Annotated in this window: 64 protein-coding genes, 1 tRNA gene and 1 pseudogene (1 of these 66 cut by a window edge); 14 read left to right on the top strand and 52 right to left on the bottom strand. The window is 34.9% G+C overall.

Annotated features, from left to right (window positions below; translation table 11 throughout):
- The 3 genes in view from LS66_RS04585 to LS66_RS04575 are tightly spaced (at most 15 nt apart) and all read left to right on the top strand, a layout consistent with a single transcriptional unit that may run on beyond the window.
- Positions 1–703, top strand: the 3' portion of a protein-coding gene (locus LS66_RS04585) for an SPFH domain-containing protein (protein WP_034365563.1). The gene continues 395 nt to the left of window position 1, outside the view; 703 of the gene's 1,098 nt are visible here — the last part of the coding sequence; its start codon lies beyond the left edge, outside the window; the stop codon is at positions 701–703.
- Positions 704–707: 4 nt separating this feature from the next.
- Positions 708–1,403, top strand: a complete 696-nt coding sequence (hisIE, locus tag LS66_RS04580; protein ID WP_034365560.1) for a bifunctional phosphoribosyl-AMP cyclohydrolase/phosphoribosyl-ATP diphosphatase HisIE — start codon at positions 708–710, stop codon at positions 1,401–1,403.
- 15 nt (positions 1,404–1,418) lie between these two features.
- The gene (locus LS66_RS04575) at positions 1,419–2,255 is read left to right on the top strand and encodes a DUF2393 domain-containing protein (protein WP_236096975.1); all 837 of its coding nucleotides are present in this window, start codon (positions 1,419–1,421) and stop codon (positions 2,253–2,255) included.
- Here LS66_RS04575 and LS66_RS04570 read toward each other — a convergent pair.
- The 7 genes from LS66_RS04570 to secG all read right to left on the bottom strand — a co-directional run bounded on the left by LS66_RS04570 (position 2,224) and on the right by secG (position 7,503).
- Positions 2,224–3,381 (bottom strand): metallophosphoesterase, encoded by a 1,158-nt coding sequence (locus tag LS66_RS04570; protein ID WP_034365558.1) that lies wholly within the window; start codon positions 3,379–3,381, stop codon positions 2,224–2,226. The genes LS66_RS04575 and LS66_RS04570 overlap by 32 nt on opposite strands.
- A 159-nt stretch (positions 3,382–3,540) precedes the next feature.
- Positions 3,541–3,894: a 50S ribosomal protein L20 gene (gene rplT / locus LS66_RS04565; RefSeq protein WP_034365555.1), complete on the bottom strand. Its 354-nt coding sequence runs from the start codon at positions 3,892–3,894 to the stop codon at positions 3,541–3,543.
- 83 nt (positions 3,895–3,977) lie between these two features.
- Complete coding sequence (rpmI, locus tag LS66_RS04560; RefSeq protein WP_011115286.1) at positions 3,978–4,172, bottom strand: 50S ribosomal protein L35; 195 nt, start codon at positions 4,170–4,172, stop codon at positions 3,978–3,980.
- A 22-nt stretch (positions 4,173–4,194) separates the two neighbouring features.
- Complete coding sequence (infC, locus tag LS66_RS04555; RefSeq protein ID WP_011115285.1) at positions 4,195–4,719, bottom strand: translation initiation factor IF-3; 525 nt, start codon at positions 4,717–4,719, stop codon at positions 4,195–4,197.
- Positions 4,716–6,530: a threonine--tRNA ligase gene (thrS, locus tag LS66_RS04550; RefSeq protein ID WP_011115284.1), complete on the bottom strand. Its 1,815-nt coding sequence runs from the start codon at positions 6,528–6,530 to the stop codon at positions 4,716–4,718. Before thrS ends, infC begins: the two co-directional genes overlap by 4 nt.
- 2 nt (positions 6,531–6,532) lie before the next feature.
- Positions 6,533–7,090 (bottom strand): ribosome recycling factor, encoded by a 558-nt coding sequence (gene frr / locus LS66_RS04545; RefSeq protein ID WP_011115283.1) that lies wholly within the window; start codon positions 7,088–7,090, stop codon positions 6,533–6,535.
- 14 nt (positions 7,091–7,104) lie between these two features.
- Entirely contained in the window at positions 7,105–7,503 is a 399-nt protein-coding gene (gene secG, locus LS66_RS04540; protein ID WP_011115282.1) for a preprotein translocase subunit SecG, read from the bottom strand.
- A gap of 163 nt (positions 7,504–7,666) precedes the next feature.
- Here secG and LS66_RS04535 point away from each other — a divergent pair, with 163 nt between their 5' ends.
- On the top strand, positions 7,667–8,020 hold the full coding sequence (locus LS66_RS04535) for a hypothetical protein (protein ID WP_034365550.1): 354 nt from the start codon (positions 7,667–7,669) through the stop codon (positions 8,018–8,020).
- 22 nt (positions 8,021–8,042) lie between these two features.
- On the opposite strand, the gene LS66_RS04530 is transcribed toward LS66_RS04535, so the two are convergent.
- The 23 genes from LS66_RS04530 to LS66_RS04425 all read right to left on the bottom strand — a co-directional run bounded on the left by LS66_RS04530 (position 8,043) and on the right by LS66_RS04425 (position 26,331).
- The gene (locus LS66_RS04530; protein WP_034365546.1) at positions 8,043–8,834 is read right to left on the bottom strand and encodes a UDP-N-acetylmuramate dehydrogenase; all 792 of its coding nucleotides are present in this window, start codon (positions 8,832–8,834) and stop codon (positions 8,043–8,045) included.
- 3 nt (positions 8,835–8,837) lie between these two features.
- Positions 8,838–9,104, bottom strand: a complete 267-nt coding sequence (gene fliQ / locus LS66_RS04525) for a flagellar biosynthesis protein FliQ (protein WP_011115280.1) — start codon at positions 9,102–9,104, stop codon at positions 8,838–8,840.
- Positions 9,105–9,134: 30 nt separating this feature from the next.
- Positions 9,135–9,233, bottom strand: a tRNA-Sec gene (locus LS66_RS10035).
- A 52-nt stretch (positions 9,234–9,285) separates the two neighbouring features.
- Positions 9,286–9,840: a peptidylprolyl isomerase gene (locus tag LS66_RS04520; protein ID WP_011115279.1), complete on the bottom strand. Its 555-nt coding sequence runs from the start codon at positions 9,838–9,840 to the stop codon at positions 9,286–9,288.
- On the bottom strand, positions 9,837–10,682 hold the full coding sequence (locus tag LS66_RS04515; protein WP_201273656.1) for a hypothetical protein: 846 nt from the start codon (positions 10,680–10,682) through the stop codon (positions 9,837–9,839). Before LS66_RS04515 ends, LS66_RS04520 begins: the two co-directional genes overlap by 4 nt.
- 23 nt (positions 10,683–10,705) lie before the next feature.
- Positions 10,706–11,167 (bottom strand): OmpA family protein, encoded by a 462-nt coding sequence (locus tag LS66_RS04510; RefSeq protein WP_011115277.1) that lies wholly within the window; start codon positions 11,165–11,167, stop codon positions 10,706–10,708.
- A gap of 56 nt (positions 11,168–11,223) precedes the next feature.
- Positions 11,224–12,483 carry a Tol-Pal system protein TolB gene (gene tolB, locus LS66_RS04505; protein WP_034365542.1) on the bottom strand — a complete coding sequence of 420 codons (1,260 nt, stop codon included), beginning with the start codon at positions 12,481–12,483 and terminating at the stop codon, positions 11,224–11,226.
- A gap of 9 nt (positions 12,484–12,492) precedes the next feature.
- A complete protein-coding gene (locus LS66_RS04500) occupies positions 12,493–13,185 on the bottom strand; it encodes an energy transducer TonB (RefSeq protein WP_034365539.1) in 693 nt (230 codons plus the stop codon).
- 1 nt (position 13,186) lies between these two features.
- Complete coding sequence (locus tag LS66_RS04495; protein ID WP_011115274.1) at positions 13,187–13,582, bottom strand: biopolymer transporter ExbD; 396 nt, start codon at positions 13,580–13,582, stop codon at positions 13,187–13,189.
- A gap of 7 nt (positions 13,583–13,589) precedes the next feature.
- Positions 13,590–14,153 carry a MotA/TolQ/ExbB proton channel family protein gene (locus tag LS66_RS04490; RefSeq protein ID WP_034365536.1) on the bottom strand — a complete coding sequence of 188 codons (564 nt, stop codon included), beginning with the start codon at positions 14,151–14,153 and terminating at the stop codon, positions 13,590–13,592.
- A 9-nt stretch (positions 14,154–14,162) separates the two neighbouring features.
- Entirely contained in the window at positions 14,163–14,558 is a 396-nt protein-coding gene (gene atpC, locus LS66_RS04485; RefSeq protein ID WP_011115272.1) for an ATP synthase F1 subunit epsilon, read from the bottom strand.
- An 8-nt stretch (positions 14,559–14,566) separates the two neighbouring features.
- The gene (gene atpD / locus LS66_RS04480) at positions 14,567–15,967 is read right to left on the bottom strand and encodes a F0F1 ATP synthase subunit beta (RefSeq protein WP_011115271.1); all 1,401 of its coding nucleotides are present in this window, start codon (positions 15,965–15,967) and stop codon (positions 14,567–14,569) included.
- An 18-nt stretch (positions 15,968–15,985) separates the two neighbouring features.
- On the bottom strand, positions 15,986–16,879 hold the full coding sequence (gene atpG, locus LS66_RS04475; RefSeq protein WP_011115270.1) for an ATP synthase F1 subunit gamma: 894 nt from the start codon (positions 16,877–16,879) through the stop codon (positions 15,986–15,988).
- A 12-nt stretch (positions 16,880–16,891) separates the two neighbouring features.
- Positions 16,892–18,406 (bottom strand): F0F1 ATP synthase subunit alpha, encoded by a 1,515-nt coding sequence (atpA, locus tag LS66_RS04470; protein WP_034365533.1) that lies wholly within the window; start codon positions 18,404–18,406, stop codon positions 16,892–16,894.
- Between the two features lie 21 nt (positions 18,407–18,427).
- The gene (locus LS66_RS04465; RefSeq protein WP_034365531.1) at positions 18,428–18,952 is read right to left on the bottom strand and encodes a F0F1 ATP synthase subunit delta; all 525 of its coding nucleotides are present in this window, start codon (positions 18,950–18,952) and stop codon (positions 18,428–18,430) included.
- Complete coding sequence (locus LS66_RS04460) at positions 18,952–19,467, bottom strand: F0F1 ATP synthase subunit B (RefSeq protein WP_034365528.1); 516 nt, start codon at positions 19,465–19,467, stop codon at positions 18,952–18,954. Before LS66_RS04460 ends, LS66_RS04465 begins: the two co-directional genes overlap by 1 nt.
- A gap of 9 nt (positions 19,468–19,476) precedes the next feature.
- Positions 19,477–19,902 carry a FoF1 ATP synthase subunit B' gene (locus LS66_RS04455; RefSeq protein ID WP_034365525.1) on the bottom strand — a complete coding sequence of 142 codons (426 nt, stop codon included), beginning with the start codon at positions 19,900–19,902 and terminating at the stop codon, positions 19,477–19,479.
- A gap of 76 nt (positions 19,903–19,978) precedes the next feature.
- Positions 19,979–20,851, bottom strand: coding sequence for a ParB/RepB/Spo0J family partition protein (locus tag LS66_RS04450; protein ID WP_011115265.1), 873 nt, complete (start codon positions 20,849–20,851; stop codon positions 19,979–19,981).
- 5 nt (positions 20,852–20,856) lie between these two features.
- The gene (locus LS66_RS04445) at positions 20,857–21,642 is read right to left on the bottom strand and encodes a ParA family protein (protein ID WP_011115264.1); all 786 of its coding nucleotides are present in this window, start codon (positions 21,640–21,642) and stop codon (positions 20,857–20,859) included.
- Positions 21,643–21,652: 10 nt separating this feature from the next.
- Positions 21,653–22,372, bottom strand: coding sequence for a biotin--[acetyl-CoA-carboxylase] ligase (locus LS66_RS04440; RefSeq protein WP_052057298.1), 720 nt, complete (start codon positions 22,370–22,372; stop codon positions 21,653–21,655).
- A gap of 15 nt (positions 22,373–22,387) precedes the next feature.
- Positions 22,388–23,302: a methionyl-tRNA formyltransferase gene (locus tag LS66_RS04435; protein ID WP_034365522.1), complete on the bottom strand. Its 915-nt coding sequence runs from the start codon at positions 23,300–23,302 to the stop codon at positions 22,388–22,390.
- On the bottom strand, positions 23,299–24,093 hold the full coding sequence (gene proB, locus LS66_RS04430; RefSeq protein ID WP_034365519.1) for a glutamate 5-kinase: 795 nt from the start codon (positions 24,091–24,093) through the stop codon (positions 23,299–23,301). The genes LS66_RS04435 and proB overlap by 4 nt, the downstream gene beginning before the upstream one ends.
- A gap of 63 nt (positions 24,094–24,156) precedes the next feature.
- A complete protein-coding gene (locus tag LS66_RS04425; RefSeq protein WP_034365515.1) occupies positions 24,157–26,331 on the bottom strand; it encodes a TonB-dependent receptor in 2,175 nt (724 codons plus the stop codon).
- Between the two features lie 140 nt (positions 26,332–26,471).
- Here LS66_RS04425 and nikA point away from each other — a divergent pair, with 140 nt between their 5' ends.
- From nikA to LS66_RS04405, 4 genes are read left to right on the top strand one after another with little or no spacing between them, the layout of a single operon-like run.
- Positions 26,472–28,037, top strand: coding sequence for a nickel ABC transporter substrate-binding protein (nikA, locus tag LS66_RS04420; protein WP_034365512.1), 1,566 nt, complete (start codon positions 26,472–26,474; stop codon positions 28,035–28,037).
- 11 nt (positions 28,038–28,048) lie between these two features.
- Positions 28,049–29,050 (top strand): ABC transporter permease subunit, encoded by a 1,002-nt coding sequence (locus tag LS66_RS04415; protein ID WP_052057296.1) that lies wholly within the window; start codon positions 28,049–28,051, stop codon positions 29,048–29,050.
- A complete protein-coding gene (gene nikC, locus LS66_RS04410; RefSeq protein WP_034365510.1) occupies positions 29,047–30,714 on the top strand; it encodes a nickel ABC transporter permease subunit NikC in 1,668 nt (555 codons plus the stop codon). Before LS66_RS04415 ends, nikC begins: the two co-directional genes overlap by 4 nt.
- Complete coding sequence (locus LS66_RS04405) at positions 30,708–31,421, top strand: ATP-binding cassette domain-containing protein (RefSeq protein WP_034365508.1); 714 nt, start codon at positions 30,708–30,710, stop codon at positions 31,419–31,421. The genes nikC and LS66_RS04405 overlap by 7 nt, the downstream gene beginning before the upstream one ends.
- 2 nt (positions 31,422–31,423) lie before the next feature.
- On the opposite strand, the gene LS66_RS04400 is transcribed toward LS66_RS04405, so the two are convergent.
- The 7 genes from LS66_RS04400 to ureA are packed head-to-tail and all read right to left on the bottom strand — an operon-like array spanning position 31,424 to position 36,905.
- Complete coding sequence (locus LS66_RS04400; protein WP_034365506.1) at positions 31,424–32,182, bottom strand: urease accessory protein UreD; 759 nt, start codon at positions 32,180–32,182, stop codon at positions 31,424–31,426.
- The gene (ureG, locus tag LS66_RS04395) at positions 32,179–32,781 is read right to left on the bottom strand and encodes an urease accessory protein UreG (protein WP_011115254.1); all 603 of its coding nucleotides are present in this window, start codon (positions 32,779–32,781) and stop codon (positions 32,179–32,181) included. The genes LS66_RS04400 and ureG overlap by 4 nt, the downstream gene beginning before the upstream one ends.
- Before the next feature lie 10 nt (positions 32,782–32,791).
- Entirely contained in the window at positions 32,792–33,454 is a 663-nt protein-coding gene (locus LS66_RS04390) for an urease accessory protein UreF (RefSeq protein WP_034365504.1), read from the bottom strand.
- Positions 33,451–33,975 (bottom strand): urease accessory protein UreE, encoded by a 525-nt coding sequence (gene ureE / locus LS66_RS04385; RefSeq protein WP_034365501.1) that lies wholly within the window; start codon positions 33,973–33,975, stop codon positions 33,451–33,453. The genes LS66_RS04390 and ureE overlap by 4 nt, the downstream gene beginning before the upstream one ends.
- Positions 33,975–34,487 (bottom strand): AmiS/UreI family transporter, encoded by a 513-nt coding sequence (locus tag LS66_RS04380; protein WP_011115251.1) that lies wholly within the window; start codon positions 34,485–34,487, stop codon positions 33,975–33,977. Before LS66_RS04380 ends, ureE begins: the two co-directional genes overlap by 1 nt.
- Positions 34,488–34,496: 9 nt before the next feature.
- Entirely contained in the window at positions 34,497–36,206 is a 1,710-nt protein-coding gene (gene ureB, locus LS66_RS04375; RefSeq protein WP_034365498.1) for an urease subunit beta, read from the bottom strand.
- 21 nt (positions 36,207–36,227) lie between these two features.
- Positions 36,228–36,905 carry an urease subunit alpha gene (ureA, locus tag LS66_RS04370; protein WP_034365495.1) on the bottom strand — a complete coding sequence of 226 codons (678 nt, stop codon included), beginning with the start codon at positions 36,903–36,905 and terminating at the stop codon, positions 36,228–36,230.
- A gap of 225 nt (positions 36,906–37,130) precedes the next feature.
- Between ureA and LS66_RS04365 the strand changes: the two genes are divergently transcribed.
- From LS66_RS04365 to LS66_RS10065, 5 genes are all read left to right on the top strand, one after another.
- A complete protein-coding gene (locus LS66_RS04365; RefSeq protein ID WP_052057294.1) occupies positions 37,131–37,817 on the top strand; it encodes a toxin-antitoxin system YwqK family antitoxin in 687 nt (228 codons plus the stop codon).
- 22 nt (positions 37,818–37,839) lie between these two features.
- Positions 37,840–38,202, top strand: a complete 363-nt coding sequence (locus LS66_RS04360) for a hypothetical protein (protein ID WP_138091908.1) — start codon at positions 37,840–37,842, stop codon at positions 38,200–38,202.
- Positions 38,203–38,263: 61 nt separating this feature from the next.
- Positions 38,264–39,142, top strand: coding sequence for a hypothetical protein (locus LS66_RS04355; RefSeq protein WP_081947986.1), 879 nt, complete (start codon positions 38,264–38,266; stop codon positions 39,140–39,142).
- A gap of 75 nt (positions 39,143–39,217) precedes the next feature.
- Complete coding sequence (locus LS66_RS04350; RefSeq protein WP_034367954.1) at positions 39,218–40,012, top strand: hypothetical protein; 795 nt, start codon at positions 39,218–39,220, stop codon at positions 40,010–40,012.
- Complete coding sequence (locus LS66_RS10065) at positions 39,999–40,157, top strand: hypothetical protein (RefSeq protein WP_161594728.1); 159 nt, start codon at positions 39,999–40,001, stop codon at positions 40,155–40,157. Before LS66_RS04350 ends, LS66_RS10065 begins: the two co-directional genes overlap by 14 nt.
- A 540-nt stretch (positions 40,158–40,697) precedes the next feature.
- On the opposite strand, the gene prpD is transcribed toward LS66_RS10065, so the two are convergent.
- The 4 genes from prpD to LS66_RS04330 are packed head-to-tail and all read right to left on the bottom strand — an operon-like array spanning position 40,698 to position 46,128.
- Positions 40,698–42,155, bottom strand: a complete 1,458-nt coding sequence (prpD, locus tag LS66_RS04345; protein ID WP_034367952.1) for a 2-methylcitrate dehydratase — start codon at positions 42,153–42,155, stop codon at positions 40,698–40,700.
- Between the two features lie 33 nt (positions 42,156–42,188).
- Positions 42,189–43,337 (bottom strand): 2-methylcitrate synthase, encoded by a 1,149-nt coding sequence (gene prpC / locus LS66_RS04340; protein ID WP_034367957.1) that lies wholly within the window; start codon positions 43,335–43,337, stop codon positions 42,189–42,191.
- Between the two features lie 10 nt (positions 43,338–43,347).
- Positions 43,348–44,223: a methylisocitrate lyase gene (gene prpB / locus LS66_RS04335; protein WP_011115239.1), complete on the bottom strand. Its 876-nt coding sequence runs from the start codon at positions 44,221–44,223 to the stop codon at positions 43,348–43,350.
- Positions 44,224–44,226: 3 nt separating this feature from the next.
- Entirely contained in the window at positions 44,227–46,128 is a 1,902-nt protein-coding gene (locus LS66_RS04330; RefSeq protein ID WP_011115238.1) for a propionyl-CoA synthetase, read from the bottom strand.
- A 178-nt stretch (positions 46,129–46,306) separates the two neighbouring features.
- Here LS66_RS04330 and LS66_RS04325 point away from each other — a divergent pair, with 178 nt between their 5' ends.
- Complete coding sequence (locus LS66_RS04325) at positions 46,307–47,254, top strand: hypothetical protein (protein WP_034367950.1); 948 nt, start codon at positions 46,307–46,309, stop codon at positions 47,252–47,254.
- Here LS66_RS04325 and LS66_RS04320 read toward each other — a convergent pair.
- The 11 genes and pseudogenes from LS66_RS04320 to LS66_RS10055 all read right to left on the bottom strand — a co-directional run.
- Positions 47,236–47,586, bottom strand: coding sequence for a hypothetical protein (locus LS66_RS04320; protein WP_034367948.1), 351 nt, complete (start codon positions 47,584–47,586; stop codon positions 47,236–47,238). The genes LS66_RS04325 and LS66_RS04320 overlap by 19 nt on opposite strands.
- Positions 47,576–48,142 (bottom strand): hypothetical protein, encoded by a 567-nt coding sequence (locus LS66_RS04315; RefSeq protein WP_034367946.1) that lies wholly within the window; start codon positions 48,140–48,142, stop codon positions 47,576–47,578. The genes LS66_RS04320 and LS66_RS04315 overlap by 11 nt, the downstream gene beginning before the upstream one ends.
- Positions 48,142–48,855 carry an alpha/beta fold hydrolase gene (locus tag LS66_RS04310; RefSeq protein WP_138091905.1) on the bottom strand — a complete coding sequence of 238 codons (714 nt, stop codon included), beginning with the start codon at positions 48,853–48,855 and terminating at the stop codon, positions 48,142–48,144. Before LS66_RS04310 ends, LS66_RS04315 begins: the two co-directional genes overlap by 1 nt.
- 9 nt (positions 48,856–48,864) lie before the next feature.
- A complete protein-coding gene (locus tag LS66_RS04305; RefSeq protein ID WP_034368436.1) occupies positions 48,865–49,395 on the bottom strand; it encodes a hypothetical protein in 531 nt (176 codons plus the stop codon).
- A complete protein-coding gene (locus LS66_RS04300; protein ID WP_034368433.1) occupies positions 49,376–49,822 on the bottom strand; it encodes a hypothetical protein in 447 nt (148 codons plus the stop codon). Before LS66_RS04300 ends, LS66_RS04305 begins: the two co-directional genes overlap by 20 nt.
- On the bottom strand, positions 49,812–50,306 hold the full coding sequence (locus LS66_RS10265) for a hypothetical protein (protein WP_052057531.1): 495 nt from the start codon (positions 50,304–50,306) through the stop codon (positions 49,812–49,814). Before LS66_RS10265 ends, LS66_RS04300 begins: the two co-directional genes overlap by 11 nt.
- Positions 50,306–52,273 (bottom strand): hypothetical protein, encoded by a 1,968-nt coding sequence (locus LS66_RS10260; protein WP_236096973.1) that lies wholly within the window; start codon positions 52,271–52,273, stop codon positions 50,306–50,308. The genes LS66_RS10265 and LS66_RS10260 overlap by 1 nt, the downstream gene beginning before the upstream one ends.
- Before the next feature lie 933 nt (positions 52,274–53,206).
- Positions 53,207–54,466: a hypothetical protein gene (locus tag LS66_RS04280; RefSeq protein ID WP_138091902.1), complete on the bottom strand. Its 1,260-nt coding sequence runs from the start codon at positions 54,464–54,466 to the stop codon at positions 53,207–53,209.
- 10 nt (positions 54,467–54,476) lie between these two features.
- Positions 54,477–55,433, bottom strand: a complete 957-nt coding sequence (locus tag LS66_RS04275; RefSeq protein WP_138091899.1) for a hypothetical protein — start codon at positions 55,431–55,433, stop codon at positions 54,477–54,479.
- Between the two features lie 36 nt (positions 55,434–55,469).
- Positions 55,470–56,765, bottom strand: coding sequence for a hypothetical protein (locus LS66_RS04270; RefSeq protein WP_138091896.1), 1,296 nt, complete (start codon positions 56,763–56,765; stop codon positions 55,470–55,472).
- A 10-nt stretch (positions 56,766–56,775) separates the two neighbouring features.
- Positions 56,776–57,112, bottom strand: a pseudogene (locus tag LS66_RS10055) (hypothetical protein); the annotation flags it as partial.

Genomic DNA, 57,112 nt, shown 5'->3' with positions numbered 1-57,112 from the left:
CTTTTCTCGTAGTGAAGATATGGGAAATGTGGGACGAGAGCAGAGTATATTGCGTAACGATGCGATAAATGTTATGGATACAAGTGGTATGACGATTTCTATTGAACTTACTGTGCAATATCAGCTTGAGCGTGATAAAGTTCCTGCAACTATTGCAGAATATGGCACTTTATGGGAGCAAAAAATTATAAATCCCGTTATTCGTGATGTAGTGCGAAGTGCAGTAGGGAATTATCCCACAGAGGAGCTCCCTACTAAACGCGATGAGGTAGCAAGTCTTATTTATACAGGATTTAAAAGCAAACTTGATGCTACGCCTAATCAACCTGTAAAACTCGTATCAATTCAACTCCGCGAGATTGTATTGCCAGAGCAAGTTAAAACGCGTATTGAAGGCGTTGAGCTTGCAAAAAGAGACGCACAAAAAGCTAAAGAAGAAGCAAATGCTTTGCGTGAGCGTGCAAAAGGTAAGGCTGATGCTTTAGAGATTGAAGCAAAAGGCCAAAGTGAAGCAAACCGACTTGTAAATGAAAGTCTTTCGCAACGTTTGCTTGATTTACGACAAATTGAAACACAAGGAAAATTTAATGAAGCATTGAAAGAAAATACAAATGCACAAATTTTCCTTACACCCGGTGGGGCAGTGCCAAATATTTGGGTAGATTCTAAAAGTAAGCAAAAAAGTGCCGCAATAGGACAATAATTTTATGCAAGATGTATTTAGGCAAATTGATTGGGAACGTTATGAGCTTATTCCAACTATTGTGCAAGAAAAGCAATCTCAACAGATTCTTATGCTTGCTTATTCATCAAAGCAATCCCTTGAATTGAGCTTACAAACGCATCTCGCACACTACTTTTCGCGTTCTAAGCAGAGAATCTGGCAAAAAGGTGAGCAAAGTGGGCACATACAACATATTAAAGAGGTAAAACTTGATTGTGATAATGATAGTTTGATTTTTATTGTGGAGCAAGTAGGTGTAGCTTGCCATACTGGAGAGAAAAGTTGCTTTTTCCGTATATTTTCACTTGATAAAAATTGCCAAAATCCTCCTGTTTCTATGCCACAAAAGTATCCTATAGGTGTGTATCATATACTTGATGATCTTTATCATATTATAGAGCAAAGAAGATGTGAGAATATAGAGCATTCTTATACCGCTTCACTTCTTGCTAAAGGTGTAAATGGTATAGGCAAGAAAATCATTGAAGAAGCAGGGGAGTTATGTTTTGCTCTTAAGGATAAAGATGAGAAAGCAATTATTTATGAATGTGCAGATTTATTTTATCATATACTTGTGGGTTTGGCTTTAGAGCATATCACTCCAGAGCGTGTTTTGCAAGAGCTTCGTAGGCGTATGGGACAAAGTGGCATAGAGGAAAAAGCCTTGCGTAAGCATTAATAAATAGGAATCCAAATGACAGAAAATCTCAAAACATTTCTCTTACAAATGGTGTCTTATTTCTCTATATATGAGATTGCAGTGTTGCTTGGGATTTTTTTTGTTTTTATTATGCTTTTTACACTTGGATTGTTGCTACGAGGTAGGAGATTTATTGCAAGCTTCTTCTTTTTTCTTTCTATATTGGTGATTTTTTCTACTCCTATTGTATTGCAATTTGTAATGCAACGTGTGTTATACCCTATAGATGTAAATGTTACAAGTGCACACGCTATGCAATATACCAAAGGTTTTTTTGTGGCAGGGCATATCACACATAAGGGAAAAATTGCCATTAATGAATGTTATATTGCTGTGAATGAAGTGCGTGATGAAAAGAATAATAAAGTCCTGCAAGTGCTTAATACGATTATACCAAAGAGATCATCAGGCACAACCATTAGTATTGATATTGGAGTAGGAGAGAGCAATGATTTTGCAGTAATTGTGCCAAATTTTGAAGCAAAAGAACCATTTTTATATAGAATCTATGTGGATTGTTATCTTTCAAATAAATTCGCACAAAAAATGCAAAAAAGCCATAACCAAGATATAGATATTTTAAAGCCACAAATTCCACAGCCTGAAATTTTGATTCAAACTCCAAAACAAGAAGTGGAAGAACAAGAAAAACAATCTGAGCAAGAACATACAACACATGAGTCTATACAGGATTTATCACAAGAGATGCAAGATGCACAAGAGGGCAAAGAGGAGCAAAAAGTCCCCCAACAAAATATAGCCGATGAAAGCAATGAAATGAATGATGAGGATAAGAATCTTAGTGAGGAGGTACAAGCTCAAGGAGCGTAATTTCGTGGTTACTCCCAATGCGCATAGGTGGTCCCCAAAATCCTGTGCCTTGTGAGACATATACTTTTGTTTGATGAAGATTCTCTAATGTATGTAATCCAGAGATAAAAGGTTGTTGCAAGAGCATAGCAAGCGAGAATGGAAAAATTTGTCCGCCGTGTGTATGTCCGCTTACTACTAAATCAACTTTATCATAAGGTGCTTTGAGATAATTAATGACTTTAGGTTGATGTGCAAGGAGAATTGTAGGGAGATGAGGATTTATATTTTTTAATGCCTCATCAATATTTGGCTCTAAATGCCCTATGCGCCAGCCCATAAAATCAGCTATTCCCACGATATTAAGCGTGTCTTTAAGAGTGTAATTTTGATTGATAAGTATATAAAATCCAAACGATTTGAGCTCTTTAAGAATATTTTCTACATCGTGGAAATATTCGTGATTACCTAATATATAAAATATGCCATCATTTGCTCTAAGATTTTTGAGTTCATTAAGAGCATTTTGCACATTTTTTAGTGGTGCATCTACAATGTCTCCTGTAAGAAATATCATATCTGCATTAAGCTCATTTGTTATTTTGACAATTTGTTTGACTTTATTTTCCTCTATAAGCCCACCGATATGCACATCACTTAAAACTGCTGCTTTAATAGGTGTGCTTAATCCTTCTAATTCAATACTTATATGCACAATATCAGGGTTTTTTGTGCCATTATAAGTGCCAAAGACAAGCATAATGAGGGCAAAGAGAAAAATGCTCACTTTTGCCCTATGTCTCCAGCGAGAACGTGCAGATTTGGTGTGTAATGTCATTATTATAAGAGAGCAACATTGATAGAAAAAAGCAGCCATTGCAAATAAAAAAGTAATGCCCAAACAAAACGAGAGTAGAAAATAAATTCCTTGTGGCACATAAGCGCTATCACGCAAAAAAAGATAAGCTATACAACTTACAGCATTAAAGCAGGTAAAAATTTTCCATACAAAGCGCACAAAAAGCTTAGTTGAAAGCGATTTGAGCAATGCTTTGTAAATATAGATATGAAGCACAATAAATACAAATGAGCCCATAAAAGGAAATATGGTATTTTGCATTTGTGCAAATTGTGGTATATCCTGCATAAATGCTCCTTACAAAGGTTATACTTTGAAATTAAAAGTCTAGATTCTATCAAGGTAGGACTTAAAAGTCTATATTATTAGCATTTTTATTAGTTTATTCTATTGGGAGTGGAGTAAATATAAAGTTTATATAAAGGCAAGATTTATCTTGCCTTATTTTTATTTCAGTTTATTTTTTACGCTTGCAAGCACTGCATTAAAAGCGTTTATATCGTTCATTGCCATATCTGCAAGTGTTTTTCTATCAAGCTCAATATTTGAGAGTTTAAGAGCGTGAATAAAGCGTGAATAGCTTACTCCATTCATTTTACACGCAGCATTAATACGTGTAATCCATAATCGTCTAAAATCACGCTTCTTTTGTTTTCTATCTCGGAAAGCATAGCACATACTGCGCTCAAGTTGTTCTTTTGCCTTTCTAAAATGTTTGCGGCGTCCGCTATAAAAGCCTCGCGCAAGTTTTAGAATCTTTTTATGTCTTCGTCTTCGGACAACGCCTGTTTTTACTCTCATTTATTTCTCCTTTACCTTTAAAATTGAGGTGTAAGCTATCGCTTCTCTTACCCATAAATCTTGTTTTATGGGGAGTGGATTCTCTAAGCCATACAAAGTAGGCTTTTTACAGAATCAACATTTGTGCTATGAACATATTTTGGTGCATTTAAATTAGCTTTGCGCTGGTGCGATTTTTTTGTCAATATATGATTTTTAAATGCACTACCACGTTTGATTGCATTTTTTTTAAGCTTAAAACGCTTTGCTGCACCACGATTTGTTTTCATCTTTGGCATTATCTCTCTCCTTTCATAAGATTTAGTGTTTTTCTTTTTTCTTTGGCACATAGAGCACATTAAGGTGTTTTCCCTCTAGTTTTGGCTCTTTTTCTGCGATTGCAATATCCTCAAGCATAACCGCGACTTTGCCAAGTGTATCCATTCCCGCATCGGGGATATTGAGTTCGCGTTGTTTGAGAAATACTTTAAACTTTACGTGCTTACCAGATTCTAAAAATTCAATCGCGTGCTTTACTTTGTAATTAATATCATTTTGGGCAATTTGAGTTGAAAGTTTAATCTCTTTAATCTCAATTTGTTTTTGCTTTTTGCGTGCTTCTTTTTGCTTTTTTTCAGCTTGGTAACGAAATTTACCATAATCCATTATTTTGCACACAGGTGGTTTGGCATTAGGTGAAATCAATACCAAATCAAGCCCAGCTTTGTGGGCAAGATTTAAGGCTTCTTTAGATGAAATAATGCCATATACCTCACCATTATCACTTACGCAGCGCACTTCCTTAAAATCTATCTCCTCATTGAGTAATACTTCTTCTTTGCTCAAAAACTAACCTCTCCTATTTTTGTTTTCAATGTAGCAATGAATGCTTCTTCAGGGAGCTCATATTGTGATTTCTCCCGCCTATCTCGGATTGCAAGGATTTTGCTTTCCACTTCTTTTGCCCCGATAACAACAATCAAAGGCACACGCTGCTTTTCAGCAAGTCGTATTTTTTTACTTAAGCTTTCATTCTTATCCATAAGTTCGGCATATGCACCACTTTGAGTAATGATTTTATCACGCAAGATTCTTGCATATTCAAGTTGCGCTTCACCAATAGGAATTAAAATCACTTGTGTAGGTGCGATAAATAACGGAAACTCACCCCCAAAATGCTCTGTCAATATCGCCACAAATCGTTCAAATGAGCCAAGAATTGCACGATGAATCATAACAGGTTGCACTTGGACATTATGTTCATCTGTATAGCTTAACTCAAAGCGTTCAGGGAGATTCATATCAATTTGTATCGTGCCACATTGCCATTTGCGTTTAAGTGCATCAGTGATTTTAATATCAATCTTAGGACCATAGAATGCTCCTCCTCCTTCATCAATTTGATAACTTATGTGATTTTCTTCAAGCGCACTTTTGAGTGCTGCTGTAGCATTTTCCCATACTTCATCATTGCCAATAGATTTTTGTGGACGTGTGGAGAGTTCCATTTCATAATGGAATCCAAAAGCATTCATAATGCCTTTTGTAAAATCAAGAATCTGATTCACTTCAGACTTGATTTGACTTGTCATACAAAAAATATGTGCATCATCTTGAGTAAATTCTCTCACGCGCAAAAGCCCGTGTAACACACCGCTTCGTTCGTGTCTATGCACTATGCCATATTCGTAAAAACGCAGTGGCAATTCTCTATAACTTCGTGGAGAGCTTTGATAGACTTTAATATGCCCGACACAATTCATAGGTTTAATGCCATACTCTTGTTCATCAATAATCGTAAAATACATATTTTCTTTGTAATTGCTATAATGTCCACTTTTTTTCCATACATCACTTTTGAGAATCTCTGGTCCTCTTACAGGTTCATAGCCTCGTTCTTTGAGTGCTTGAGTGAGTAAATGCTCAATATTATGTCTTAATCTAGCTCCTTTTGGTAGCCATATAGGTAATCCTGCGCCAATTTCCTCATCAAAGGTAAAAAGTCCCATTTCTTGCCCAAGTTTGCGATGATCGCGTTTTTTGGCTTCTTCAAGTGTGAATAGATAATCTTTGAGTGATTGTTTATCGGCAAAGGCAATGCCATAAATTCTAATAAGCATTTGCGCATTTTCATCGCCGCCAAGATATGCCCCTGCAATTTTGGTAAGTTTGAAATGTTCTAAAAGTTTTGTATTAGGGAGATGAGGTCCCCTGCATAAATCCTCAAAATCACCTTGTGTATAAATACTTAGTTTTTCATCGGGGATACGACTCATTACTGCTACTTTAAGTTCATCGTGCGCAAATCGTGCCTGTGCTTCTTTGCGTGAGAGTGTAATTTTAGTGATAGGATAAGCATTTTTTGCAATCTCTTTCATCTTTGCTTCAATTACAAGGAGATCTTCCTCACTGATTTTAGTATTGACTTTGAAATCGTAATAAAAACCCTCATCAACAACAGGTCCAACAAAAAATTGCGCTTCTGGATAGAGGATTTTAATTGCTTGAGCCATTAGATGTGCGCAAGAGTGGCGAATAATTGCTAAAGATTCTTGAGAATTATCAAAACTAATAGAATCCCCAGTAATGCCAAGTTCATCTGCTGTGCAGAGGTCATAAATATGTTGATTGTGTTTAATGCCTATAACTTCACTCATTGCTATACTTTCATCACCTCTTCTTCTTTGTGTTTGAGCATTTCATCGCATTTTTTGACAAATTCATCGGTATATCTTTGAATTTCTTCAAGTGCTTTTTTATTCTCATCTTCAGTAATGCTTTTATCTTTTTCTAGCTTTTTGATAGCATTGTTTGCATCTTGTCGGATATTGCGGATAGCAACCTTGGCTTTTTCACCCATAGATCTAGCATTTTTGGCTATTTCTTTGCGTTGCTCTTGTGTCATAGGAGGAAAAAAGAGCTTGACACATTCGCTATCACTATTTGGATTCACGCCAATATTTGCTTCTTGAATAGATTTTTCAATATCTTTTATTAGCGGTTTTTCCCAAGGGGTAATGATAATTGTTGTAGCATCTTGTGCAATAACTGAGCCTACTTGATTAAGGGGTGTGGGTGTGCCATAATAATCTACGCGAACATTGTCTAAGATATTTACGCTTACTTTGCCACTGCGGAGTGTGCTAAAATCCCTACGCAAAGATTCTATGCTCTTATCCATATGGGACTTAGCATTTTTAAAAATCTCATTAAGCATTATTTTCCTTTAACTTATTTTTCATTTTGTCCTTGAACAGGCTCTTGTTGTAAGAGTGGGGCAGAGGGAGCAACATTTTCGTTAAGAATAAAAGGGTTTTCACTCTCCTTTGTATCCGTATTTGGTGCAGCTGGCGCTGCGGGGGCTAATGTATTGCTTGGAATAGAATCAAGGATACTTTTTTGGCTTTGTGTATTATAAGTGTAGCTTAAAGCAATAGTATTTAATACAAAAAGTAGTCCCAAAAACATAGTAAATTTTGCTAAAAATCCAGCTGGTCCTTTTGCCCCAAATACAGATTCATTACTCCCACTATATGCTCCAAGTCCAATACTTGAGCTTTTTTGTAAAAGCACGATAATAGTAATAAACACTGCTAAGACAATTTGCACAACAAAAAGAGTGGTTGTCATTTATTCTCCAAATAATAAAAATCAAGCAATTATAAAATAAGCACACGATTTTAGCAAAAAATCCTTATAATAAACTTGTAATTGCCTTATTTTCTTTTTATGCAAGTAAAAAATAAGCTATAATTATACCAAAAAGGAAATGAGTAGGGAAGGAATATTAAGAATGAAAAAAAGTTGGTTTATGTTTTGTTGTCTCTTTAGCATATTATTTTTAGAAGCAAACCCGTTTAAAGGTTTAAAATATGATGATTTGTCCAGTGAGCGAAAGATGGCTATAAAATTATTTGATTTAAAAGTTAATACTTTAGCTTGGGCTGGAGGAAATATGCAAGATTGTGAAAAAGCATATAAAGAATTGATAAGCGGTTTTGATGTGGGTAAAGATTTTAATATTGATGCTAATGGGCAAATAGTCTGTAAGCAATATTTTGCTGAATTTGAATATCTTAAGGCAACGAATAAGGGACACTTTAATGTTGATGTATTAAAAATTTTATCAAATGAGGGTAAAAAATAAGGAATATTATCATTTGATTATTTTATTGTAGAATCTGCACTTCGCACTCTAAATCAATTCCGCTTGCTTCAAATACACGTTTTTTGGCAAGTGTGATAAGAGAGAGCGCATCTTCAAAGGTAGCCTTGCCTTTATTAATAAGAAAGTTTGCGTGTTTTTCACTAAAGGCTGCATCTCCAATACAATAGCCTTTTAAGCCTACAGATTCTAAAAGGCGTCCTGCAAAATCTCCTTTTGGATTTTTAAAGCAGCTCCCGCAGCTTGGCTCTTTAGGGTGATTCTTACGCAGAGCAATAAAATCTGCTTGAAGTGTATTGTTAAAACCCTCTCGCTTATGGAATCTGGCGGCAAGGATAACGCCCTCTATACCACTATCACGATAATTCATAGAGAAAGATTCTCTATCTTGCCACTTTCCATTGACATTTATTGCTTGAAGAAGTTGTTTAATTTCATAGCTTTTCATTCCTGCATTCATTTTGACTAATCCACCCAAACTTCCGGGTAAGGCTTGCAGGAACTCTGCACCAGCAAGATTGTGTGATTTAAAATAGCTAAAAATCCGCCCAGAACTATATGCACCACCAATTTCAATATAATTACCACAATCTTTAAGATAGGCAAAATGCTTATCAAGCATAGCAAGTTTTTGTGCTGCGGGTGAGACAAGGAGATTGTTCGCTTTGCCAATAATGCACATATTTTGTGAGAGGGCAGAAATAGCATCTTGTGGAGTTTGTATAAGAAAAACTTCAAGTGGCGCACCGATTTTGATACTTGAATACTTTGCAAAATTAATAATGTGAGTTCGCACAGGCTAAAAATTAATATTAGAAATCATTGTAAAAAGCATACGCGTATAATCTGTAATCATATTTATCATCCACGGCATAGTAAATATAATTACAGCAACAACTGCGAGAATCTTTGGCACAAAAGTAAGTGTCATTTCATTAATCTGCGTGGTAGCCTGAAAAATACTAATAAGCAAACCCACAATAAGCCCAGCCAAAAGCATAGGAAGCGAGAGAATGAGCGTGAGTTTATAAGTTTGAATCGCAAGTGCCATAAGTTGAGCTTCCATAATGAATCCTTAATATATATCCTATTAAATTGGCAGGAGAGCGAGAGAATCGAACTCCCCAAGAATTAGACACCTAATCCTTCAATGGGTTTGAAGCCCAAGACGCCCACCAGAGACGTTTGCTCTCCTTGCAGAGAATCTAAACTTACATTTAGATTCTAGGATTTTATTGCCTTAAGACCTAGTGGCTGCAGCCACAGCCACCACCGCTATGTCCGCCACCACCGCAGCAACCTCCACCGCTATGTCCGCCACCACTACTGCAGCCACAGCCTCCACCAACACCACCTTGCAAAATTTCCATTTCTGTCGCTTCGCGCACATCAATGATTTTTACATCAAAATTAAGTGTTTTGCCTGCAAGAGGGTGATTATAATCAATGATAACAAATTTATCATTGAAATCTTTGACACTCACTTGCACAGTTTGCCCATCTTCCCCTTGTCCAAAAAGTGTCATACCTGCTTTAAGCTCAATGCCCTCAAATTGCTCTCGTGCTACTTCCTGCACAAAGTCGCTTTGATAAGTTCCATAAGCATCTTCAGGTGCAATAGTAGCTTTGACATTGTCACCTATACTTGCCCCCATAAGGGCATTCTCAAGCCCGCTAATGACTTGTCCTGAACCGACAAGAAATTCAAGTGGCGCACCATTTTTGTTTGAATCAAGTAGCGTATTGTCGGCTTGATTAAAGACTTCGTATTCAATACTAACGATTTTATTTTGTGCAATCATTTTTTTTCCTTATTTTGAGTTTTAAGTTTTTTGGCGCTTTGAGCTTCTTTACTTGAGGGATAATTGCCTATCAAAGAATCCAAAAACTTATTATAGTTTTTTATATCTTTGATAGCGTTGAAAGATTGAGCTGTATGAAGCAAAAGTGTAGGCATATATTTTGTTTTATCATTTACCATAGCACTTTCCTTATAGTGATAGATAGCAGTATTATAGGATTTGTCTGCAAAAGCAATTTCGCCAAGGTAAAAATGACTATCAGCTTTTTTATAATCTATCTCAAGTAGCCATTCAAAACGCTCTTTAGCAGATACATATTCTAATTTTTTAAACATTTCTTGAGCTTGGGCAAAAATATCAGCTTTTTTATTTTTATCTTTAACAAAAGCAGGTTTGCTTGCCGTGCTTTTGGCAGTTTGATTTTCAGGTGCATTATTGAGCTGCCTAAGTCCATCAAGAATAGCCTCATTAAGAGTAGAAAGGCTTTTGTTAATTTCTTGAATTTGCGTATTGAGCACCTTAATCTCTTGTGTATTTGCATCAACTTTTTGTTTGAGATTTTTGTATAAATCAAATTGTGTTTTTAATTCTTCAATATTTTTTGCTTGTTGGGTAGTTTGGATAATTTGCTGTTGCAATTTAGAACTTTGTGATTCATAAAGGCTTGAAACACCCTCTTGCGCTTGCTGAATTGTATCAACTTTTTGTTGAAGATGTGTGATAAGGCTTTGAAGAGTTTTTATATCATTCTTTGTAGCACCACTCTGCTTTTCAAAAGCAGAAGGTTCATTTGTATAGAGTAAAAGAGGAATAAAAGTGAATAAAAGATAACGCTTTATCAACTTTATTCCCCATATTGTTTAAATTACTTTGCGAGTTTAAACTCAACACGTCTATTTTCTTGATTACATTCAGGAGTATCGCTTGTGCAAGTGGGTTTGCTTTCACCATAGCTTACCGTTTTGATTTGAGAAGCATTTACTCCACGTGTTGTGAGAGCATTTTTAACTGCATTTGCTCTTTTTGTGCCAAGAGCATAGTTGTAAGCATCTGAACCATAAGAGTCAGTATGTCCCTCAAGCACAACTTTTGCACCTGTGCTCTTAAGCGCAGCTGCACTTTTTTCAACACGATCTTCCATATCAGAACGGATATCATATTTATCAAAATCAAATAAGACTTTTACATAACCACCAGCTCCACCAGCCAAATCTACAAAGTTATCTCCGCCAGCAGCTTTCCCAGAACCAGAATCAGCTGCATCAGGTTCTGAACAACCCACTGAAATTAGCGCAGCTAAAACACCCATTGCAATATATTTTTTCATCGTCATCTCCTTTAAGAATTAAAATGGCAAGATTTTACGCTATAAAAGTAAATATCTTACCAATCAAAAGCTTGGATTTTCATTTTGGTGAGAGGGAAAAAGTAATTTGTATTATAATCTATGCGAATTATTCCCAAAGCACTTTGTGCTTTGTAATACTTAAGATACATAATTGTTCCACCATCATTTGAATATTTGGGCATTTGATTTTTTCCACTTGCCGTAAGTCGGCGTATATAATTTGAACCCGGAGCAAGTGAAATAAGATAGAGATTAAAAGTATTAGCGCCAAACTCATTGTTTGTTTCACGACTTGTATAAACTGCGTATTTGCCATTTGAAGTAACTGCGCTGTTATTGCGTCCGTGGAGCACGACTTGTTCCGTTCCACCTCCATCAAGACGCATCATAAAGATATTAGGGTAACCAAGTCTATCAGAGACAAAAATAATCTCTTTTTCATTATTGACAAATTTTCCATCAACATCAATACCTGAATAGTTTGTGAGTCTACGCAAATTTTTGCTTTTTATGTTATAAAGATATAAATCGGAAAGAGCAGTAGGAGAGAGGCTAAGGATAAGATTCTCTCCATTTTTACTTACATCAGAAACTACAGCAATGCCTTCGCTACCGACGAGTTGTTCAATGTGTCCTGTGGTAAGATTATGTTTAAGGATTGTGGGGACATCAAGATACTTTGTGTAATAAATGCTTTCTTGCTTAGAATCTGCCCATTTAGGAAAAATATTAAGCCCACCCTTAACGACAACTTTTTGATAAGTCAAGGTATAATCAGCAATAAGAATCTCACTATTACCTGAAGTTGTGTATTGTGAAAGCACAACAAGACGTTGCATCCATTCAATACTTGGGGCTTGGATATAACTATTGACATCAATACACATACGATGAGCGATGAAAGGAAAACGTTTTACATCATTTTCGGTGTAATCTTTAACATATATGCGTTTGGAAGTATTAATATCATAGAGCGATATCGTGCCTGTAAGGCTATTTGAGGATTTACTTACTTTGATTTGTGCAAGCAAATCAATTTTTTTATCTGCATAATCTTTATATGCAACCTCTGAGTTTTTATTAACGCTACCATCATATACTTGAAAATGCCCACTTACCTTTAAGTCAGCTGCAAGCATTTTAAGTACTTTTGCGCCAAAATCTGCATTTTCACTATCTAATCTTTCAACCACGATATATGGAATCTTGTTGGTATTTTTGACGATCTCCAATGTTGCGTCAATTCCAAATAATTTAACACTTAGTAATAATAAAACCAGACCGATAAATCTCATACAACTCCTTTAGTTTTTAAAAGTTATAGCAATCTCCCTTGTTCCCTTTGGGTGAGGTGGAAAGTGCATTTGTGTGCATTCTTCAAGCATTGTTTTGAGAGAATCATCAAAAGCTACATTGCTAGAATATTTTACAATTTTATAACTAAAAACTCCATTGTCTGCAATACGAATATGAACTAATGCTTGCATTTTATCTTCAATATAGAATGTTTGTTGCCATTTTTGGTGGATTATTTTTTCAATTTGCGCATACCACTCATCATATTCTCCATCACTTTGGGTGCTATTAGTGCTAATAGTCAAATTGCTTAGAGTATTAAGTTTATTTTGCAACTCTTGGGCTGTTGATTGTAAATCTTTAATTTTTTGTTCTTTGGCGTTTTGCTCTACTTTATCGCGATTATCTCCTATGGGTGTGTTTTGTGAAAGTTCATTGCTATCAATTTTATCAAACATATCCTTAATTCCTGAGCCTGCAAGAGGATTATTTGTTGATGAAGGATTCTTAGTTATGCTTGGTGTGGGCTTATCATCAATAATAGCTTCAATACTAATAGCATTAAGCGAAATTGCTGATTCTTTAAGAGAAGAATAGTGTATGGGTGAAATAAAAAGAGTAAATACAAAAGCAATAATAATAAAACAATAAATACAGAGTGAAATGATGCCACTTGCGATAAATAAGAGAGCATTATTCATTTTAGCTACTAGTAACAAGAGATACTTTAAGGAAACCGGATTCTTTGGCGACTTTAAGAATATAAATAATATCTTCGTATTTAAGATTTTTATCCGCACGGATAAAGATATGTATGTTTTTATCAAAGTTTTTACTAAAAAGCACGAAACTATCTGCAAAATTTTTAAACTCATATACCTTATTGCGTATATAGATTTTTCTATGAGCACTTACACGTATTTCAAGCATCGTATCTCGAGCAATTTTTTTTGTCTTAGAGCCTTTAGGGAGAGTAATATCTTCTTGATAAGTGATTGTAGGGGTGCTTACCATAAGGATTGCCAAAAGCACAAGCATAATATCTACAAGTGGGGTGATATTAAGCTCAGGCTTTTCTTCCCAATCAAATTCTTCCATTAGAATCCTACTTACTTGAAAGCATAATATCAATTTGCATTTGAATGCAGGTAATGATATGGTATGACTTGCGTTTAAGAAGTAAATGGAATGAATAGGCGGGAATTGCCACAAGAATACCTGTTGCAGTTGCTACAAGAGCTTTTGATATAACCGGTGCTATCACATCAAAAGATACATTGCCACCACCAAGATAGCTAAAAGCTTCTAAAATTTCAACCACCGTTCCAAAAAGCCCTATAAAAGGTGCAGTAGAAGCAATAATACTTAAAAATACGAGAGATGAGGTAGCCTTTTGAGTTGCTTTAAGTTTCCATACTTGACATATTTCTTTTGAGATGTGCCCATCGCTTTTTTCAAGCAAAGCATTAATAAAAGTATTTTTAGGAATATGAATACTTTTAGCTAAAAGCATATCAAGGTGATATTTTTCTGATGCTAGCCAATCACTAAGGGTGAAGCTTTTATAGATATAAATCCAAAATGTAATAAGAAAATACAGAGAGAGCCAAGAAAGCACAATAATAGTTGTTAATGTGCTTTCTTCAAAGAAAGTTTTAAGTGTTCCCATTGCTAGATTCTACTTAATGAAGTTCTTGTAATCACTTTCAACACGAGAAACTACCATACCAAATAAAGCACTATCATCTGAAGCTTCTTTAAGAAGAGTTTTGGCATCACTGATGGCCGCAACAATTTCGGATTCGGTATTACCTGCAATAGCAACTGCACCATCAGCAATAATATTCACATCAGTATCTGATATTTGAGCGTGTCCCCAGTTTATTGCTACAAGTCCTTTATTACCTTCCAAGTTTTCAAATTCAATAACACCAACTTTAAGAAGCGAAAGAAGATTGCAATGTCCTGGAAAAACACCAAACTCTCCCTCACTACCGGGTATAACAACATATTTTACTTCGCCATTATAGATGCTCCCATAAGGAGTTACAATACTTAGTGTGAGATTTTCCATATTATCACCTAGGCATTTTTAAGCTTTTGAGCTTTTTCTAATGCTTCTTGGATATTGCCTACCAAATAAAAAGCATTTTCAGGAATATCATCGTATTTACCTTCTAAAATACCTTTAAAGCCTTCAAGTGTTTCCTCAAGCGTTACATATTTGCCTGGACTACCTGTAAAAATTTCTGCAACAAAGAAAGGCTGAGAAAGGAATCTTTCAATTTTTCTTGCTCGGGCAACTACTTGTTTATCTTCTTCCGAAAGCTCGTCCATACCTAAAATAGCGATAATATCTTGCAAGTCTTTGTATTTTTGTAGCACTTGTTGTACACCTGTTGCAACTTTATGATGTTCTTCTCCTACAATTTGAGGGTCAAGGATTCTTGATGTTGAGCCAAGAGGATCTACTGCAGGGTAGATTCCCTTTTCAGAAATTTTTCTATCAAGCACTGTTGTTGCATCAAGGTGTGCAAATACAGATGCTGGAGCTGGGTCAGTTAAGTCATCTGCTGGCACATATACAGCTTGAACTGAAGTAATTGAACCTTTTTTGGTTGAAGTAATACGTTCTTGAAGTTTACCCATTTCACCTGCAAGAGTAGGTTGATAACCCACTGCTGAAGGAATACGCCCAAGAAGTGCTGACATTTCAGAACCAGATTGTGCATATCTGAAAATGTTATCAATAAACATAAGTACATCGAGTCCTTTTTCATCACGGAAATATTCCGCCATTGTCAAACCTGTAAAGGCAATACGATTTCTCGCTCCCGGTGGTTCATTCATTTGCCCATAGCAGAGAGCAACTTTGTCTAATACCCCCCCTTCTTTCATTTCGTGGTATAAATCATTTCCTTCTCTTGTGCGTTCCCCTACACCGGCAAAAACAGAATAACCACTATGTTTATAGGCAACATTATGAATGAGTTCCATAATAACAACCGTTTTACCCACACCTGCACCACCAAATAATCCAACTTTTCCACCTTTAGAATAAGGAGCTATCAGATCAACGACTTTAATACCTGTTTCAAACATTTCTGTTCTTGTACTTTGATTCTCAAAGCTTGGAGCTTCTCGGTGAATAGGCCACTTAAGGTCACTTTCAAGAGGTTTCCCTCCATCAATTACATCACCAGTAACATTAAAAATTCTTCCCAAGACAGCTTCCCCTACAGGCACTTCAATAGGTTTACCACGCGCTTTAACTTCTTGTCCGCGTATAAGCCCTTCTGTCATATCCATAGCAATTGTTCTTACACGATTATCTCCAAGATGTGCCGCAACCTCTAGAACGAGATTATTTTTTCGTCCCTCTATGTCAAAATTAACATCAATAGCCTCATTAATCATTGGCAAATAGGAGCTGAACTCAACATCTACCACTGGACCCATTACTTGTGTAATTTTACCTTGCATTTATTCTCCTTTGTAAATTTATTTTATCGCTTCAGCACCAGCATTAATCTCAACAAGTTCTGTTGTGATTGCCTCTTGCCGAGCTTTATTGAGAGAGATTGTGAGGCTTTTAACCAAATCTCCTGCATTATTTGTTGCCGCATCCATAGCTTGGATTCTCGCGCTGTGTTCAGCAGCTAGAGAATCAACGAGAGCATAATACATATTGTATTGCACATACTTTTTTGCAAGCTCATCTAATATGATATTCTCTTCATCTTCTGGTTCAATATTGAGGACAGAAGGCTGCTCATTTTGTTTGATATTGATTGTAAGAGGTAGAATAGCTTGAGATTCTAATTCTTGCGATATCATATTCTTAAAGCCATTGTGTACAATTATCACTTCATCGGTTGCGCCATTAAGGAAATCTTCAACTACATTCTCAATGAACGCTTCCGCTTTTTCAAAAGTAGGTGCAGCGCTTAACCCTATGGCTTTATCCAATACCTCAATATCATTGAATGCAAAAAATGAAATCCCTGTTTTGCCAATACCTCTTAAGCGCACTTTAATGCCTTGTTGCTTATATGTTTCCATAAGTCGCAATACTTCCTTAATGGTTGTAATATTGAATCCACCACACAAGCCTTTATCGGCAGTAATAAATATAATATCAAGTTTTTTAATTTCACGACCTTCAGATTTAGCGAAATAACGACTATTAATGTTATCAAGTCCTCTCACACGAATCTTTGCTACCACATCGTGAAATACTGCACTTAACTGTTTGGCATATACTTTGGAACGCCTTGCAAGTTCTTCAGCTTTTTTTAACTTAGAGCTAGAGACAAGTTTCATAGCCTTAGTTGTTTTCTGTGTATTTTTAGTACTACTGATTTGTCTTTTTATATTTTTAAGGTTGCCACCCATAATAGCTCCTCATTATGCCCCAAAGTTAATTTTAAACTCTTCAAGAGCCTTGCTAAGCTCAGCTTCAGTTTCTTTATCAAGTGCCTTTTTTACGCTAATATCTTCAAAAATTTTGGGATATTTTGCTTCAAGGAATGGATAAAGCTCAGATTCAAATTTTATAACTTTATTGGCTGGAATATTATCAAGGTATCCATTTGCTCCAGCATAAATAATGATTACCTGTTTTTCAATTGAAAGAGGAGAGTAGGGAGGCTGTTTAAGGATTTCCACCATTCTTTGTCCTCGTTCAAGTTGTTTACGACTTGATTCATCAAGGTCAGATGCAAATTGAGAAAATGCTTGAAGCTCTCTATATTGAGCCAAATCAAGGCGTAGAGTTCCTGCCACTTGTTTTGTAGCTTTAATTTGAGCAGCTCCTCCTACACGTGATACAGATAATCCCACGTTAATGGCAGGACGAATACCAGAGTTAAATAAATCTGTTTCAAGAAATATCTGTCCATCAGTAATTGAAATAACATTTGTTGGAATATAAGCAGCCACATCTCCAGCTTGTGTTTCAATAATAGGCAATGCAGTAAGAGAACCTGCACCAAGCTCATCATTAAGCTTCGCTGCTCTTTCAAGGAGACGAGAATGGAGATAAAATACATCACCGGGAAATGCTTCACGCCCGGGAGGTCTTCTTAGGATAAGAGACATTTCGCGATATGCCACAGCGTGTTTACTTAAGTCATCATAGATGATAAGAGCATGTCGTGCATTATCTCTAAAATATTCTCCAATTGTAACACCTGTATATGGGGCAAGAAACTGCATTGCCGCAGAGAAAGAAGCAGGAGCATTAACTACAACTGTATAATCCATAGCTCCGTGCTCTTCGAGTTTGCGCACAACTTGAGCAACAGTTGATTCTTTTTGTCCTACAGCAACATAAATACAAATAACATCTTGCCCTTTTTGATTGATAATTGTATCTATTGCAACGGTTGTTTTACCTGTTTGTCTATCACCTATAATAAGTTCTCTTTGTCCTCGTCCGATTGGTACAAGTGCGTCAATAGCCTTAAGACCTGTTTGAAGAGGTTGGTGAACAGATTTACGTGCCATAATGCCCGGAGCCTTTTCTTCAACAAAGCGATATTCATTTGCTTCAATTGCCCCTTTTCCGTCAATAGGTTCCCCTAATGTATTAATAACACGTCCAACTATTGCATCTCCTACTGGCACTTTCATCAGTTTTTTGAGACGCTTAACAGAAGTTCCTTCTTTGATTGTGCGTCCAGAACCAAGCACAACCACACCTACACTGCTTTCTTCAAGATTAAAAGCAATGCCTGTATCACCTGTATCAAATTCTACCATCTCATAATACATAACATTGTTAAGCCCATATACCTTTGCTACACCATCAGCATAAGCAATAACTTTACCTGTTTCACTGATGTCAATGTTGATATTAAAGTTCTCAATTCTCTCTTTGATAATTGAGCTAATTTCTTCTGATTTGATTTTTGTTGTCACTTTTCTCTCCTTATGTTAAAATTAAAGTGCTTTGAGGATATGATGCTTTAAATCATTACTAAAGCGCTCTTTGGAAAAAGACACCTCAATACCTAAATCCTCAACACTCAACTTAATACCATCTACCTCACTCAACCTTTGCTTAATGCTAAGTTTGACACCAAGCTTTTTAGCTAGAGAATCTTGAATTTTCTCTAATGTTTTAGTGTCTAAACTTTCTTTGGCAGTAAGTGTAGCAGCATATTCTTTTTTGCGCGCAAGCAAACGTCTTTCAAGTTCATCACTGATATATGGAATAAGTAATATTCTATCGGATTGTGCTAAAAGGCGGAAAAAATTTTGCAGTTTCGTATCCACTTTGCCAACAGATTCCAATAAAAATTGCTCTTTTTGTATTTTACTTAAGAAAGGCGAAGCAATGATATCGGCATTTCTTTTATCTTTAAGTGCAAGCGATAATCCTTTTAATATGCTTAGAGTTTCATCTAAATTGCTACCTGAATCTACAAGGGCTTGAGTATATTTTTTTGAGATGATATTGAACATTATGAAATCCTTTTTGTAATGATATTAACATAATCTTCTTTGTTAAGCTGGACATCATCACTTTGTATCAATTTATTTAATAGCTCATCAACGGCTTCGTGAGTAATTTTTCTGCGTTCAAATTCAATGTTTGATTCGAGTGCGTATTTGAGAGTTTCTATATCCTTTTTAATTTGGTCATTGTATTTTTGTTCTAATAAATATGCCTCTTGCTTTGCAGCATTAACAATATTTTTTGCTTTCTCTTTGCTCTCCTCTAAACGTTTTTGGGCAGTTTCTTTTTCTCGTTTTGCTTTATGAAGATTTTCTTGCACTTCTTGCAAACGAGCTGAAATAACATTTCTTCTATTAACAAAAATACCCTTGATAGAATCAAATGCAAAATACCACAAAATTGCAACAAATATGACAAAATTGATGACACGTTGAATAAAATCACTTTCTTGAATACTTGCTGATGCAAAAATTAAAGAAGGAAAACCCACACATATTACAAAAAAAGCTATTTTTTTCATTATCCCCTCCTAAATTTGTTTAAGCTTTGTATTGAGTATTGTTTTAAATAAAGGAAGCTGCTCAAGAAGCTCTGTGTAAAGCTGAGATTTTTGTTCTTGTAGTTCTTGCTTATATTGTGCAAGCTTACTTTCATTTTCGGCTTTTTTTGCATTAATTTTGCTTTCATATGTAGCTTTTGCTTCTTTTGTCGCAGATTCTAGAATTTGTGTTGCTTCTTTTCTGGCAAGAGAAAGTATTTGAGCAATTTCTTCTTCAATATGTTGGGTGTCGCCTTTATGAGTTTGAGTGGTTAATAAATCACGTTCTATGGAACTATCACGATTATTCATAAAAGCGAGCATAGGCTTAAAAAGCCATTGATTAAGGAGATAGATTAAAAGTATAAAAGTTATGAAAACAAGTAGCATAAGATATGGATTAAGAGTGATACTCATCTATTCTCCTTTTAATTCAAAATAAAACTTGAAAATATTTTAACAAGTTAAAATATATTAAACCTTAAAGCAAACATTATTTTGACATTTTTTTTATCAAGGTGGTAATTTCCGCATCATTTTGAAAGATAATACTCATTTTAGATGCACTGATATGGCTTTGGATGCCCATATCCTTAAATATACTTTGAAGCGCATACAAAAGCTCTTTATCGAGGGTTTGAGTATGCTTTAAGATATTTTTCTTAGAAAGTGTTTCTTTTTTGTCTTTAATTTTTTTAATTAATGTTTCAGTATCACGCACATTTAATTTTTGTCCAATAATCGAGTCAGCTACAAGCTTTTGTTCTCTGTTATCAAGTGTAACAAGCATTTTTGCGTGTCCTTGAGTAATTTTATTTTCATTAAGCAAATCCTTAATCTCATCGCTTAATTGCAATAAACGCAAAGTATTAGTAATTTGTGCGCGCGATTTATTGATACGTTTGGAAAGTTCTTCGTGAGTCATATCATATTCTTCAAGTAGTTCTTGGTAGGAAAGTGCAAGTTCAATTGCTCCTAAATCCTCTCGTTGAATATTCTCAATAATGGCTAATTCACGCATATGTTTAAAGTCAATTTCTGCCACAATTGCTTTAATATTGTCTAATCCAGCGAGTTTAGATGCGCGGAGCCTACGCTCTCCAGCAATAAGCACATAATCTCCATCACCATTATCATATACAATCACAGGTTGAAGCAACCCGTGTTCTTTAATAGATTCTGAAAGTTCTTGAAGTGCTTGTGGGTTAAAAGTTTTTCGTGGTTGGTAGGGATTAGGTTTGATAATATCAACATCAAGCTCTAATACAAGTGAAGAATTATCACTAAGGTTTTGTTCATATGCTTCTGCAGTTTCAGAAAGTATCGCCCCAAGTCCCCTGCCCATTGCCAACTTTTTTTTAGCCATTTCTCTTATGCTCCTTGCAAAATAACACGAGCAAGATTTTCATAAGCTATACTTCCATTAGAGCGAGTATCATAAAGCATAATGGGTTTGCCAAAACTAGGAGATTCGGCAAGTTTGACACTGCGTGGGACTATAATAAATTCATCTTTGTCTTTGAAAAGTTCTCTGCTAAAATGTTGTGCAAGCTCTTCAAACACCTGTCTTGAGAGGTTATGCTGTCCTGAATACATAGTAGGCAAAAATCCTTTGATGCTTAATCTTGGGTTAATAGTATCTTTAAGAAGTTTAATCGTATTAAGCAGTTGAGCTAAACCCTCAAGTGCGAAAAACTCACATTGAATTGGCACAATTACAGAATCTGCAGCAGCTAGAGCATTGACTGTGAGCGAGCCAAGTGCAGGTGGAGAATCAATTACAATAAAATCATATTGGTTTTTTATTTCTTCAATTTTTTTACTTAAAAGGAGTTCTCGACCCTTAATATTGTTTTTATTATAAAATTCTTTTTCAATACCTGCCAAACCAATATTTGAAGGTGCAATATCAAGATTTGGAATATCAGTTTTAAGTATGATTTGAGAAAGTTTTTTTGAGCCTGTGAGCACGTGATACATATCAGATTCTATTTTGTTTCGGCGGATACCAAAACTTGTGGTCGCATTTGCCTGTGGGTCATAGTCAATTATTAATACACTTTTATTTGCTGAAGCCAAAAAGGCTGCTAGATTCACAGTGGTAGTTGTTTTGCCTACGCCACCTTTTTGGTTTGCTATGGTTATAATTTCACTCATTGTCTCCCCTTTATCGTAAGCTATAAATTTTATGTCCATCAATACTCAAAGAGCCATCTTCATTGAGTATTGTGTCTTTCAGACAAATGTGTTTATTCTGAAAGTGAAAAAAATAAGAGTTATTTTTGTGAAATTCTAACTTATAAATACTAAAAATCTGCTTCCAAGATATAAATTTTTCAAAGCTTTGAAAAAAATTGCTCAAAAAGCTTAAAGGTTCTATATTAGCACTGATAGATTTTTCTAGAGTAGCGTAGTGTTGGCTATTTGAAGCATCTGGAGAATGATAAAGGTTTATACCCATACCGCATACAAGACTATCGTGTATTTTTTGCGTAAGAATACCGCCAATTTTGTGCTCATTTATGTATAAATCATTAGGATATTTGAGCCACACTTTTGAGCCAAGTGAAGCAAGAAATTGTTGTAAAATGACACCAAAAAATATGGAACTTGATTCTATCTTTAAATCTTGCGGTAAGCTGACTAGTGGTAGTGCAAATGAAAACATAAGCCCTCGTGGCACATTTTCCCATTGGTTGCCTCGGCTTCCTATACCTTGTGTTTGTCTTTTAGCGTGGATACAAAAAGGTGCTATAAGCGTTTTTGCTTTAATTTTTTCAACAGCCCAAGTTTGGGTAGAGGGTAATGTATCAAAATGGTATATATGTTCTTGGAGCAAAGCGATAAAAGAAGTTGTAAAAAAAGCTTGTGGTGAATTATGAGTCATTGATAATACCTTATTTTAGCACAATATATCGCCTACATTAAGTCTTTTTCCACGTAAATAAAGTGCAGCATTGAGCTTTTCTTTTCCCTCTTGTTGCAATGTTCCAATGCGCACACTTCCCTGCTTACAACCTACAACAATACTTTGAGTTTCAATGCTTAGAATCTCCCCCATTTTATGTAAATCACTAGATTCTATGAGAGCAACATCAAAGAGTTTGAGAGTGTAACCTTTTATACTTTTAATAAAAATATGGGGCCATTCGCAATATGCTAAATATGCACAATATACATTAAGTGCCGCATCTAGTTGCACATACCCATCAGATTTTTTAATTTTAGTGCAATAACTCGCATCTGCATTAATTTGATTTAAGGGTTCAATTTCTTTGAAATGTGTGAGAACATACAATGCAAGTTTTGCCCCCACACAACTTAGTTGAGCGGAGAGTTGAGTGATATTTTGTTGTGTGTTTGGCACATAATGTAGCCCCAAAATTGCTCCTTTATCAAGCTCTTCATTCATTTTTATAGCACTTACTCCAAAATATAGGGGTTGAGTAAGTATCATCTGCTGAATAGGGCTTGCACCGCGCCATAGAGGCAAAATTGAAGCGTGAATATTAATACAAGGTGCAATCTCTAAAAAAGCTTTAGGTAAAATCTTCCCATACGCTACTACAAGTATCACATCAGGTTGCAATGCTTGAATATGAGCAATAAATATTTCATCAATTTTATTGGGTTGTAAAATGTCAATTCCCATTGAAGCAAAATTCTCTTTTGTGTGCGGGGCTTTGGGCTCTTTTTTGCGACCAAATGGCTTATCAGGCTGACAGATAAGAGCAAGAATATCAAATATTTTGCTTTTTATTATGGGTGTAAATATTGCCGATGCAAATGCAGGTGTTCCAGCGAGAATCAGTTTCATATAAGCGTCTTTATACCTTGAGAATCTGCAGGGCAAAAAAGTGTGCCCGAACTCTGTTTATTATGTAGAAGAAAATCTCTTAATACATCAAGTTTGCGTCCGTGGCTTAAAAACATCATACATTTGCGTTGAAGTAAAAAATCTGCTGCTATAAGTTTGGTAACAATCCCTCCTGTGGCAAAATCTCCGTGTGGGCTATGAGTTTGTTCTAATGCTTGAGAAGGAATAGAATGCACTATAGGGAGGATTTGTGCATCATCATATTGATGAGGATTTTTGTCAAAATAGCCATCAATATCGCTTAAAATAATAAGGAGTTTCGCACCAAAATAATATGTTACATAAGCACCAAGCCTATCATTGTCGCCAAAAACCATTTCATCTGTGGCAATAGTATCATTTTCATTAATAATAGGGAGTGCATTGTGTGCTAGAAGTGTATCAATCGTATCCTTTGCAAAAGTTGTATTTTTGCGAGAATCGAAATCACGCCACACAAGGAGCAATTGTGCAGCAGGAATTGCATAATCTTTTAATGCCTCACGATAAGATTCCATTAGCAAAGGCTGACCGATACTTGCTAGGGCTTGTTTGTTTTGCAAAGTATTTCTATCTATGTGCAGCGTAGTATGACCGCTTGCTACTGCTCCGGAACTGACAAGAATCACATCAAAACGCATCTTGAGCTCACTGATAATTTGTGCTAATGCTTTAATTTGGGTTTTGTCAATGATTTTGCCATTACAAAGGTTTGAAGAGCCAATTTTAAGAACTATTCGTGGCTTTTGCATATAATCTCTCCTTCAAATTAAAGAGAGATTATATCTTTAGGTCGCTAAAATACTTCTTTGAAATTATAATTTATATCGCAACTGCAAGGAATAATTTGCTCCAGCTACTTGGTAAAAATCATAGAAGCGATTATTTGTGATATTCATAAAACTTGCAGATAAATCAATGCCATTTTTAAAGTTATAACCACATTTGGCATTAAGAGTAAATTGAGATTCATAATTGCCATAGGTATTGCTTAAAGCTGGAGTATTGAGGTCATCAGCATAGAATGCAGGTGCATAATACGCCCAAATTGAAGCATATAATCCATATTGTGGGAAGTAATTAAGTGCTAGATTAGTTATATGTTTGGGTGTTGCTGCAAGTTGCTTGCCCTCTGTATCTTTTTTTGCATTATTTTTAAGAATCGTAGCAAGAGTAAGGGTATAATTACTTTCTATATACAAATCTCTAAAAATGGGCACTTGTGCGCTTATTTCTATGCCGTGAATGCGTCCTCGTCCAGCATTGACATTTTGATAAGGTTTATCTTGTTTGCCTGTGCCAGAACGATATATCATATCCCATAGTTCTGTATCATAATAATATATTTTTCCCTCAAATCCCTTATGTTGATATTCCATACCAATATCAAAGCTCAATGCACTCTCTTGCTTTAAATCAGGGTTAATCTCCCAATATGTATTAGAATGTGTGAATTGATACATATCACGCATAGTTGGCATTCTAAAGCCAGAGCCAATTGAGCTTTTAAGCATTATGCCTTGTAAAAAATTTGGAGCGTAGTTAATGGAAGCTTTGGGGCTCAAAACAGAGGCGATTGCTCCTTGATTATTGCGATTTGTGGTAGGATTATTATTATCCAAGAGATAGCCATTAAAATTTTTCCAATAATCATAGCGCATTCCAAGAGTGGAAGAAAGATTAGGTAGCCACTCTGAATCTACGCTTAGATACGCAGAAGTTACAAAGGCTTTTCCTCCATAACTACGATAGACGTCAGTGCGGCTTTTGTAGTCTTTCCAATTTGTCATATTGGCATTAAGCTGTGTAAATGTGTAATAACGAAACTGCATTGCTGTGTTTAAAGAATGTATAGCATTTAAATTGACACGATAGAGCATATCAAGATAATTACTTGTAGAATCTATATCTTGTGTGCTTCCTGCTCCACCATATCTATCACCCTCACCTTGCTTTGCATCTTGCCAAAGACTAAATAGATTCATTGTTGAAAAAGAGATTTTAAAATAAGATTCTTCAAAATCGTGTTGATAGGTAAGATTTCCTAATAAGTGTGAATAAGTCCCCATACCACCAAGCCCAGAACCTACAAAATAATCTTTGCCATTGACAAGATTGATGCTTTCTCCTGTATTTTTATCGCTTATATAACTTTTGAAGTGTCCAAAAGTGTAGTTGTGATTAGAAAAGCTAATCATACTTGAGAGTATATCAGAATCGCTTATGTCATATTCTGCCTTTAAACGGATATCGTAAATAGTGTAGTTGCGCTTTCCACCATCGCCGATAATACGATTTCCTGCTTTGTCAATGACTATATTATTGATATTGCTTGTGTTGGTTTCAGAGCTTGGAAGTATGGTAGGGAAGCTAGAATACCCATTACTATGTGTATATCCTGCACTTAGCTTTAGTCTTAATCTTTTATCTATAAATACATCGCCTACACTTGCAAATGCGCGAATTAGATTCTTATCGGCAGTGTTATTTATAAACTCATTTCCATAGCTTATAAGAAATTGAGATTGAAATTGTGTAGGCATAGAAGTAATAAAATTGACTACGCCACCAATCGCACCTGCACCATAGAGGCTAGAGAATGCTCCACGAGCTACTTCTACGCGTTCTATATCATAAAGTGAAATTTGATTTAAGATTCTATTTTCACCTTCTAAATCGCTTAGAATCACGCCATCAAGCATAAGGAGTGTTCCATAATTGATGCCGCGAATCTTAATTTTTGGACGTGGATTAAATCCTACATCATTATCTACGCGCACACCAGCTATTTTTTTAATTGTATCGGTTATTTTAGCATTTGGCATATGTTGAATTTGTTTGTTATCTATCACACTTACATTACCCGGAATCTTTTCTACATCAGTAGCAAGTGCATTACCTGTGATAATTGATTTATTGAGAGTATAGGATTGCATAGAATATCCAAAGCTCACACAGAGTGTCAGATTACAAAGTGTTTTAAACATCATTATTACTCTTTAATATTTTATGTTATTATGACATAGGATAAATTAAATATTACTTAATTTATTTTTTTATGTAAATAATATGATATAATATATATTTTTGATATTCATTAAGAATATAAGGCATTTAGGAAGGAGAAAATGTGCGTGCAATCGTGATAGTTTTTATTTGTATGGGTGTATTGTGGGGAAAAAATACACTGATTATGGCAGTGTCTGAAAATATAGGAGCACTTAATCCACAAGGTTATCAAGGCAATGCAATGTTTGCGCAAAATGCTATTTATGAGGGCTTAGTGCGTGTGGATAAACAGGGGAAAATTGTTCCAAGTTTAGCGCTTTCGTGGAATACAAGTCAAGATGGTTTAAGTTATGAATTTGTGTTACGTAAGGGGGTAAAGTTTTCAAATGGTGAAGCATTTAATGCCGATGCGGTAGTGCTTAACTTTCAATCTATTCTTAAAAATAGAGCAAGGCATTCGTGGAGTGGTTTAGCTATGGCGATTAAAGATATGCAAAAAGTGAGCGAATATAAAGTGCGCCTTCTTCTCAAGCACCCTTATAGCCCAACGCTTAATGAGCTCTCTGTGGTGCGTCCTTTTAGATTCTTAGCTCCAAGTGCAATGCCAAAGGATTTAGATTTACTTCAACACAATCCAAAGCCTATTGGCACAGGAGCATATATGTTGGGTAAATCTAAACTCGGTGTGAGTGATACATTGCTCAAGAATCCGCATTATTGGAATCAAGATGCTTATAATGGGATTTATTATGATGAAATTATTTTAAAGGTAATTTTTGACCCTAATGCTAAACTTGCAGCACTTAAATCAAAACAAATAGATATGATTTATGGATATGATCAGATTCCACTAGAAATATTTAAAAATATGCAAAATGATAAACATTTTAATACTTATCTTAGCCCACCTATTTATAGCACGATTCTTGTAATAAATTCTGCTTCACCTATTCTTACCTTGAGCAATGAGAAATTTTCACAGAATCTGCGCAAAGCTATCGCGCTTGGCATTGATAAAACAAAAATTACTCAAGCAGTCTATGGGGGCTTACAAGAGAAAGCAGATACACTTTTTGCACCTAACATTTTTCATTCACTTAGCTCATATGATATTTTAAAAATACTCCCATATAAACCTAAAGAGGCTCAAAATGCTATTGTATTGTTATTGCAAGATTCCCAAGCTGCCTTACTGCGTGATAGGGGTGTAGAAATACTCTTTAGTGGGGATAATCCAGCCCATAAGATGATAGCAGAAATTTTACAAAGTGAATTTAAAGCCATTGGTATCAAGGCGCGTTTAAGTGCGAGTGAGCCTACAATTTATCGCAATCGTTTGCTTAAGGGAGCATTTGATATTGCATTTAGCGAGACTTGGGGTGCCCCTTATGAACCTTTGAGTATATTATATTCTATGCTGATTCCTAGCCATATTGATTTTGTTGCTCAAGCTGGTTTGAGCCAAAAACCTCATATTGATAAGCTTATTAGAGAGATCATTGCTCTTAATCCTCATTCTAAAGTATTTTATAGCGCATTGAGTGAGGTAATAGCTTTATTACAAGAGAGCGGTGTGTATATCCCGCTCACTTATCAAAGAAATAAAGTAATTGCTCATAAAAAGATTAAGGGCATTAAAATGGGTGTGGTAGGGTATGAAGTGCCATTTTGGGAAATGTATGAGTAAAAAGGTAAGGTATGAAACGTATTATTTTATATAGAATCTTATGGCTTGTGCCAATTATCCTGATAGCTTCTTTTGGAGTATTTTGTTTATTGAGATTAGGTGGGAGCGACCCTGTAATGGCATATATCATTCATTCTGGTCTTCCTGCTACTCCTGAACTTATTGAAGAGATTACTCATAACTTTGGACTTGATAAGCCACTCTTAGAGCAATATGTTACTTGGCTGTGTAATGCGTTAAAACTTGATTTTGGTATTTCTTATATGAATGGACGAAGTGTAAGCACGGATTTTTTATACTTTTTGCCTAATACTTTGATACTTGTTGCTTGTGGTTTTGGATTGACTTTTTTGTGTTCTGTGCCGCTTGGGGTTGTAAGTGTATATTACCACAATAAATTGCCTGATTTTTTTATTAGATTTTTTTGTTTTGTGGGTGTGAGTATGCCAAATTTTTGGCTTGCATTTTTGCTTATTTTATTTTTTAGCGTATATCTTGGCTGGTTGCCTGCAGTTGGTATGGAGGGTGCACAGAGCTTTATTTTACCAAGTATAAGCATTGCTTTGATGTCTATATGTATTAATGCGCGACTTATCCGAGCAAATATGCTTGAAATGCAAAAAGAGAGGCATATTATTTATGCAAAAATGCGTGGTGTTAATGGGTGGAGACTTCATATCAAGCATATTTTTTATAATGCTTTTCTTCCTATTCTTACAGCAATGGGTATGCACATTGGCGAGCTCATTGGCGGTGCGCTTGTGATAGAGAGTGTATTTGCATTGCCGGGCATAGGACTTTATAGTATCCAAGGGATTGCAAACCACGATTATCCTGTGATTCAATGTTTTATTGTTGTGTTGAGCTTTTGTTTTGTGCTATGCAATGGTATGGTAGATATTCTCTATGGATTGCTTGACCCACGCATACGCAAGCAAATGGAAGACATACAAAGTGTATCAAAAGAGAAGATGCAAAGTTTTGAATCTATCCAAAAAGAAGGCGGTGTATGAGCAATAATATAAAAATGAGTTGGTGGGGCAAAAGTGCATTTGTGGGTGTGGGGATTATCGTATTTTTAGCACTTTTTGCCCCATTTCTTACTTCATATGCCCCAGATATGCAGGATTTGGAACATCGGCTTTCACCTATAAGTATGCACCATTGGCTTGGCACAGATTATTTAGGAAGAGATATATTTTCTCGACTTTTATATGGAGCGAGACTTTCGCTTGGTTGTGCATTTATCATTTTAGGTTGGATTGTGCTTTTGGGTGTAAGTATAGGTGGGATATGTGGTTTTATCGGTGGGCGAGTTGATAATATATTTATGCGCGTATGCGATGTATTTTTGAGTATGCCAACTATTGCTCTTTCATTATTTTTAGTAGGTATTTTAGGAGCTGGATTGGAGAATGTGATGATTGCCATTGTGCTCACACATTGGGCTTGGTATGCAAGAATTGTGCGTAGCGTTGTATTTAGTCTCAAAAATAAAGAATATGTCTTACTCTCCTATACCTTTGGTGCAAGTGGATGGCAGAGATTTAAGCGACATATTCTGTCACCTATTCTTTGTCAATGTATAGTGCTTGCAAGTATGGATTTAGGGCATATTATGCTTCATATTGCTGGTTTATCATTTCTAGGACTTGGTGTGCAGCCACCTACACCTGAATGGGGCATTATGTTGAGCGAAGCTAAAGATTATATGTGGGATTATCCCTCACTTATTATTTATCCGGGCGTAGCACTTTTTATCAGTGTAGGCTTATGTAATTTATTAGGAGAAGCATTAAGAGATTATTTTGGTGTGCAGCATACACTTAATGACCAATCAAGCAAAGAATCTAAAAATATAAAAGATACTAAAATACATCTTGATTCTAACATTCAGTCTCTTGCTCAAGCACAGATTTTGCAAATCCACGATTTAAGTATTTCTATGGCTTCTAATAATCTTGTCTCTCATCTTAATTTGTCCATTAAACGCGGCGAATGCGTGGCATTACTGGGCAAAAGCGGAAGTGGGAAATCTATAAGCGCTCTTGCTTTACAGGGATTCCTTGCTTCTAACCTTAGCCAAACAAGTGGCAAGATTATGCTTGATGATAAAGTGATTAATCCCGCATTTTATCGCTCCCTCGCTTTTTCTTGTATTATGCAAAATCCACGCACTTGTTTTAATCCACTTTTAAATATTGCTCATCATTTTAAAGAAACGCTTAAATCTCTTCATAAACCTTACAATCAACCTTTTATTGTGCAATGCCTGCAAGAATCTGGATTAGATAAACAAGTGCTTGATATGTATCCATTTGAATTAAGCGGAGGTATGTTACAACGCGTAATGATAGCCCTAGCATTGCTCACTCAAGCTCCATTTCTCATCGCTGATGAGCCAAGTAGCGATTTGGATAAAGATATAGCATTTGAAATTCTCAAAACTCTACGTGAATTACAACAACAGCGCGGACTTGGTATTTTGCTTATCACACACGATTTAAGAGTGGTTGCATATATGGCTCAATATGTGTATGTAATGGATAAAGGCAAGATTATAGAAGAAGTTTCTCTTTGCAAGGATTTTTATTCTTATAGCCCTAAGAGCACGACTATAAAGCATTTAAAACATATATGTGAGAGCAATTTGCCAAAGGAAAATGTGCTATGCTAAAGCTTTGTAATGTATCTTATCAATATAAATCATATAGATTCTTTCACACAATGCAAAAATCAGTGCTCAAGCATATCTCTTTGCATATTTGTATGGGAGAAAGTCTTGCGATAATGGGGGCAAGTGGTTGTGGTAAAAGCACATTGGCACAAATTGCTTGTGGATTGCTAAATCCAACGCGTGATGAATTAGGGCAAGTAGGCAAAGTATATTTTGATAATCAACCACTTAGGCTCCATTCACTTCGTGCAAGACGTTTATTTTATGCACAGGTGCAGATTCTCTTTCAAGATGCCATAGGTTCATTAAATCCACGCTTGAATTGTTTTGAGAATCTCATTGAGCCACTCATATATTTGCGTGGTGGAACATATAAGGATAGTTTGAAAGATATTGAATCTTTGCTTGAAACATTAGGGCTGCAAAGGGAGATTTTAGAAAAAAATGTGGCAATGATTTCAGGAGGTGAAGCACAAAGAATCTGCCTTATGCGTGCTTTGCTTGTTAATCCAAAACTTCTTATCCTTGATGAGAGCACTTCAGGGCTTGATTATGAGCTGTGTTTGGAGGTTATTACATTTCTTAAAGCTTGGCAAAAACAACACAAAAGCGCAATTTTGCTTATCACACACGATAAATATATAGCTCAAAAATTATGTGGGAATCTCAAGGTGATAGAAGATGGAAAATTATGTGATATAACCTAAGATTATAGGGCTAAGTCTTTTTTGAATTGGAGCAATCTTTCGCTTTGATTATCTAATGCTTTAATGATAATACCTCCATTATTTGTGCTTATGCCAACATTTAAGGAGCTGTTTTTGATTTTTTGCTCTAAGGCTTGAACCTCTATTAAGTCATCAAATATTACCATACTCAAAGCGTGAGTATATTTATCAAAGAGGCAAATATTTTGCATAGGTATTTGTGCGGGTTTAAGATTCATATTTTCAAAAAATACTAAATGATTTTCTTTATATATGCGAAGTCTTGAGGTTAATTCTGAAAAATCAAATATTTCTCCCATAGCTACTCTACCTGCGCATATTATCTCGCTGTAATGAAGTCTAGCATTTTTGCTAAGATAAATATCAGTAGTATTTTTGAATGAAGAATCTTTAAAGGGTAATATAGGCAGGGGTGCATAATCTAAAAAGGCATTTTCTTCTATTGTAATTTGAGTATGCTTGCTTGCGTAGCCATCTTGTGTATCGTGTATTTTTTCATAACTTTGCGAGATGAGACGAATTTTACTTTCTTTGCCAATGTGTATTTGAATATCTTGGCAATCATCTTTAAGTAGCCCAGCTGAAACTGATATAAGCATAATTTCGGCTATATCCTCATCTTCTAGTGGGCTTATTATCTTTAAGGGAGGTGTAAAAAACATCTCCTCAATGATATTTTTGCCATTTAAACCTCTTTTTGTTTTGAGTTTTAAGATACTCTTTTGTGCAAAGCTACTCATATATCTTCCAAAAGTGCATATTTTTTTATCCATTCCACCACGGCATCAATTCCCTCTTTAGCACGAATATTTGTAAATAAAAATGGCTTATCTTCACGCATTTTTTTGGCATCTCTTTCCATTATGCTTAAATTTGCACCCACATAAGGAGCTAAATCAATTTTATTGATAATGAGTAAATCTGAACGCATAATGCCCGGTCCGCCTTTTCGTGGGATTTTATCCCCTTGTGCCACATCAATAACAAAAATTGTAAAATCCGCTAATTCTGGGCTAAATGTGGCAGAGAGATTATCGCCACCGCTTTCTATAAAGAGAATCTCAATGTCTGGAAATCTCTCTTGCATTTCTTCCACTGCTTCAAGATTCATAGAAGCATCTTCTCTGATTGCTGTATGAGGGCAACCACCCGTTTCCACTCCTATGATTCGCTCACTTGGTAGCACGGAATTTTTACTCATAAACTCCGCATCTTCTTGTGTATAAATATCATTAGTGATGACAGCAAGAGAGTATTGCTCATTCATCTTGCGTGTAAGAGATTCTATAAGGGCAGTTTTGCCACTTCCTACTGGTCCGCATATACCTATTTTTACCATTTTTTCTCCTTTATGACATATATAATCTTGTGGGTAAATATTGATGTTGCATTGCTTTAATCTCGCTAGCAATAGCGTTATTGCATAAATCTTGCTTTGTAAGATTTTTAAGCTCTTGATATAAAATATGAAGCTCCTCGTGTAAAGAAGCTAAAATCTCTTGCCCATCGCTTTGAGCGAGCGGGATAAGTTTCACACAATTAGTGAGAGTATGAGAGGCTTGAGCATATAAATACTGCTTTATACATTCTTCATCATTAAGCTGATACGAGGTGCAAAATACACCATAAGCAACAGCATAAATGTGATGCACACTTGCTTGTGTATATGATTGAAACAAAGCACTTTCTTTTAATTTCATAGCATCAATAGTTTTTATAAATCGCGCTCCAAGCTTTTGTATTGCACTTCGGATTTGTCTTGCCACACTTGCTGCTGCAATAATAGATTCTATTTCAAGGATTTCCTCTAAGCAATGAGATTCTATAATAAGTTTTATTGCTAATAAATCCGTGTATAAAACTTGAGTATGTAAATAAGCTTTAAGATAATCTCTAGCCTCATATTTGTTTTTTATCTTGCCTAATTGCACATAGCTTTCTAGCCCAAAAGAATGTGTATAATTGCCTATGGGAAAAAGCGCATCATTGATTTGTAAAAGTAAAAAATTCAATTTAATCCTTTTTGGGTAATTTTGATAGAAAAATGTGGGCTTTGAGTAAGTTTTGGCTCACTTGCAATAGGGTAGGTAATATTAATTCTATCTTTTGAATCTAGCACACACCATTTTTTTTCAAATGCGATAGATTGCTTTTCAAGGATTCTTTGCAGTGGTTGTTCAAATGGCGCTTGAAGTTCCATTGTGTCTTTATTGTAAAAGAGTGGTATATGTAAATTTCCAATCTCATAACATAATCTTGCCATAGTATGCCAATGTGTCGGCTTCATACAAAGCACCCAAGTGGGTAAAATAGAGATAATAATTATTTTGTGTTCATCTAGAAAAAGAATATCTCCATTATTTAAACCATATTTTGGTGCTTGGGCAAGCTTCATTGCTATAACTTGTCCATTTTGTGAGTTCAAACGCGCAATTTTTTTCTTTGTGTCATACCAAGCTATTTGCACTTCATCAATGTCTAAATGCGTCGCATCTATGTCTTTGATATTACCAATAATGTGTTCTACTCGCATTAATGCCAATATCCCATAAGGATAAGCCACGCTGGAATCCACGCGGTGAGGATTCCCTCGGCAATGGCTAAATAAGGCACAAATTTGAGTTCAATTTTTAAAATACTTTCAATCCAGCCTGTAAGCCATAAAATGCCCCAAGCAATCCATATAAGAGCAAATGCCATACCTTCTTGTGTGTTTTCAAGATAGCTCAAATAGGCTGCAGGAATAGCATTGATGGCAACAAATAAACTATACCACCCATAGGCTCTTATATCAAGATTAAATAAATTATTGCACGCTATAAAAAGATAGGTAAAGCCAAAAAGTAATCCTGTTGCAGCTGCATAAAAGTCATTATACTCGCTGTTAATGCTTCCGTGCACAATGACAATAAGATTTACAAGCACAGAGAGCAATCCTACAAAGATATTCATTATTGAAGCACTTTTTCCATCAATATGAGTGAGGCGGCAAATGCCATTATTAATTAAAACAATAGCTACATACATTAATACAATTCCTAGCATATTTTCTCCTTAAAATAAACAATAAAGTTGCCCTAAAGATACCTTTTCAACAGGCTTAGAAGTAATTTTTGTATTATTTACTCTTACTTCATAAGTTTCTGGATTTACTTCAATGGGTGTGATGACATCATTAAATTTCATATCCTTTTTTGTAATATTGCGACAATTTTTTACAGGCAAAAGTATTCTTTCAAGCCCAAGTTCCTCTTTGATATGACAATCATAGGCAATTTTTGAGACAAAAGTAATCGCACAATTATACTTTGCTTTGCCATAGCTGCCAAACATTGGGGCATATACGACAGGTTCAGGAGTAGGAATAGAAGCATTAGAATCCCCTATTTTTGCTGCTACAATCATTCCATTTTTGAGTATCATCTCTGGCTTTATGCCAAACATACTTGGTTTCCAAAGAACTAAATCAGCAAATTTACCCACTTCAACAGAACCTACATATTCTGAAATCCCGTGAGCAATAGCTGGATTGATAGTGTATTTTGAAATATATCTTTTGATTCTAAAGTTATCATTTTCGCCGCATTCTTCTTTTAAGGCTCCAAATTCATTTTTGCACTTATCGGCAGTTTGCCAAGTCCTTGTGATGACTTCACCCACTCTCCCCATAGCTTGAGAATCTGAGCTTGTGATTGAGAAAATCCCCATATCGTGAAGCGTATCTTCTGCGGCGATGGTTTCTGGGCGGATTCTGCTATCAGCAAAAGCCACATCTTCTTTAATTTTTTTATCTAAGTGATGACATACCATAAGCATATCCAAATGCTCATCAGCTGTATTTTTTGTAAATGGAATAGTGGGATTTGTAGAAGCAGGGAGAATATTTGGTTCTCCTGCAGCTTTAATAATATCTGGAGCGTGTCCTCCACCAGCACCTTCTGTATGGAATGTATGGATAGTTCTGCCATCAATTGCTTTCATTGTGTCTTCAACACAGCCTGCTTCATTGAGTGTATCTGTGTGAATAGCTACTTGCACATCATATTTTTGGGCAACATTGAGAGCGTGGTTAATCGCAGCAGGAGTAGAACCCCAATCTTCGTGAACCTTTAATCCCAATGCTCCAGCTTTAATTTGCTCTTCTAATCCTTCTTCATTAGAGCTATTGCCTTTGCCAAAAAATCCTAGATTCATAGCATAGCTTTCAGCAGCACGCAACATTTGGTGCATATTCCATTTTCCGGGTGTGCAGGTAGTAGCGTTTGTGCCTGCCGCAGGTCCTGTGCCTCCACCAATCATCGTTGTTACACCGCTATAAAGTGCAGTTGGGATTTGTGTAGGAGAGATAAAGTGAATATGTGTATCAATTCCACCCGCTGTAATAATTTGTCCTTCTCCTGCTATAACTTCTGTTGCAGCACCTACAACCATTGCCTCATTTACACCATCTTGCGTGTCTGGATTTCCCGCTTTACCAATGCCTACGATTTTTCCACCCTTAATGCCAATATCAGCTTTGTAAATCCCTGTATAATCAATAATCATTGCATTTGTGATGACTGCATCAAGCTCATTTGTATAAGTGCTTGCACTTTGAGCCATACCATCGCGGATAGTTTTTCCTCCGCCAAATTTAATCTCTTCACCATAAAGGGTATAATCTTTTTCAATTTCTGCAAATAAGTTTGTATCGCCTAAGCGCACTTTATCACCTGTGGTTGGTCCATACATAGAGGCATATTGTTTTCTTGAAATCTTAATCATTTTCTCTCCTTGAATATAAATTTAGTGTATAAAATGTTTTTGTGCTGCATTTGCAAGGCATTGCTCTTTATTTTCTTTATTTATATGCGCATTCGTTAAGTCATTAAATCCAATAATTTTTTGTTTGCCTCCAAAATCAATAAGATTCACATTTTTTTCTTCACCCGGCTCAAAACGCACTGATGTGCCAGAGGCAATATCTAAACGTTTACCAAATGCTTGGGCTCTATCAAATTCCAAAAGTGCATTGACTTCAAAAAAATGAAAATGTGAACCTACTTGTATAGGTCTATCGCCCTTATGAGTAACTTTAATACTTATAGATTCTTTATTGGCATTGAGCGTAATGTCCTCATCTTTGAGAATATACTCTCCGGGAGTAAGTTTGCCATTATCTTCAATAGGATTATGAATCGTAACAAGCTTTGTTCCATCGGGGAAACTCACTTCTACCTGCACTTCATCAACCATACTTGCTACACCCTCCATTACTTCATCGGCTTTGAGAATCTCTCTGCCTTGTTGCATAAGCTCTGCTACACTTTTGTTACCCTCGCGCGCAAGCTCCATAATCTCCATACTAATAAGGGCTATAGATTCAACATAATTAAGTTTAATACCTCGTTCTTTGCGACTTTTGGCTAGTGCCCCAGCATAATGTAACATTAATTTGTCTAATTCTTTAGGCGTTAATCTCATACTCTCTCCTTAAATATTTTATAATTTTAAAGTCTCTTAAGAGGCGCGAGGATTGTAAAAGCTTATGATAAATACTTATTAAATAGTGTGTTTATAACAATAATTAAATGCAAAAGTTTAAGTTCCATTAAACTTAAATTACCAAAAGAAATAAGTAAAATCATTTGTTTATTGGCTATAATTTTAAGAATATTTTTGAGGCTGTATATATGTGAGGAGAGAGTAATGTTAAAGAAAATAGTAAATGCTGCTATGGTGCTATCAGTATGTTTGTCAATAGGGTATGCAAAGCCTTTAAAGGAATGCAAGAGTGAGAGGGATAAGATGCGTGGCTGTGTTGAGAAAAAATATTATGACAATGGACAACTTCAATCTGAAGCTCCATATAACAATGGTGAAATCAATGGTATTTGGAAAGGGTATTATGACTCAGGGGAGCTTTTTTCAAAAGTTCCATTTGAAAATGGTAAAGAAAATGGTGTTGCGAAATACTATTATGCATCCGGGAAGCTTAAAGAAGAAGTTCCATACGAGAATGGTAAAAGAAATGGTGTTATGAAAAGGTATAATGGATCGGGGGAGTTTAGTAATGAAGTTCCATACAAAAATGATAAAATAAATGGTATTTGGAAATGGTATTATGAATCTGGGCAGCTTGAAACTGAAATTCCATACGAAAATGATAAGAAAAATGGTGTTAGGAAAGAGTATTATGAATCTGGGAAGCTTAGGGCTGAAATTCCATACGAAAATGATAAGAAAAAAGATGTTAGTAAAGATTATTATGAATCTGGGCAGCTTAAAGAAGAACGTATATACAAAAATGGTAAGCTCTTTATCTATAAAAAGTATAACGAACAAGGGGAGCTTATAATCTCAACGGAAGAAATAAACAACATTTTGTGGAATTGAGAGATTGTAAAAGGAGTGCGCAATGACATTTTATTATCAATGTGAGTGTGGAGAGAGGATAAATAAGCTCACCGGAAAATTTGCAAATTCTAGAGAAGAGATTTTAGATATAGGTATGTATGGTATAGGTGAGCCTCTCACGCAATGCCCAAAATATAAAATGAAAAAGCTTCCTATAAAAAACATAAATATTGCCATATTTGTATGGTTTGTTGTGGCAGCTGTTTTCAAATTCACCTTAGGGATTGGAATTAATGTTATTCACTTTATGATTGGAATGATATTTGTTGTAATTATTGTAGGATTTGTCTTTCATTTATTTTTTAACCGCCTTGAAAAAATAACAGATGAGCATAACACCAAAGGAAGTGCAAATGAAACTTAAAGATATAATTGAATCTCAATTTCTACGCCGACTTCTTAGATAAAAGAGGGAAAGTGGCATAATGCAAACCAAATTCAATGGCAACTACATTAAAAGGATAAGCTATTATGTAGGAATAATAGCCTTTGTTGCTTATTTAATTATCGCACTTGTAATGTGGATAATGGATATAAATAAAGAAGTGGATAATATTGTAAATAATGCCAAAGCTGAACTTGCCCCATTGATACAATGGTATGAAAAAGATTCGGCTAGGGAGTTAGAATCTATCCAAAATCTCACTCAAGAGAGTCTAAATGCGCTCAATATAAATTCTATCATTCATCAAAACTTGCAAGACATTCAAAAGGCAATTACAAATATTGAGATTCTGTCAAATTTTATTCTTCCTTATGATGATGAAAATGGAGCGTTAAATACCATTATAAAAGGTATGAGGGCTGTAGTATCCAAAACTTATATCGTTTCAGATTTGTTTGGCAAAGAACGAGATTTCAATCCTAATCAAACTTATTTCATCTTACACGACAAAGAACGCACCCAAGATTACCAAAACTTTTTGGATTTTTTAGAATCTCGTATTAACAATGACTTTTCAAACTCTAAAAAATTAGAAAAAGCTTCGCTGGATAAGATTGGCATTTATTACTTTGCAATAACAGCACTTCTTGAGATTCCAAATTATCTTATTTTAAGCGATATTGAAAAAAATACTTGCGATGTAAGCCAACAAGAAATACAACGAGTAATTCAAAGATATGAATTAATCAAAATGAATTTTGATACAATCTCTAAGCTATTAGATAAACAAATGCTTCAATCTGAAAAGCAAGAAAAAGCAAAAGCCTATAAAAACGAAGTTGAAACAATACAAGGGAATTTGCAAAAAGATGAAAAAGTTATCGCCACTATCCAATCCAACCTCAAGGAATGTCAATGAGTGAGAACATACAAGTAACACTAAAATCTGAAAATGAAATTGATAAACGAGAAGCAAAATGTAAAAGGGGTATCAATGCAAAGATTTCTACAATGGTATAACAAAAGCACAAGAAATAAAATTATTCTCTTTAGTGTTATCTTTATCCTTGCTTTAGGTTATTCGTTCTTGCATAGACCTTTGGGGTTGATAATGTGGTATCAATGGAGTTATCCAAAAGAATTTGAGCAAATGGAAGCAAACCTCCGTCAAGTTAGTTCTGATGAAGATAAATTCCTTGAACTCTATCACAACTTTTACGAAAAACAAAATATTGATAAAAGAAGCAAGGAAATTGAAAAAGAGCTATTGGACTATATTGATAAGTTAGAAATAGATTTACTTGCTACTACTTTTTTTGGATTAGAAGACTTGTATTTATTGGCTTTTGTTTCCAAAGTAATGATTTATTCAAATGATTTGGAGTGGAAACTAGCTTATGCTATTTTTAAATCTTATAGATTAAGCAAAGAGCAATTCCAATCTTATTATGATTTTTTTAAAAGTTACAACAAATTTTTATTTTTTGTAAATGGACTAGACAATGACCTTCATAGATCCAAGCTTATATCAGCAAAATGGTATGCTAATCTTTTTGTATTAAAATTTATTGGAATTGCATTGGCTTTAACAGATTTGGCAGAGGAACAATGTTCTATGAAAGATGATATTTTGGATATAATGCAAAAAAGTTATAATGAGATGCAACAAATTAACAATGTAGTAACTGAAGCAAATAAAAATAAAAAAGTTGATTTCTTTGAAAAAGTTTTAGGTTTTGCACAACATTCATATAATGACGCTAAGGAAAGTTTCAATGAATGCAAATGAAATCCACAACCAAGAAGCCTATGAGGGTATCAAACAAGTAATGCTTCAAGAGGGAGTAATCCCTAAGGAAATTATTAAGAGAAATGAGGTTATTAGGGAAAAAAAGAAATGCAAGAAAAATTCAAATGGGGTAAGTTTGTCATAGATTGTTTTTTGTGTTTTGGTTTAATGGTGGTGTCTAGTATTGTATTTTTTTATCCAATAGGTTGGATTTTGAATATTGTAGATAAATCAGCTTCTTTTACAGTAACAGCGATAATTATTATTTTATTTGTATTATTTTGCTATTGTATTATGTATTTTTTATTGGGATATAAACCTAATAGGTTGAGTTGTATATTTTCTTTTATATTATTAATTTTATTTTCAATTTGTATTGATATAGTATTAAAATTCTATTTTATTAAATAAAGGAATTTCAATGCCATACTTTATAACAATCTATATCCACCCAATGCAAGCAAATATCCCCCACGCTTTTTTCAAAAAGCTTTTTAGCCTTGCTCTTGACATTAGGAGAGCAATCAAGTTCTATTTGTATAGCTTGATGGGGATACTATCCCCACCTTTCTTGTATTTATCGCCGCTAAATAATGACTTTGACCTCAAGCAATCATAACAACTTTTTGTGTAAAGTCATACACACTTCTTTTATAGAATCTGTATTTCTTGGCAACGCACCCCTTTAAGAGAGTGCAAACAAATCGCTAAACTCGTTAAACGGGGTAGATTCTAAAGTTTTTTGGTCGCTGCAAAGCTTTTCAATCAATGCACATTTTTTAGAGCTAAGCTTGAGGGCAATATTGCGTTTAAATTTATTTACAAGCACAGGAATACCCTCATCTCTACGGCGTTTATGCCCGATAGGATACTCTACTTCTACTTTTTGACTTTTGCTACCATCTTTGTAGAAAATCTGCACTGCATTAGCGATGCTACGCTTATCAGATTCTAAATATTCGCGTGTATAGCGGTCATCAACTTCTACACTCATCTTATCTCGTAATGAGTCAATACGTGGGTCAGAGGCTACACTATCTTCATAATCCTCTGCGGTCAATCGCCCAAACACAAGCGGAACAGCCACCATATATTGAATACAATGGTCTCTATCAGCTGGATTAGCCAAAGGTCCTACTTTATTGATGATTCTATGTCCGGATTCTTGTGTAGTAATCACTATGCGTTCAATTTCATCAAGGCGATTTTTCACTTCGTTATGAAGCTTAATTGCGCATTCTACTGCAGTTTGTGCGTGAAATTCCGCAGGGAAGCTAATTTTGAAAAGCACATTTTCCATTACATAGCTACCAAATTCTTGTGGAATAGTGAGCTTTTGCCCTTTCATTTTCACATCTTCAAATCCCCAAAATGATGCACTCAATGCACTTGGATAACCCATTTCGCCACTGAGTGCTTTTAAGGCGAGATTCACGCCTCTTGAGCTTGCATCACCTGCCGCCCAACTTTTACGACTGCCTGTATTTGGAGCGTGGCGATAAGTTCTTAAAGCTCCACCATCAATAAAAGCGTGGCTTATGGCATTACGCACCTCTTCAAAATTTCCTCCAAGCATAGCACAAGCTACCGCAGTAGATGCGATTCTCACAAGTAGCACGTGGTCTAGTCCTACTTTATTAAAACAATTTTCTAAGGCTAAGATTCCTTGAATCTCGTGTGCCTTAATCATTGCACTTAGGACATCTTTTACCCTTAATGGTTCTTTGCCTTGTGCGATATTTTTACGACTAAGATAATCAGCCACTGCCCAAATTGCTCCCAAATTATCGCTTGGATGTCCCCATTCTGCGGCAAGCCAAGTATCGTTAAAATCAAGCCACCGCACCATTGCCCCAACATTAAATGCTGCTCTTTCTGGCTCTAACTGATAGCTTGTGCCCGGAATCTTTGCTCCTAGCGGACGAAATTCTGCACCCTCTACCACAGGTCCTAAAAGCTTCGTGCAAGCAGGAAAATTCAGTGCCAAAAGCCCACAACCTATGGTATCCATAAGGCAATATCTTGCAGTCTCGTATGCAAGAGGTGAGTTAATCTCAAACTCTAACGCATAGCGAGCAATTTTACTTAATAGCTCATCAAACTCCGGTCGTTGTGTCTCTAAAATACCCATATCTACACTCATTGTGTTCTCCTTTAATTTAGATTAAAAATGTGCCTAGCGATTATACAATGGCACAAATGCCTTTTTATCTGGTCCAATATATTCTGAACTTGGACGAATAAGTTTATTATTTGCCCTTTGCTCAAAAATATGTGCCAACCACCCAGCTGTGCGAGAAAAAATAAAAATCGGTGTGAAATATGGTGTTGGAATCCCCATAAAATGATAAGCAGACGCGCTATAAAAATCAAGATTAGGAAAAAGCTTTTTTTGTTCCCACATTACCTTTTCTATTGCTTCACTAATAGGATAAAGTCCCTTTGTATCACCCACATCTTCGCTTAATTTCTTGCTCCATTCTTTTATTACTACATTGCGCGGGTCAGCTTTGACATACACGCGATGCCCAAAGCCCATAATTTTATCTTTTCTTGCAAGTTTATCTAAAATGCCTTTTTCTGCCTCCTGTGGAGTTTTATATTCGGCGATAAGCTCCATTGCCGCTTCATTTGCCCCTCCGTGTAAAGGACCTCTAAGCGCACCAATTGCCCCCGTGACTCCTGAATACACATCTGACATAGTTGCTGTAATCACGCGCGCGGTAAAAGTGCTTGCATTAAATTCGTGTTCTGCATAGAGAATCAAACTTGCGTGCATTGCTTTTACCCATAGCTCTTTTGGTGATTTTTGATGAAGAAGTTCCAAAAAATGTCCAGCAATAGAATCTTGGTTAGATTGAGTGCTGATTTCTTTGCCATTATGATGGTAATGATGCCAAAAAGTGAGGGCTGAAGGAAAAATCCCTAAAAGTCTTATGGCAATTTGATTCTGCATAGGAAAAGACATTTTTACAATGTCATAAGTTTCAGGCTCAAGACAGCCTAACATAGAACAAGTTGTGCGCATAATATCCATTGGGTGAGCGTTTTTTGGCAAGAGTTTTAATGTATCCTTAAGTGCTTTGGGCAAATCTCTTGCGGCTATAAGCTCTTTTTTAAATGCCGCTAGTTCATTTGCATTTGGTAGTTTTTCTTTTAAAAGCAAATAAGCTACTTCTTCAAATTCACATTCACGTGCCAAATCATAAATATCATATCCTCTATAATTAAGTCCGTGCCCTGTGCCAACAGTGCAGATAGCTGATTGTCCTGCAGTAATGCCTGCAAGTCCGCCTACTTTTGTATTTTTGATTGTTTCTCCCATAAGTTTCTCCTTATTTTTTATGTTTAAAAAGCTCATCAAGCTTCTTCTCAAAAGTATGATAACCGAGCATTTCATAAAGTTCATCACGAGTTTGCATAGAATCTATACTTTGCTTTTGTGAGCCATTTTTAATAATATCTTGGAAAACTGTAAGTGCTGCTTTATTCATCGCTCGTGCTGCTGAAAGTGGGTAAAGCACCATTTTTACACCAACATTTTGAAGTTCAGAGGTCGTAAAATAAGGGGTTTTTCCAAATTCTGTAATATTTGCTAAAACAGGCACTTTGATGTTTTGTGTGAATTGTTTATATTCTTCAAGTGTATGTATGGCTTCGGCAAAAATCATATCTGCTCCAGCCTCTACATAAGCTAATGCTCTCTCAATCGCACGATTCTGTCCTTCACTTGCGTGTGCATCTGTGCGTGCCATCAATACAAAGTTTTCATCAATTTTTGCATCTACTCCGGCTTTGATTCTATCGCACATTTCCTCTAGGCTTACAAGTTCTTTATTAGGGCGGTGTCCGCAACGTTTTTGCGCCACTTGGTCTTCAATATGACAACCTGCTGCACCGCTACGTGTTAAATCTTTGATAGTGCGTGCAATGTTAAATGCCCCACCCCAGCCTGTATCTGCATCAACAAGTAAAGGTAAATCGCTTGCTGCAGTGATTCTACGCACATCAATACACACATCTTCTAATGAGCTAATGCCCAAATCCGGCACTCCCAAACTCATAGCAGCCAATGCACCACCACTAAGATAGAGGGCTTTTGCTCCACTTTTTTGTGCTTGTATAGCACTATATGCGTTAATTACACCGATAATTTGCAAAGGATTATTTTGCGCTACGGCTTCTCTTAATTTTATTCCTTGTGATTTCATTTTTTACTCCTTTGTTTTGATTGGATAACCAAGCGTGGCAAGTGTTTTTTCTATCTCTGGCATAACGCTTGAATCTTCAATAGTTGAGGGCATCTTCCATTCATTGCCATCAGCAATATCACGCATTGTGCCACGCAAGATTTTACCACTTCGTGTTTTAGGAAGTCTTGCTACAACAGCCACAATATGCAATGACGCTACTGCACCAATTTCCTCTCGCACGAGTTGAACAACACCCTCGCATAAACTTTGTGTATCACGTTCAAGTCCGTCTTTAAGCACAACAAAGGCTAATGGAATCTCCCCTTTGAGTTCATTATTAACACCTATAACTGCACATTCAGCAATATCTGGATGTTTTGAAATGGCTTCTTCCATACCACCCGTGGAGAGACGATGCCCTGCAACATTGATTACTCCGTCCATTCGTCCCATTACAAACACATAGCCGTCTTTGTCAATATACCCACTATCACCTGTAAGATAATAGCCCGGATAGTGATTGAGGTAAGAACGTTTATATCGTGCATCATCACCCCAAATACCGCAAAGACACGCAGGAGGTAATGGGAGCTTGATAACAAGATTCCCTAATTTTCCCCTCTTACATTCCTTACCCTCTTCATCAAGCACCTTAAGATTGAATCCGGGCATAGGCTTAGTAGGAGAACCTGCTTTGATAGGAAGTGGTTCTAAACCTAAAGGATTAGCTGCTATTGCCCAGCCGGTTTCTGTCTGCCACCAATGGTCAATCACGGGTTTTTTGGTAATTTTTTCAATCCATTTGAGCGTATCTGTATCGCAACGTTCTCCAGCAACAAACACTGCTTTAAGCGAAGAGAGATCATATTTTTTAAGCCATTCGCCTTTGGGATCTTCTTTTTTAATAGCCCTAAATGCAGTAGGTGCAGAGAATAGAATATTAACCTTATATTCTTGGACAACACGCCAAAATGCACCAGGATTAGGGGTTTTGACAGGTTTTCCTTCATAAAGGATTGTTGTGCAACCATTCATTAGCGGTGCATATACAATATAGCTATGTCCAACTACCCAGCCTACATCACTTGCAGCCCAAAATACATCGCCTGGTTTGGCATTATAAATATTATCCATTGACCATTTCATAGCCACAGAATGTCCTCCATTGCCACGAATAACACCTTTTGGCTTACCTGTTGTGCCTGAAGTATAAAGCACATATAAAGGGTCAGTTGCATCAAGCGGAACACATTCTACGCCTTCAGTTTTCTCTTCTTCACTCTCCCAATCTACATCACGCCAAGGGAGCATATTTGCTCTCTCTTGTGGGCGTTGCCAAATAAGACAAGTGGTGGGTTTATGATTTGAAGATTTAATAGCCTCATCAAGAATAGGTTTATATTTGACTACTCGGCTAATTTCTATGCCACACGAAGCGCTTATAATCACTCGTGGTTTAGCATCTTCAATACGCGAAGCAAGCTCGTGTGAAGCAAATCCGCCAAATACAACACTATGAATAGCACCAATCCTTGCACACGCAAGCATAGCAATAACAGCCTCTGGAATCATAGGCATATAAATAAGCACTCTATCGCCCTTAACTACACCTTTATTCACAAGTATTCCAGCAGTTTTGGCTACGCGTTTGCGCAATTCTTTATAAGTATAAGATTTTTTTGTATCAGTTACAGGCGAATCATAATAGAGTGCTACTTGCTCCCCTCTGCCATTTTCTATATGCAAGTCAAGAGCATTGTAGCAAGTATTCATACAACCTCCAACAAACCAACGATAATGGTCATTGACAACATCAAGCACCTTATCCCATTCGTGATACCAATGCACTTTTTTAGCAGCTTCTGCCCAAAAAATTTCTGGATTCTCAATGGATTGTTGATAAATTTCTTGATATGTGGGCATTTTTTCTCCTTTACAAGTAGATAATTGCTTAAAGTTCTATTCTAGCTTGATTGATGAGATTTGCTTTGAACAATTTTTGTTTTTTAAACACAAGATTTGAGCATAAATGCTATAATTGAACAAAAATTGTGCAGTTTATGCCTAAAACAAAGAATATCAGAACATAAAGGATTAAAATATGGCATTTGGGGCATTAGAAAAATTGATTATCATCTATCAACAATCAGGATTAAGCGTGTCAAAATTTGCCCAAATCATTGGAAAAGATAGACGCACACTTACTTCGTGGATTGATAAAAGTGTGCAAAAGCAACCCTCTGTTGAGGTGCTTAAATCAGTGAGCACCTTTTTTCGCTACCCCGAAAGTATTTGGGAGCAGTGCGATGAACAGGAGTTTTACGCTTTGCTTAAAAATGTGCCAAAGAGTGAGGTAAAAATCATTGATAAAGGCTATGAGGGCGGTTTAGAGTATATTTTAGATAAGGAATCTAAGCGCCGATTTGTTATTCACCCTCGTTTTCCCTCACCCGCATATCGTGATAAAATTGTTACCTTTCCCTACAAATTTGGACAAACCCCACACGCAATTAATTTGCGTAAAATGCGCTATGAATTAATGCTTGAGCACGGATTTGAAAGTATAGAATGGTATAGTATAGAATCTTTGTTACGCTTTGCATTTTCACCTATTGGCAATATCTATACTATTGGACAGAGGCTTGAGGTATTAGATTTAATGCTTGAAAGTCTTGAGGATAATTACAATAAAAGCCTTTATCTTTTTGATTCATACAGCACAAAGATGTTTGGCGTAGATACAACCTATATTTCTATTAACCCGCACGATAATTTAATATTTTTCAAAATGCCCATAGATTCTCTGATTGTAGAAATTAGCAATAAAACGCTTGTGCATAGAATCCATAAACATTTCACTTCTCCCTCCAATGCTCCAAAGCATATCCCCAAAGATGATGCTCCGCAGATTCTAAAAATGTGCGCTGAATGTATTGCTCAAAAAAAAGATATAATGGCATTTTGTGCGCTTATAAATGAAAAAACTTCTTATGCTCCACTTTTTATGAGCAGTATCTCAACGGAATTTCATCATCTGTTTGGCAAATAGTTTGATTTTTCAAAAAGTGAGCCACTAAAACCTGAATCTGTATTGGGACAATGCTCTAGTAAATCATAGCGTTCAAAGAAGTTTTGTAGTTGAATCTTGCCAAATTCGCCTTTGAGTTTAAGGGTATCAAAAAATGAGCTGTCTTCTGTTTCATAGCCATAATAAGTGGAATCTAAAATGTCGTGGAGGGTGATAGTCGGATTGCTTTTCCTATCTGTATTTTCAATATCTTGAATGTTAAACTTCTTTCCTATCAAGTCAAAGTATCCATAAGAAGCCCAAGCTAGTTCGGCATTATCTTTCATTTTACTAATTAATATTTTATTTTGCATTATTTGCCTCCTTTGGATTCATATTGTATTCTGATATATCACTACAACCTAATCTTCCCTCACTCCAATAAAATCCACTTCCTTCATTGCCATCTGGATAGTAGCGTTTGGTGCGCCACACGACAGAGAAATACATTGCATTTGTATTATACCTATTGACTTCTGATGCATTACTAAATAAGTCAATTTCCATTTCTATTCGTGAGTTTTTGTGTTTCCAACCTGTTGCTGTTTGATATTCAAAGATGTCTTTTTTATACCAACCATCGGTTTCTTTTTTTTTCCAAGCTCTCTCATTCAACTCCTCCCAATCCAAACTCTCTAAATCTGTATCAAAGTAACTTAGAATCTTGTTGTATTTATTTTCATCATTGGGCAGCTCATTTAATTTACACATATTTCTAAACTGCCAATAACTCGGCTCTAAATAAAAAGAATAAGGAGTGTAGTAAAAGATAGAGAGAAAAAAAAGTATTACTATAATACTTCCTATGTTGTATTTAAAATAAAAAAATAAAACTAAAGGAATAACAATAAAAAAAATTATGGCTAACATTAGGCAACACTCTTAGATTCTAAAGAGGTATTATAAGTATAAACTTCATTAATGATACTTGGATAGCTTAAAGCAAAGAGTTGAGCGAGATAGCCACCAAGTGAATGTCCTATAACATTAATCCTTGCAATGCCTTTTTCTTGTAGTAAAGGCTTGAGAGTTTCCTCATAAAAGAGAAGCATATCAAAATACTGCTCTATCACTCTATTCATATCACTATTATTTGTGCCTATGTAATAATCATTGAGTAAATCTTGGATTTGCTCTAGTTTAAATTCTGTTCCTCTTATGGCTAGGGTGTATTCTAAATCTTTAGAGTCTGCTTTTGTGTCTTTAAAGAGTGTGGCGGAAAATCCTGAATCTGTATTAGGACAATGTTTTAAAAGGTCGTAGCGTTCAAAGAATTGTTGTAGTTGAGTCTTGCCAAAGTCGCCATCAAGTGTGCCGATAGTAATTTCTTTTTGTTCTTTACCTAACTGAACAAGTTCAACAACTCTATGATTTTTATACTTTGTATTTAAAATATCTGTAATGTAAATTTCTTGAACTTTTAGTTTATTATTAACATCTCTTATCTCATTACCTTTTTCATCTAGTATTACAATAAAATAAGATTTACTTTGTTTTTCTAAAAAATAATGGAAGTATCCATAAGCTGCCATTGCTAACTCTGCATTATCTCTTAGTTTTTTAATCTGCTCTCTATTTTTCATATCATTTCCTTATAACTGATTGCAAATAAACTTATTATCTTTAAAACATTCTGGCATATTTTTAATTAAAATATCACCGCAAGTAAGATAATTATCCCAAATTAGCCTAAAATCCATATTGCCTTCATTGCCTAGCATTGTTGGTCTCAAATTATACCAAACTGAACCCGATTCGTTTATTTTTGTTATATTTTTTTTCGAATCCATTTCAACATTTAGTTGAGCTTTTATCCTTTTGGTATCATATCTTATTCTTACAATATAATTATTGTTTTCAAGCTTTAAATTATTTTGTAAATTATTGGGATTAACTCTAAAAACTTTTAATAATTTTTCTGTTCTTTTTTTGGAATGTGGCATAATATCTAACTCACATATCTCCTTAATCTTCCAATAACTCGGTTGCAACTCATAAGGAGTATAGTAAAGTGGGATTCCTATGAGATAAATAATCCAAAGAATAAATAAGGCTTTAAATACTTTTAGAATCTTTTTTATCTTAATTAGAGTCTTTTTTCTTTTAAGCTTTTTTTCTATCATTATTATTTGTGCCTATGTAGTAATCATTGATGAAATCTTGGATTTGTTCTAGTTTAAATTCTGTTCCTCTTATGGCTAGAGTGTATTCCGAATCTTTAGAATCTGCTTTTGTGTCTTTAAAAAGCGTAGCAGAGAATCCTGAATTGGTGTTAGGGCAGTGTTTGAGTAAATCATACTTTTCAAAGAATCTTTTAGATTGAGTGGGGGAGAAGTCGCCTTTAAAAATTGATTTATAGTTTAAATTAAGAATATCCGAATAAGAGGGATTATTATATCCTTCAATTTCTCTAAATTGCTTTAATTTCTTTCCATCTTTATCTAATTCGTGAGGCTTATAATTTGGATTCGCTAGATGAAAATATCCATAAGCAGCCCATGCTAATTCCGCGTTGTTTTTAAGCCTATTTGTAAGCTCTTTATTTGTCATTAATTTCCTTTATATCAATAATGCAATTCTCAAAATCTGCTTTGAACACAAAGTTATAAGAAGCTATGCTCTCTTGTTCAAAATATTTTCTTTTATTATCCCATTCCACATATAGCCACATATTATCAATATTTTTTTGGGACACTATTTTACTATTGAAAATAAAAAAGAGGCTACTTCCAATTCTATTATATCGTTTTTTTACTTTATGTATATACTCACCATAATCATTTAAATATAGGTTATTTGCTATCTTCTCCCAATCTAAAGTATCTAAACTTGTATCATAATAACTTAGAATCTTATTATACTTTTCCTCATCATTAGGAAGTTCATTAATCTTACACATATTTCTAAACTGCCAATAACTCGGTTGTAATTCGTAAGGCACAAGCCAACCCCAGCCAAAGAAATAGATAAAGACGATAAGAGGCGGAATAATGATAAAACTTAAAATTTTAAAAGTTTTTAGAATCTTTTTCATTAAGCTATCTTTTTATAACTATTAGCTTTAGGAATACAAATAAGTGGAACTCCTTTATCAGAGAATACTCCAGAACTTACTAAATCTTGCATTATAGGATAATCTTCATTATGTTTTTTTAATCCACGAGAACTAGGAAGTATAAGTGCTACTTGTGTGCAAGGTCCTCCACTTATAGGAGGATTAGGACAACCTACAATAGAGCTATAGAGTAAATCAGTTTCTAAAATAAAAGGGATATTCTTATCTTGAATGCTTTTACCTAGATTAGATTTTAATTGCACTACTCCTCCGTGAGAGCATTTCATCTCATTATCTTCTAGTATAGGGTGAAGCATAGCAATGCTTAAAGGTTTTAATTGTTCTTTGTGTTGTTTTTGTTCTCTTTGTATGATAGCTTTATCTTGTTTTTCTTGAGATTCTTTGTTTGTGAGTTCTAGTTTAATATTTAAACTAGAATCTAAGAGAGAATAATTTAAAAGAGTAAGAGTAGAAGCATTTAAAAAGATAGTAAGTGTGCCTAGATTATTTTCTTCATCTTTGGGGGAGAAATAGTAAGTTGGTGTATCTTGTTTAATGGTATTGTCTTTATCTAATTGACCAAAGAGAAAGGGATTCGTTTCTATTTCAGATGAGCCTGTGAGGAGAGTGGAGTAGAAAAAGATTTGAGTAGAGGGAGAGTTAAGAATATCTTGTGTAATACCATAGTCTTGATAGTCTTCTAATAAAGATTGTATGTCTATGTAAGTTTTATCTTGAGTGAATATGTCTATTTTATTGTTATGGATATGGAGGAGGTGAGACATTGAGATGTTTTTATCTAAAAATATGATTTGAATGCTTTTGTCTTGGGATTCTAAGATAAGATTGGAATGTTTGTTTAATCTTGCTTGTTGTTGCTCTTGTCTTTGTTTGTCTCTTAATGCTTTTTCTTGTTCTCTTTGTAGTTCTTTGAGTTGAGATTCTTTTTGTTTAGAATCTAAGTTTTGTAAGGATTGTTCTAAGATTTCTTGTTGTTTTTGTAATTCTTGCTTTTGCTTTTCTTGTTTAATTTGAGAAATAGAATGATAGAGGTCTTTTCTGGCTTCTAAGTATTCATCAGTTATAGAATCTTTGTTGGAGAGGAAGGAAAGGTAAAAAGATGATTTATAATTAAAAGACTTTTTATTCACAATAGCTTCTTTATTTTCATCAAGCAAAATATAGTCTTCACATTGATATAGGGCATTGAGTAGATGAATAGGGGAATCTTTGGTGAGGGAATCTATATCGTTGAGATTAAGTTTTTGGATATATGCTACCTTTGGATTGGCAAATGAAATAATAGGGATAGGTTTGTAGGAATTAAACTCTGTATTGGTTTTTTGGATATTATAGTAGAATTTTTGTTTTTCTTGTTGTAAATCTTGTGGCTGTGGGGTCAATTCTTGATTATCATTTTGTAAAAAACTGCACATTATTATATCTTGGTTAAAGAGATTGGTATAGTTTTTATTGTTGCTATACAGAGAGCAGATATTGTTATTTAGAGTTTTAAAGCTTGGGTAAAATTCGTGAATATTTGCAAGAATTTTAGTAGAAGTCATCGTGGTTGTAAATGTTCCCTTAGCCGCAATGTCTCCTACCTTTGAACCTGTTTTTATTGCAGAAGACATAAAGCCAGAAATAGCAAATGAACCCAAATAATACATAGGTCGATTTTTTATTTCATTTTTAGCTAAATTAAAAAGTATTTTAGCCCTATCCCAGCTATTTATACTTGCTATACCCCTCCAAAATAACTCTACTTCCTCAATGGCTTCTTGCTGATAATAATCTTTAATCACGACACTACCATTTTGCCAATCTCTTAAACCAGAGATTCTACTTAGAAAATCTCCAAAGTTATAGGGAGTAACCAAGAAAGTATCATAAACTCCTTTGCCAAAATCATTTAAGTGTTCTATAATATTTTTATTTTTCTCCATAATTTATCCCTAAAATTTAATCCCTAAAAATCCCACAAAAAAAGCTATTAAAATAATAGCTAATATTCCCATTGCCACCCAATGAATAAACGATTGTTTGTGTATTTTTTGTGGAGGTTGTGTTTTGTGTAATGGGATTACACAAGCTATTATAAAATTGATAAAACTTAAAAATATAAAAGAAAATAACAAAGCCACAATAAACTTTACATTCTGATTAATTGTTGTTGGCAACAATATTGCAAAACATATTCCCGCAATAAACCAAAATATAATACCTATCCCTGTATTTATATAAATGGAGCTAAAAGATTCAACAATTTTATTTGTTTTATAATAGGTGAAGCAATATTTACATTGTAGAACTTCTCCCATTTTTAAAGTATAAATATTCCGAAGCTTCTGTAATTTATTGATTTTCTCCCCACATACTTCGCATTTTTTATAAAGAAACATTTGATAATCCTATTAACTTACTAAGCCAATATTATAACATATATTCTTGAGCTTTATTTTATTGCTCCATTATGCATACATTTAATCTCATTATCTTCTAGTATAGGGTGAAGCATAGCAGTGCTTAGAGGTTTTAATTGTTCTTTGTGTTGTTTTTGTTCTCTTTGTATGATAGCTTTATCTTGTTTTTCTTTAGATTCTTTATTTGTGAGTTCTAGTTTAATATTTAAACTAGAATCTAAGAGAGTAGTTTAAAAGAGCATTTGACAATATGTTTGTGTTTTTAGAGTTATTCTTTTGCATAAGTGTCCTTTGTTATGATTTATCTATGGTATGTATGCTTTGTATTATATTTTATAGTATTTGTATTTCTACTTATATCATTACTCTTTGTATAAACTATCTTTATTTTCTATTTCGTTTTATTGCTCTATCTAATAATATTATTTTATGATATACCTGTTGTATATTACACCCCTATTTAATATGATGCTTTTTAGCATACCATTCTATTTTATCACGTAATTCTTGTGGGAAAGTTTCTCTATATATGGCTGGGATAGTGGGGTTTAGTTTTTTATCAAGTTTACCCTCTTTATAGATTTCTTCTAAATATTCAGGAATATAGTAAGTTGGAGCATTGGGATAACTCTGCGGAGGAGTAACCGAAATTACTTTAGCTTCTAAAAGCATAGTATTCATATAGAGTTTAGCAGCCTCTTCACTCCATTCATTTGGAATATCAAGGTCATAATTGGCTCTATTGCCTTTAATATAACTATATGATCGTTCTAAAAACTCCTTCCTACTCTCAGGTGTAGAATCTTTATCTCTAGGGTCTTTGAGTTTGCCTTGTTCGATTCGATCATCTAAAATTCTTATAATATATCCTTTCCCATCGTAAGCCCAACGATACTCATTATAATCCATCACCCAATCTACCCCTATCATCTCATCTAAATAAGGAAGCATACCAAAGCTATCTAAAGGAGGATTCTTAGCAAGATTTTGACACAGAGCTTTTCTTAAAGGATTTTGATGCACACCATCTATAAATGAACTTACTCCTAAAGAATAATGCAACATCTCTACATCACCAAGTTGGATTAATAAAATAATACTTTGATAACTTCTTGAAGTAAATCCTGTTCTGTGCATTTCTTTAAACCCATTTATATCTCCTAATATCCCTGCTGCTAGATTCCATTCACTCATAGCTAAGTATCCATCACTTAGATGAGCTAAACCTCTGTTTGCTTCTACTTCTGCATAGAGGTATTCATATTCTTTATTGATAAGCTTTCCATTTTCATCTACTCCTGCATAAGCCTCATAAGGTATATCTATAACAGAACTTCTTAATCCACTTCTTATTACCAAGTATTTATATCTTTCTCTTTTAGTCTTTAAAGATTCATAATAGGCTTTTTCTTGTTTTGTCCAAGGAGCTATTGCTCCTTTTACAGGCTCTTTAAGATAGAGTTCTTGCCAAGCTTTAAATTCTAAATAACTTGAGCTTTGTCCTGTTTTTAAAGTAGGGTCTAAATAAATTGGTTTATAGGATTTATAGGGGGAGGATTCCATAATGTGGTGGGCTTGTAATAAGGCTTTGGAATACTCTTTGGTGTATTTGCCAACTCTGCTTTTATCTTTATTAACAAAATCTATTTCATTTGTTTGTTTATTTACATCTAATATAAAACCATCTACTGTATCTATCTCATAAGTCTCACTCATAATCTCTCCTTTATCCTATATATAATCCATCTTTCATTATGATGGTAGTAGCTAGTCTTCCTATGAATTTAGGGCGAGTTTCTTTTGTTTCATTATCTTGATTCTTATCTTTTGTAAAAACTTCTGTTTCGTCTTGTTCATTTTTTGATTTATTATTTTGGTTTGTATTTTGGTTTTCCCCTATCCCCACATACAAAGCTTTGATATTGTTTTTTCCTATGATGTTAAGATGTTCTAAAAGTATCTTTATCTTTGCTTCATAGGTATTTGTTTGTGTATTAGTGTTGGTAATATCATTGGCTATATCACTTAATATATCTATGCAGGTATTATAAGCATCTATGGCTGAAGTTGGTGCCTTTGTATCATTGTCTTTATTATGAGGATTTCTACTTTCTCTATGTTTATACAATCTCTGATTCCACTCATCTTGTTTTAAAAGCATAAATAATTCTTTGAGTATTTGTATATTTATAGAATTCATAGTGTAATTTCTCATAGAAAAGCCTTGAAATTCTAAGTCTTTTAACAAGGATTGTAAGCTATCATAATGATAAGAGAGAAAGGGTAAATTTTTATGAGGCATTGGCATATTGAGATAATAATGTGTAGTGTCTAAATATTGGCTTGTAGTTAAAGGAATAATAAAATTTACATTTCTTTCTTGCTTTTTATAAGATTGCAAGATACTTGCATATTCGTGTGGAATAGAGAAATGCTTTAAGGGTAAGGAGAGAATCTCTTGAGGGATATTAGAATAAAAGAGAGGATTTGTTGTTGTGATTGTATGAGTTGAGTAAGGTATAAAATCTTGTAGAGATTCTATGGCTACATTCTTTTGTCTTATTCCTTGCTGTAGTCCTAATAATCCACCTAATCCTAATATTCCTAAATCTCTTAATTGCTTTAAGGCTTCTCTTCTATTAAGGATAGAGATTCTTATTTTGTTGTTTAGAATAGTTTGCATAAGTTTTCCTTTTAAGATAAGATTTTTTATTTTATATTATTTTATATTATGTTTTCTTGCATAATCCTCTATTTCTTTCCTTAAGTATTCTGGGAAGTTTTCTCTATATATTGCTGGGATAGTGGGGTTTAGTTTTTTATCTAAATAACCTTTTTGATAAATCAGCTCCAATTTTTCAGGTGTATAATAAGTTGGAGCATTAGGGTAGCCTTGAGGGGGAGTGATGGCTTTAATTTTGGCTTCTAAAAGCATAGTGTCTAACCAAATATTTGCTGATTGTTCTGGAGTGTCATTACTAACTTCTAAACTATAATCTGTTTTTAAATTTTCTCTGTAGTTAATCGCTTCTTGTTCAAATTCTAATCTACTCTCCTTTGTAGAGTCTTTATCTCTAGGGTCTTTAAGTCTGCCTTGTTTAACATCATCATATAAAGCCCCTATGGCATCACCACTACCATCATAAATAAATCTATAATTATTAAAATCCATCACCCAATCTACTCCTATGAGTTCATCTAAATAAGGAAGCATACCATATTTATCATAAGGGGGATTTTTGGCAAATTCTTTAATTTGCAAGGCTCTTAGTTTGTTAATATGTATACCATCAAATCCTAATTCTGATTTGTCAGCATAGTTGATAAAAGCCCCAGATATATCTCTACCATAAGCTTTTTTCCCTCCACCTGAAAGTTGTAAGGTTAGAAATTTAACCTGACGCAATCTTGCCTTAAAGCCGTGTAATCTACCATACTTAGCAAACCCATTTATATCTCCTAATATCCCTGCTGCTAGATTCCATTCACTCATAGCTAAGTATCCATCACTTAGATGAGCTAAACCTCTGTTTGCTTCTACTTCTGCATAGAGGTATTCATATTCTTTATTGATAAGCTTTCCATTTTCATCTACTCCTGCATAAGCCTCATAAGGTATATCTATAACAGAACTTCTTAATCCACTTCTTATTACCAAGTATTTATATCTTTCTCTTTTAGTCTTTAAAGATTCATAATAGGCTTTTTCTTGTTTTGTCCAAGGAGCTATTGCTCCTTTTACAGGCTCTTTAAGATAGAGTTCTTGCCAAGCTTTAAATTCTAAATAACTTGAGCTTTGTCCTGTTTTTAAAGTAGGGTCTAAATAAATTGGTTTATAGGATTTATAGGGGGAGGATTCCATAATGTGGTGGGCTTGTAATAAGGCTTTGGAATACTCTTTGGTGTATTTGCCAACTCTGCTTTTATCTTTATTAACAAAATCTATTTCATTTGTTTGTTTATTTACATCTAATATAAAACCATCTACTGTATCTATCTCATAAGTCTCACTCATAATCTCTCCTTTATCCTATATACAATCCATCTTCTAGTATGATGGTAGTAGCTAGTCTTCCTATGAATTTAGGGCGAGTTTCTTTTGTTTCATTATCTTGATTCTTATCTTTTGTAAAAACTTCTGTTTCGTCTTGTTCATTTTTTGATTTATTATTTTGGTTTGTATTTTGGTTTTCCCCTATCCCCACATACAAAGCTTTGATATTGTTTTTTCCTATGATGTTAAGATGTTCTAAAAGTATCTTTATCTTTGCTTCATAGGTATTTGTTTGTGTATTAGTGTTGGTAATATCATTGGCTATATCACTTAATATATCTATGCAGGTATTATAAGCATCTATGGCT

The sequence above is a fragment of the Helicobacter sp. MIT 03-1614 genome (assembly GCF_000762925.2).
In the GTDB taxonomy this organism is placed as follows: Bacteria; Campylobacterota; Campylobacteria; order Campylobacterales; family Helicobacteraceae; genus Helicobacter_C; species Helicobacter_C hepaticus.
This window is presented reverse-complemented; position numbering and strand designations above follow the sequence as displayed.

Excerpts from the sequence above, each read along its gene's own strand:
- LS66_RS04500 (WP_034365539.1), bottom strand. The coding sequence starts at position 13,185 with ATGAATAATGCTCTCTTATTTATCGCAAGTGGCATCATTTCACTCTGT.
- LS66_RS04325 (WP_034367950.1), top strand. The coding sequence starts at position 46,307 with ATGGCATTTGGGGCATTAGAAAAATTGATTATCATCTATCAACAATCA.
- LS66_RS04355 (WP_081947986.1), top strand. The coding sequence starts at position 38,264 with ATGCAAACCAAATTCAATGGCAACTACATTAAAAGGATAAGCTATTAT.
- LS66_RS04365 (WP_052057294.1), top strand. The coding sequence starts at position 37,131 with ATGTTAAAGAAAATAGTAAATGCTGCTATGGTGCTATCAGTATGTTTG.
- LS66_RS10260 (WP_236096973.1), bottom strand. The coding sequence starts at position 52,273 with ATGGAGAAAAATAAAAATATTATAGAACACTTAAATGATTTTGGCAAA.
- LS66_RS04440 (WP_052057298.1), bottom strand. The coding sequence starts at position 22,372 with ATGACTCATAATTCACCACAAGCTTTTTTTACAACTTCTTTTATCGCT.
- atpC (WP_011115272.1), bottom strand. The coding sequence starts at position 14,558 with ATGGAAAATCTCACACTAAGTATTGTAACTCCTTATGGGAGCATCTAT.
- LS66_RS04450 (WP_011115265.1), bottom strand. The coding sequence starts at position 20,851 with ATGGCTAAAAAAAAGTTGGCAATGGGCAGGGGACTTGGGGCGATACTT.
- LS66_RS04415 (WP_052057296.1), top strand. The coding sequence starts at position 28,049 with ATGAAACGTATTATTTTATATAGAATCTTATGGCTTGTGCCAATTATC.
- LS66_RS04270 (WP_138091896.1), bottom strand. The coding sequence starts at position 56,765 with ATGAGTGAGACTTATGAGATAGATACAGTAGATGGTTTTATATTAGAT.
- LS66_RS04400 (WP_034365506.1), bottom strand. The coding sequence starts at position 32,182 with ATGAGTAGCTTTGCACAAAAGAGTATCTTAAAACTCAAAACAAAAAGA.
- LS66_RS04455 (WP_034365525.1), bottom strand. The coding sequence starts at position 19,902 with ATGAGTATCACTCTTAATCCATATCTTATGCTACTTGTTTTCATAACT.
- LS66_RS04570 (WP_034365558.1), bottom strand. The coding sequence starts at position 3,381 with ATGCAGGATATACCACAATTTGCACAAATGCAAAATACCATATTTCCT.
- LS66_RS04280 (WP_138091902.1), bottom strand. The coding sequence starts at position 54,466 with ATGAGTGAGACTTATGAGATAGATACAGTAGATGGTTTTATATTAGAT.
- LS66_RS04380 (WP_011115251.1), bottom strand. The coding sequence starts at position 34,487 with ATGCTAGGAATTGTATTAATGTATGTAGCTATTGTTTTAATTAATAAT.
- ureE (WP_034365501.1), bottom strand. The coding sequence starts at position 33,975 with ATGCGAGTAGAACACATTATTGGTAATATCAAAGACATAGATGCGACG.
- thrS (WP_011115284.1), bottom strand. The coding sequence starts at position 6,530 with ATGAGTGAAGTTATAGGCATTAAACACAATCAACATATTTATGACCTC.
- LS66_RS04495 (WP_011115274.1), bottom strand. The coding sequence starts at position 13,582 with ATGGAAGAATTTGATTGGGAAGAAAAGCCTGAGCTTAATATCACCCCA.
- LS66_RS04305 (WP_034368436.1), bottom strand. The coding sequence starts at position 49,395 with ATGATAGAAAAAAAGCTTAAAAGAAAAAAGACTCTAATTAAGATAAAA.
- LS66_RS10065 (WP_161594728.1), top strand. The coding sequence starts at position 39,999 with ATGAATGCAAATGAAATCCACAACCAAGAAGCCTATGAGGGTATCAAA.
- LS66_RS04425 (WP_034365515.1), bottom strand. The coding sequence starts at position 26,331 with ATGATGTTTAAAACACTTTGTAATCTGACACTCTGTGTGAGCTTTGGA.
- rplT (WP_034365555.1), bottom strand. The coding sequence starts at position 3,894 with ATGAGAGTAAAAACAGGCGTTGTCCGAAGACGAAGACATAAAAAGATT.
- LS66_RS04330 (WP_011115238.1), bottom strand. The coding sequence starts at position 46,128 with ATGCCCACATATCAAGAAATTTATCAACAATCCATTGAGAATCCAGAA.
- LS66_RS04350 (WP_034367954.1), top strand. The coding sequence starts at position 39,218 with ATGCAAAGATTTCTACAATGGTATAACAAAAGCACAAGAAATAAAATT.
- LS66_RS04435 (WP_034365522.1), bottom strand. The coding sequence starts at position 23,302 with ATGAAACTGATTCTCGCTGGAACACCTGCATTTGCATCGGCAATATTT.
- secG (WP_011115282.1), bottom strand. The coding sequence starts at position 7,503 with ATGACAACCACTCTTTTTGTTGTGCAAATTGTCTTAGCAGTGTTTATT.
- nikC (WP_034365510.1), top strand. The coding sequence starts at position 29,047 with ATGAGCAATAATATAAAAATGAGTTGGTGGGGCAAAAGTGCATTTGTG.
- rpmI (WP_011115286.1), bottom strand. The coding sequence starts at position 4,172 with ATGCCAAAGATGAAAACAAATCGTGGTGCAGCAAAGCGTTTTAAGCTT.
- ureB (WP_034365498.1), bottom strand. The coding sequence starts at position 36,206 with ATGATTAAGATTTCAAGAAAACAATATGCCTCTATGTATGGACCAACC.
- atpG (WP_011115270.1), bottom strand. The coding sequence starts at position 16,879 with ATGGGTGGCAACCTTAAAAATATAAAAAGACAAATCAGTAGTACTAAA.
- LS66_RS04445 (WP_011115264.1), bottom strand. The coding sequence starts at position 21,642 with ATGAGTGAAATTATAACCATAGCAAACCAAAAAGGTGGCGTAGGCAAA.
- prpC (WP_034367957.1), bottom strand. The coding sequence starts at position 43,337 with ATGGGAGAAACAATCAAAAATACAAAAGTAGGCGGACTTGCAGGCATT.
- ureA (WP_034365495.1), bottom strand. The coding sequence starts at position 36,905 with ATGAGATTAACGCCTAAAGAATTAGACAAATTAATGTTACATTATGCT.
- LS66_RS04310 (WP_138091905.1), bottom strand. The coding sequence starts at position 48,855 with ATGAAAAATAGAGAGCAGATTAAAAAACTAAGAGATAATGCAGAGTTA.
- tolB (WP_034365542.1), bottom strand. The coding sequence starts at position 12,483 with ATGAGATTTATCGGTCTGGTTTTATTATTACTAAGTGTTAAATTATTT.
- LS66_RS04520 (WP_011115279.1), bottom strand. The coding sequence starts at position 9,840 with ATGATTGCACAAAATAAAATCGTTAGTATTGAATACGAAGTCTTTAAT.
- LS66_RS04575 (WP_236096975.1), top strand. The coding sequence starts at position 1,419 with ATGACAGAAAATCTCAAAACATTTCTCTTACAAATGGTGTCTTATTTC.
- LS66_RS04275 (WP_138091899.1), bottom strand. The coding sequence starts at position 55,433 with ATGCAAACTATTCTAAACAACAAAATAAGAATCTCTATCCTTAATAGA.
- hisIE (WP_034365560.1), top strand. The coding sequence starts at position 708 with ATGCAAGATGTATTTAGGCAAATTGATTGGGAACGTTATGAGCTTATT.
- LS66_RS04300 (WP_034368433.1), bottom strand. The coding sequence starts at position 49,822 with ATGACAAATAAAGAGCTTACAAATAGGCTTAAAAACAACGCGGAATTA.
- prpB (WP_011115239.1), bottom strand. The coding sequence starts at position 44,223 with ATGAAATCACAAGGAATAAAATTAAGAGAAGCCGTAGCGCAAAATAAT.
- LS66_RS04405 (WP_034365508.1), top strand. The coding sequence starts at position 30,708 with ATGCTAAAGCTTTGTAATGTATCTTATCAATATAAATCATATAGATTC.
- LS66_RS04535 (WP_034365550.1), top strand. The coding sequence starts at position 7,667 with ATGAAAAAAAGTTGGTTTATGTTTTGTTGTCTCTTTAGCATATTATTT.
- atpD (WP_011115271.1), bottom strand. The coding sequence starts at position 15,967 with ATGCAAGGTAAAATTACACAAGTAATGGGTCCAGTGGTAGATGTTGAG.
- LS66_RS04510 (WP_011115277.1), bottom strand. The coding sequence starts at position 11,167 with ATGAAAAAATATATTGCAATGGGTGTTTTAGCTGCGCTAATTTCAGTG.
- LS66_RS10265 (WP_052057531.1), bottom strand. The coding sequence starts at position 50,306 with ATGAAAAAGATTCTAAAAACTTTTAAAATTTTAAGTTTTATCATTATT.
- LS66_RS04360 (WP_138091908.1), top strand. The coding sequence starts at position 37,840 with ATGACATTTTATTATCAATGTGAGTGTGGAGAGAGGATAAATAAGCTC.
- LS66_RS04460 (WP_034365528.1), bottom strand. The coding sequence starts at position 19,467 with ATGAAAAAAATAGCTTTTTTTGTAATATGTGTGGGTTTTCCTTCTTTA.
- ureG (WP_011115254.1), bottom strand. The coding sequence starts at position 32,781 with ATGGTAAAAATAGGTATATGCGGACCAGTAGGAAGTGGCAAAACTGCC.
- proB (WP_034365519.1), bottom strand. The coding sequence starts at position 24,093 with ATGCAAAAGCCACGAATAGTTCTTAAAATTGGCTCTTCAAACCTTTGT.
- frr (WP_011115283.1), bottom strand. The coding sequence starts at position 7,090 with ATGCTTAATGAGATTTTTAAAAATGCTAAGTCCCATATGGATAAGAGC.
- LS66_RS04465 (WP_034365531.1), bottom strand. The coding sequence starts at position 18,952 with ATGTTCAATATCATCTCAAAAAAATATACTCAAGCCCTTGTAGATTCA.
- LS66_RS04315 (WP_034367946.1), bottom strand. The coding sequence starts at position 48,142 with ATGTTAGCCATAATTTTTTTTATTGTTATTCCTTTAGTTTTATTTTTT.
- LS66_RS04490 (WP_034365536.1), bottom strand. The coding sequence starts at position 14,153 with ATGGGAACACTTAAAACTTTCTTTGAAGAAAGCACATTAACAACTATT.
- prpD (WP_034367952.1), bottom strand. The coding sequence starts at position 42,155 with ATGAGTGTAGATATGGGTATTTTAGAGACACAACGACCGGAGTTTGAT.
- LS66_RS04320 (WP_034367948.1), bottom strand. The coding sequence starts at position 47,586 with ATGCAAAATAAAATATTAATTAGTAAAATGAAAGATAATGCCGAACTA.
- fliQ (WP_011115280.1), bottom strand. The coding sequence starts at position 9,104 with ATGGAAGCTCAACTTATGGCACTTGCGATTCAAACTTATAAACTCACG.